We start from the raw sequence: 57,208 nt of genomic DNA, 5'->3' as shown, positions 1-57,208 counted from the left end.
GCCAGGGCCGGACGAGAGGCCCGCGGGACGCCGCGCCGAGCGTCAGGGCATCTCACGCATCCGGCTGATCTCGCTGGTCTGCTGGGCGATCACTTCGTTCGCCATCTCCTCGACCTGTACGTTGTTGCCGTCCGAGAGCACCGAGGTGGCCATGGTGATCGCCCCGTAGTGGTGCGCGGTCATGAGTTTCAGGAACAGCTCGTCGAAGGCGGCTCCGCGCGCCGCGCGAAGCTGTGCCAGTTGGGCCTCGGTCGCCATGCCGGGCATCGTGGCGTGGTCGTGCTGGTGCGACGAGCCCGCGCCGCCACTCGTGCGCCGCTCTCCGCCATGGTTCTTCAACCACCCCTTCATGGCGTCGATTTCAGGCCCCTGGCCCGCGGCGATGCGGGAGGCCATCCGCTTCACGTTGCCCGACTTCGCCCGGTGCGGGGCCAGTTCGGTCATCTCCAGTGCCTGGCCGTGGTGGACGATCATCATCTGGACGTATTCGAAGTCCGCCGCGTTGGGGGAGTCGTCGGGAATCTCCTTCGCGGCCTCCTCGGCGGACAGGGTCCGGGCGGGCTCACCGGGCTTACCGGGGGCGATCACCGAGGGGCCGGGCGCGCTCCTCTTCTCCGGTGCGTCCGTGCCCGAGTCGCACGCGCCGACGGTGAGAGTGACAAGGGTGAGAGCGGCGATTGTCCGCCACTTGACACGATCAAAGACTTTCATACCGAGCGCATTGCCATCTTTTGATCTGTACATGAAAGGTAAGATACTGCGGCTGTCCGTGAACCGTTCCCTTGCGGACGGACACCAGGGAGGAAACAGTGAACCTGTTGAACAGTCCCCGAACACGGCCCAGGCGCCTGGGAGTTGTGGCAGCAGCCACGGGCCTGCTGGCGGCGCTGCTCACCGCGGCTCCGGCCATGGCGACGCCCGACCCCGGCGACGCCGCCACCACACCCCAGCGAGTGTCGAAGAGCGAGGCGGCCGAGACCAGAACGGCCATCGCCGACGGCGAGATACCGGCGCAGGACGAGATCGTCCACTCCGACAACATCGAGCACCTCGTCAACGTCCCCAAGGACGCCCTGACGGACCTGAACTCGGACCTCGCCTTCCAGGGCAAGTACGTGTTCGCCGGCAACTACGACGGCTTCCGCATCTTCGACATCAGCAACCCGAAGGCGCCCAAGACGGTCTCCCAGGTGCTCTGCCCGGGATCGCAGAACGACGTGTCCGTCTACGGGAACCTGCTGTTCCTGTCGACCGACTCCTCGCGCAGCGACAACTCCTGCTCGAGCACGTCGCAGCCCGCGACCGAGAAGTCGTCGTGGGAGGGCATGAAGATCTTCGACATCAGCAACAAGAAGAGCCCCAAGTACGTCGCGGCCGTCGAGACCAACTGCGGCTCGCACACGCACTCCCTCGTTCCGCACGGCCGTAACGTCTACATCTACGTGTCCTCGTACTCCCCGAGTCCGTCGTTCCCCGACTGCCAACCGCCGCACGACGGCATCTCGATCATCAAGGTGCCGCGCGACGCTCCCCAGAAGGCCGCGGTCGTCAACTTCGCCGTGCTTTTCCCGGGTGAGGGCCCCGACGGTGGCGGCAACCCCGGCGCGCCCACCAACCCGGGTGTCTCCAAGACGACCGGCTGCCACGACATCACCGTGCTGCCGTCGAAGGACCTGGCCGCCGGTGCCTGCATGGGCGACGGGGTCCTGATGTCCATCAAGGACCCGGAGCACCCGAAGGTCATCGACCAGGTCCAGGACAACGTCAACTTCGCGTTCTGGCACTCGGCGACCTTCAACCAGACCGCGAAGAAGGTCGTCTTCACCGACGAACTCGGCGGCGGAGGCGCGGCGACCTGCAACGCCGCCATCGGCCCGAACCGCGGAGCCGACGGCATCTACGACATCGTCGGCAAGGGCGACCAGCGCAAGCTCGTGTTCCGCGGCTACTTCAAGATCCCGCGCCACCAGGCGGACACCGAGAACTGCGTCGCCCACAACGGCTCGCTGATCCCGGTCAAGGGCCGCGACCTCATGGTCCAGGCCTGGTACCAGGGCGGCGTCTCGGTCTGGGACTTCACCGACTCGACGCAGCCGAAGGAGATCGGCTACTTCGAGCGCGGCCCGCTGAGCACGGACCGTCTGACGGTGGGCGGTTCCTGGTCCGCGTACTACTACAACGGCTACATCTACTCGAACGACATCGCCAAGGGCTTCGATGTGCTCAAGCTGAACGACCGGCGCACCGACCCGGCCCGGAAGGTCCACATGGACCAGCTGAACGTCCAGACCCAGCCCGACTACTTCGACTGACCCGGCCAGGGTCCGCCGGTACAACGGCACTGGTCCCGCCGGGCGGTTCACCGCCCGGCGGGACAACCGCACCGCGACTGACGGGCGGTGGCCGATCGGTGTGCCCGGCACCCGCGCGGCGGCGTCGGCGTCAAAGATTCTTGTCAACCCATTACCAGGCGTTTACTGAGCAGATACCTTTCTCCTTGCCGGTGGCAGGGGAGCGGTGCGATCCGGTCGTTTCTGCCTGCCCCGGGGTACCGCCGTACGTCCCTCGGCCTGTTTTCGGCCATTTACGCCCATTTCTGATGGACTGCCGGAAGGAAGCGTCTTGAACGCTCGGAACCGCCGTACCACGGTAGCCGCCGTATCCGCCGCAGGGCTCATAGCGCCGCTGCTGCTGATCGGCTCGGGCACCGCCTCCGCTCACAGCGACCCTGCGAAGGAGGCTGTCCAGCTCGCGAAGAAGCTCGTCAAGAAGAGCAACGCCGAGGATGCCTACGAGCATCTGAAGAAGTTCCAGCGGATCGCCGACAAGAACGGGAACACCCGGGTGGCCGGGTCGGAGGGGCACCGGCAGTCGGCCGAATACGTCGAGGGCCTGTTGCGGAAGGCCGGGTACTCGGTGACCCGGAACGAGTTCGACTACCCGTTCGCCGAGACGCTGGCGCAGAGCCTGCGGGTGGTGTCGCCGCAGCAGCAGGATGTCCCGGTGATCGCCATGACGTACTCGGCCAGCAGCCCGGTCGGCGGTATCACCGCCCCGGTCGCGGTGGTGCCGGTCGACGACACCACCGGCTGCGAGCCGGGGGACTACGCCTCCGGGACGTTCACCGGCAAGATCGCACTGATCAAGCGCGGCGGCTGCACCTTCGCGGAGAAGCAGGTGGCCGCCGCCGGTGCGGGCGCGGTCGGCGCGATCATCTACAACAACACCGAGGGCGCGCTCAACGGCACCCTGGGCGACCCGTCCGCCGCCAGGATCCCGGCCGGCGGCGTCACCCAGGCGGACGGCGAGGCGCTCGCGGCGAAGGCCGCCGCCGGCGCGGTGACCGTCAGCCTGGAGATCCGTACCTTCGCGGAGACGCGGCACACCTACAACGTGATCGCCGAGACCAGGACCGGCAGCGCCGACAACGTGGTGATGTTCGGCGCCCACCTGGACTCGGTGGCGGCCGGACCGGGCATCAACGACAACGGCTCCGGCTCCGCCGGCATCCTCGACGTGGCCCTGAACCTCGCCCACGAGAAGGTCAAGAACAAGGTACGTTTCGCCTGGTGGTCGGCCGAGGAGTTCGGCCTGCTGGGCTCGGAGGCGTACGTCGACGGCCTCTCGGCGGCGGACCGTGCGAAGGTCAAGCTGTACCTGAACTTCGACATGATCGCCTCGCCGAACTACGCCCAGTTCGTCTACGACGGCGACGACTCCGACCAGGTCGGTGCCGGCCCCGGCCCGGAGGGCTCGGCGCAGCTCGAGCGGCAGATCACCGACTACCTGGACAGCAGGCGCATCCCGCACGAGGGCACCGACTTCACCGGCCGCTCCGACTACGGGCCGTTCATCGAGGTCGGCATCCCCTCCGGCGGCACGTTCACCGGCGCGGAGGGCATCAAGACGGGCGGGCAGGCAAAGGTGTACGGCGGTAAGGCCGGAGTCGCGTACGACGCCTGCTACCACGCGGCCTGCGACAACCTGAAGAACATCAACATGAAGGCGTTCGACGTCAACATCGACGTCATCGCCAACGCGGTGGGCCAGTACGCCTGGGACACCAGCATCCTGAGCAAGCCGGTGACGCCGCAGAACACCAAGGGTTCGGCGGGCAGCGGGGGCGGCCTGCACGATGGCCACGACCACGAGGTCACCGAGTAACTCCCGCTCCGCACAAGGGGAGGGCCGGACTGCCCGGCCCTCCCCCCACTTCCGCGGCGACACGCACGCGGCAGGGCGGGGGACCGCCTCCTGGGCCGGCTGATCACTGGCGTATGCTCCGCTTGCTCGTACGCATGACACCATCCAGGGGGGAACGTGAGCGGTACGCCTGGCAACGGGGGAGGCGTGCGGCGCCTTCTGTCCTGCCTCGGAGCCGTCGTGGTCGTCCTCGCGGCACTGGCCGGAGGTGCCGTCTGGCTGCTCCGTGACGAACTGTTCCACCCCTTCGGCGATGCTCGGGCATGCGCGGGAAGCGACGCGAAGTTGCCCGGCGTGATCAGCGCCGGCGGCGCCCCGATCCCCGCCGGTGCCTCCGACATCCACTACCTCACCCGGAACGGCAGAGCCGAAGTCGCCTTCGTGAGCGGCCGGATACCGGACTACCTCAACCGCGCGGGCATCCTCCCGGAGGACAAACCGCTGTTCGACACAGAGTACGGCGAGAAAGTCGACGACGGCATCGCACGCCCCGACGACCTGTGCGGCACACCCCTGCGGGAGCCGCTCTGGCTCTACCACTCCACAACCGACGACGGTGCCGACGTCAGCGTCCTGGTCGAGCGCTCACCCACGGTCAACGATGCCTTCCGCTTTCCGGCCCGCGCCGTGGTCACCTACACCTTCCCCTGACCCGCGCGCACTTTGCCGTGTGGGGCGAGCGGCTGTACGCCTTCCCCTGCCGAATGGAAGCGTCAGGTGAAGGCGCCGGCGACGGCGGGGCCGATGCGGACGGCGGTCATGAGCGACGCCCTGTCCTGTGTGCGCACGGGCCGCTGGGGTCAGGGCCTCCAGGCGCCGATGCGGTCCAGGCGGCGCAACTGCTGGCGCGCGGTGGGCACGTCCAGGCCCCGGCCACGCTCGGTGAGGTGGCCCGCGACGGCGGTGCGGTGCTCGACGGGCTTGTGGTCGTCGTACTTGAACTTGGCCCGCACCTCGGTGACCTCGAGGCGCAGCCCGCGGATGCCGGGCAGCATCCGCCCGTACGGCGGCTGGTCGACGTCGATGGGAGCGTGGTCGCCGTCGGGCTGGAAGTGGGCCATCTGGCGGCGCAGCAGGTCGGCCTTGGCCTCGGGGTCGTCGACGATGTGGGCGCGGCAGGTGAACTGGACGGCCGCGTAGTAGCTGGTGGGGACGCCGTCGGTGGGAGGGATGCCGGGCTTGGCGCGCCAGGGGCCGGGGACGAAGGCGTAGTCGCCGATGACGGTGAAGGTGACGTTCGGGTCGTGCTCGATGGCCTTCCAGACCGGGTTGGGCCGGGCGAGGTGGACCAGCAACTGGCCGTCGTCGGTGGTGAAGTGGGTGGGGACGACGACGGGCGCCTGGCCGGGCAGGCCGTTGACGCCGAGCTGGCCGAAGTCGTGGCCGTCGGCGATCCAGGTCTGCCATTCGGTGTCGTCCAGGGAGGCGTCCCAGGGCTGGATGAACATGTGGTTCTCCTGAGGGGGAAGGCAGTTGGTCAGGTGAGGGCGAGGAGGCCGACCGCGACGGCGGCGGTGCCCAGGCCGACGAGCTGGCCGCGGTGGATGCGTTCGGCTAGCACGCCGCGGGCGAGCAGGACCGTGCCGGCCGGATACAGGGCGGTGATCACCGCGACGACGGTGAGGTCGCCGCTGCGGGCGGCGAGCAGGAAGAGCAGGTTCGCGAGCGAGTCCAGTACGCCCGCGGTCGCGGAGATCGCGTAGGCGGGCCTCTCCGGGCCCAGTCGGCGGCGCATCACCGCGGCCGCGGCCAGGGTGACGGCCGAGGAGACCGCTCTGCCGATGATCAGTGGGGCCACGCCGCTGTCGGAGGGCGCCTGGTGCAGGAAGACGAGCTGAAGGGCGATGGCGGCGCCCGCCCCGAAGGCCAGCAGCAGAGCCGTCCGCGACGGACGCGACGAGCGTGCCCCGTGCCCGGCACTCACCATGACCACGGCCACCAGCGCCAGCGGCAGACCCACGATGCCCGCCACACCAAGGCGCTCGCCCTGGAGCAGCCCGACGGCGACCGGCAGTGCGGTGGACACCAGCGCCGTGAGCGGCGAGAGCACGTTCATCGGGCCGATCGCGAGGGTCTTGTACAGCAGGGCGAACGCGGCGGCCGACGCGACCCCGGAGGCCGCGCCCCACCCGACGCCTGCCCAGGTGAACGAGGCGCCCAGGACGGGCCACAGCAGCAGTTCGACGGCGAGACTGGCCGGGGCCGCGACCAGCACGGTGCGCAGCACATGCGCCTTGCGGGCGCCGAGGCCACCGAGGAAATCGGCGCATCCGTAGGCGAGAGAGCTGCCCAGGGCCAGCAGCAGAGCGAACACGGTACTTCCCTAACTTTCACATTGGAACGACCCGACCGTACAATGAAACGACCGCCTTCTGTCAACCAAATGACCGGACGGTCCATTGAAGTGCTCCACTCGTCAGGACGGTGATCAGGTGCCCGAGGCCGAAGCAGCCCTGCGCACGCTCGCGCACAACGTCAGAGCCGCACGCACCCGTGCGGGCCTTTCGCTGGACGAGCTGGGCCGCCGGGCCAAGGTCAGCAAGGGTGCCCTGGTCGGGCTGGAGAAGGCCCAGGGCAACCCGAACTTCGCCACCCTGGTCCGCCTCGCCGACACCCTCGGCATCTCGGTGTCCGCGCTGATGGAGGGACCGGCCGAAGGCAGCGTCCGCGTGGTGTCCGCCGACGCCGTCATGCCCCTGTGGGCGGGGGAGCGGGGCGGCGAGGCCCGGCTCATGCTGACCACCTCCGGACCGGCTCCGGTCGAGGTCTGGCGCTGGAAACTGGAGCCCGGCGAGGAGTACCCCAGCCACCCCCACCAGCCGGGCGTCGTGGAAACCGTCAGTGTCACGTCCGGCCGGATGACACTGGTCGTCGACGGCACCGAGCACACCGTCGAAGCCGGACAGACCGCCACCTTCGACGGCGACACCACCCACACCTACCGCGGCTCGGGCACCGGCACCTGCCACCTGATCATGACCGTTCACATCCCGCCAGGACCCGGCTCCCCGAGCTGAGGGGCCGCGGCCCCGGCCGGGGGGTACCTGAGGGTACGACCGTTCGTCGCACGAGGAACGCCGCTTACCGCACACGGTCGACCGGATGGTGTTCAGCAAGGCACGGGATTCGTACCGTCCGGGATCATGAGTGCTCCTGTCGCTCCCCCGGGATGGAGCCGCTGGCTGATTCCGCCCGCCGCTCTGTCGGTCCACCTGTCCATCGGCCAGGCCTACGCCTGGAGCGTGTTCAAACCGCCCCTGGAGTCAGCGCTCCATCTGGACGGCACACAAAGCGCGTTGCCGTTCCAGCTGGCGATCGTGATGCTCGGTCTGTCCGCCGCGTTCGGCGGCACGCTCGTGGAACGCAACGGACCGCGCTGGGCGATGACCGTCGCCCTGGTCTGCTTCTCCTCCGGTTTCCTGCTCGCCGCGCTGGGGGCACAGACCGAGCAGTACTGGCTGATCGTCCTCGGCTACGGGTTCGTCGGCGGCATCGGGCTGGGCATCGGCTACATCTCGCCCGTCTCCACCCTGATCAAGTGGTTCCCGGACCGGCCCGGCATGGCCACCGGCATCGCCATCATGGGCTTCGGCGGCGGTGCGCTGATCGCCTCGCCCTGGTCGGCGCAGATGCTGGACTCCTTCGGCGCCGGCCACTCGGGGATCGCCCTCGCCTTCCTCGTGCACGGACTGTCGTACGCCGTCTTCATGTCCCTGGGCGTCCTGTTGGTGCGGGTGCCGCGGGCCGGGAAGCCCGTCGAGAGCGGGCCGAGTGCCTCCGCCGGCGCTCAGGTCTCCGCCCGCAGTGCCGTGCGCACCCCGCAGTTCTGGTGCCTGTGGCTCGTGCTCTGCATGAACGTGACCGCCGGCATCGGCATCCTGGAGAAGGCCGCCCCGATGATCACGGACTTCTTCGCGGACACCTCCACCCCGGTGTCGGCCTTCGCGGCCGCCGGCTTCGTCGCTCTGCTGTCGGCGGCCAACATGGCGGGCCGTATCGGCTGGTCCTCGACCTCGGACCTGATCGGACGCAAGAACATCTACCGCGTCTACCTGGGCGTCGGCGCGCTCATGTATCTGCTCATCGCGTCGTTCGGCGACTCGTCCAAGCCGCTGTTCGTCCTGTGCGCGCTCGTGATCCTCTCCTTCTACGGTGGCGGATTCGCGACGATCCCCGCCTATCTGAAGGACCTGTTCGGGACCCACGAGGTCGGCGCGATCCACGGCCGGCTGCTCACCGCCTGGTCGACCGCCGGTGTCCTCGGCCCGCTGATCGTGAACTGGATAGCCGACCGTCAGGAGGAGGCCGGCAAGCACGGGGCGTCCCTCTACGGCCTCTCCTTCGTGATCATGATCGGGCTGCTCGTCGTCGGGTTCGTCGCCAACGAGTTCGTCCGGCCCGTCGACCCCCGCCACCACATTCCCGCACCGAAGGAGGCCGCCGATGGCCGACACGAGCAGCGCGCCTGACCGGCGTGCGCTGATCCTCCTCTCCTGGCTGTGGGTGGGCGCCCCCCTGTGCTACGGCCTCTACGAACTCGTCCTGAAGGCCAAGCAGCTCTTCACCGGGTGAGGCGGCAGGCACCCTGGTGCTGGAGGGAACGGCGCGGCGGCCCGGACGCCGGCCGTCGCGGCAGCCACATGGAGTATGTGAGTGAAGTGTGCTCCCGGCGGCCGTGTGAACGGCCCGGCCGGCGTATCGACCGGCCGGGCAGCCGCGCAGCGTGCCAACCGAGCGCCCTGCAACCGGCGCGGTAGCCACAATGACTCCTTCCGCAGGACGACCACGGTCCTGCCGGTGGGCAATCCTGTGGCGCGTGACAGCTGATCTCCACAGAGGTGGCGACGCCCTTCCGGCCACCTCGCCGGCGCCCCCCGCCGATCACGCGCCCCGGCCGCGCCGTTCACGGCTGCGGCGGTGGTCGCGGCGCGTCGTGCTGGGCTCTGCCGTCGTGCTGATGGCCGTCACAGCGGCCTCGTTCGCCTACAACGGCTTCACCGCCAGGCGCGTCGCGCCTCCAACGGGCATGCTGGCCGAAGGCGTACCGGGTCTGCCTGCCGGCAGGTTGGCGCGGCTCGCCGGCCTCGACCTGCCCAAGGCGGTGGTGTTCGGGGCACAGGACGACGTGTTCACGCCGCAGACGCCGTACCAGACCGCCCGAAGTATCGGCGCACCCGCTCCGACGCTCATACCGGGCGCCCGGCACCTGACGATGATCTCCAGTCCGGAGGTGGTCGCGGAGGCCGTGGACAAGCTCATGGACGCACATGCGATCTCGATGCCCGGCGGCGGCAACGAGTCGCAGCGTAGCCCGCGCATTTCGCCGACCTGCGGCGGGCCGTCTCCGGTATCAGCGAGCGCATGCTCTCCGACCGGCTGTCCGAACTCGGCGCCGCGGGACTCGTGGTGCGTGAGGTCGAAGAGGGGCCGCCGTTGCGCGTCTCGTACCGGCTGACGGAAGCCGGGGCCGCGCTGGAGCCCGCCCTGCTGGAGCTCGGGAAGTGGGCCGAGGAGCATCTGCCCGAAGGGCGGCCGAGTGCGACAGGCTGCGACAGCTGACCGTTCGGTTATTGTCGAAGGATGCCGCGACCAGCCAATCCACTCGTCCGTGAACGCCTCCTTGCTGCGGGGCTCGAGCTCATCCACACGAACGGCTTCAACGGGTGCGGCATCAAGGAGATCACCGACAGCGCCGGTGTTCCGAAGGGGTCGTTCTACAGCTACTTCGCCAGCAAGGAAGACTTCGCGGTCGCGGTACTCGAGCACTACTGGGCGTCCATCGACCGGGACTTCGGCTTCCATCTGCGAGACGCGTCCCGGCCTCCCGGGGACGCGTCACCGCGTTCTTCCTGGCCATGACGGACCACAACGCGCAGCGCGACTTCGCGCTGGGCTGCCTCGTCGGCAACATGTCTCTCGAACTGGCCGACCACAGCGCGGAGGTCAGGGAGAAGCTGGACCACATCATGGACCGGTGGACCGGCTTGATCGCCGCGTGCCTCCGAGAGGCCCAGGCCGGCGGTGACCTCCCCGGTGACGCGCCCCCGGAGGAACTCGCGTTCGTCATCGTCGAGGCGTGGGAGGGGGCTGTCATGCAAGGGCGCATCGTGCAGGGACGCGACGCGTACGACAGGTTCGCGACTGTGGCCTTGCCGCGTCTCCTCGGGGTGCCGGCTCCTTCGATGAAGTAACCCACGGCAGAACCTTGGTCCCGAAGACTCAGCAGGTGCTCAGCTCAGACACGACTCGGTCTCGGCCTGCTGAACCGCAGGGCAGCGCACGGCGTGACGTACGAGCGTGTGGCCATGCGCTTCGAGTCGAGTTCGCGTGTACCGCCCTTGCCGGGGAGTGACTGCCGGCCTGAGAAGCCTGCAGACTCGCGAGGCGACGGGTTCGCGGGTGGCTGCATAAGTCTGATCGTGCTGCTCATCGAGGTCCCGGTCGCCCTTCTGCTGGGGTTGACGTTGGTCATCCGTGGATGGGGCCGTGCAGACGAACAAACCGGGGCACCCACGATGGACTGGGTGCCGGTCCTCTGGCTCGGCGGATTCACACTGGGCGTGCTCGTGATCGCCGTGGTCTTCCTGTACTCGGCGCATCCGTTCGCAGGATCGGTCCAACTGCTCATAGCGGCCATTGTGCTGATCTTCACGCTGGCTGCTTGGCACGTGGAGTATGAGCGTGCCCATCCATCTCCGCTACCGGCGTGCCCAACAAGGGCCGGGACGCCGTGCGTTTCATCGAACCTCGTGACCGACCGGTAAGGCCCGCAGCGGGGCCCCGAAGCACAAGGCAGACAGGCAATACCGGAACGAGCCGGCCGCATCGATGTCCCGGCACCGTGGCCGACTCGCTCACCAGCTCACCCGTGGAGCAGCTCCTGCTCGTACTCCTGAAGAGCCGAGAGCGTCGACTGCCAGGAATCCCTTGCCCCGTGTTCGTCGGTGAAGAGGCAGCAGCTCTGCCCATCCTCTCCTTCGTCGCTGATGGCCCACCATCCGTTCGTGACGTCCCAGAGCGAGCGTACGGAGTCGTCTCTCAGGCTGAAGGTGTGGTGTGTCAGGCTTGCCCACACCCCCCAGCCCTCGGGACCGCAGCTTCGCCGGTGATCACGGCGCCACGTCTCGACCTCGCGCGCCTGGTGTTCCCGCGCCTGGGCGAGTTGCTTGCTGATCTCATCCGGCACCGGAGTCTGCGAAGACCGCGCCAACTCCCGTGCCTGCCTTGCCGCGGCAGTCGGGCGACGCGCATGAGCGGCGACAGCCATCTCGACCGAGTGGCAGCCCGCCGACCGCAGTTCGCGGGCCCGGTCGGCCGAGATCCCTGCCGCGGCGAGCGCTGCCGCCTCCGAAGCCCGCCAGCTCTGACGAGGATCGGCGTTCTGGAGCAACGCGTGCGCTGTGTTCGGCGTCCGCAGATTCCAGCCGTCCCGGAGCCACTCCTCGGGGGAGCGCACGGTCAGGTGGGCGGCGTCGGCGGCGTCCTCGACATGCAGGACGGGGAGCAGCCGCCGCAGGGCCGCCGGAGTCCATGAGGTGGACCTGAGCGCTCGTGCCACGTCCTGACCGGCGCCGACGCTTGCGTAGGCGGTGAGGGAGTACCCGTACTCCTCCACCATGCGGTCGACCAGGTCGGCGCGCTCGCGGGTGAGGGAGAGGGCGTACTCGGTGCCCCGGCCGCCGTATCCGAAACGACGAACGATCAGGGTTGACCGCTGATCGTCCATGAAGACCTCAGCGGCACTGGAGAGGCCCGGGTAGTCGGTCGCCACATGCTCGTATCCCCGGGAGTTCTCCCATCCCGGTTCGGGGGGAAAGGCGTCATCGGGCGCGGGGGGAATGTCACTGTGATACCGGGTGCCGAGGAGGACGAACGCCTGCCGGCGCAGCGTGTCCGCGGGGTCGCTGTCGCCGGAGCGGACGATGCTGCCGGAGTCCGCGGGCAGCGAGTCGAGCGACGTACGGGGGATGTCCTCGATGAGGAGGAGGGTGGACGGCGTCCACGTGATGCGGCGGCCCTCGGCGGTTTCTTCGACGGAGAGTTCGCCGGTGTGCAGAGCGCAGCCGTGCAGTTGGGGTGCCCGCCAGCCGGGTTGAGCGCTCGCCAGGAGTTCCCCCGTGGGCAGGCTGAGCGTCAGGGCGGACGGCCGGTGAAGGTGGTCAGGGCTGAGAAGGATGTCCAGGTGCTCGACAGGTCGGCGGCCGTCACGGCCCAGCCGTGCGACGGTCGCTTCGAATCCCGGATCGGCGTGATCGGCGAAGCCCGCTTCTGCCTCCGCCAAGCTCCCCGAGTACGGGCTCGGGGCGTGGACGCTGAATTGAGACAGACTCCAGGTGGGCTGCCAGTGGAACCCCGTGCGTAAGGGGCGGTGGTTCTTCCATGTTGGGCCTGCGGCGGCGCCGGACTGCGCCGGGGCGTGCTCCGAGGCACTGGCAGGAACCGGTTGGTGCATCGTCAATTCCTTCTTGGACCGCGCGGCGGACAGCGCGTTGAGTTTACTTGCCGGACTTACCGATTGAGCGGTCGGGCCGGGTCGTGGCCGGGCAGGTCAGGGCATGAGCAGGGCTTTGATGGCGCGGCGTTCGTCCATCGCCTTGTAGCCCTCGGCCACTCGGACAGGGGCAGCTTCAGGTCGAAGACCTTGCCCGGGTCGATCCGGCCGGTGAGGACGCGGTCGATCAGGTCGGGCAGGTACGCGCGCACCGGGGCGGGGCCGCCGCGCACGCCGACCTGGGAGTAGAAGAGCTGCGCGCCGTCGAGGAAGACGCCGTGGGGTACGCCGACGAAGCCGACGTTGCCGCCGGGCCGGGTGGAGTTGAGGGCCTGCTGCATCGACTGCTCGTTGCCCACGCACTCCAGCACGCGGTCGGCGCCGATCCCGCCGGTCATCTCCTTGATCCGGGCCACGCCCTCCCCACCTCGGCGGCCTTGGCCGCGTACCAGCCGGTGCCCATCACGTCGGAATACGGGTGCTCAGGCTGTTTCCGTCCCGGGGTTCCCGAGTGCTCCAAGGATGCGCTCAGCGGCCAGCGTGGGCGTCAACTCGCCGTCTCTGACCCGCTGTTCGAGGGAAGGCGCGAGAGCCCGTACCGCCGGGTCGGCGTGCAGACGGCTGAGGAGTTCGTCGCGGACCATGTTCCAGGTCCAGTCGACCTGCTGTTCACGGCGCTTGGCGGCGAGACGTCCGGTCGAGTCCAGCAGGGTGCGGTGCTTCTCGAGGCGCTCCCAGACCACGTCCAGGCCGCTCGACTCCCGGGCGCTGCAGCTCAGCACGGGCGGGGTCCAGACCGCGTCCTTGCCGTGCATCAGCCGCAGCGCGCCCGCCAACTCCCGTGCGGCGGCGCGGGCGTCGCGTTCGTGCGGGCCGTCCGCCTTGTTGACGGCGATCACGTCGGCCAGTTCCAGGACGCCCTTCTTGATGCCCTGCAACTGGTCGCCGGTGCGGGCCAGGGTGAGCAGCAGAAAGGAGTCGACCATGTTCGCGACCGCTGTCTCCGACTGGCCGACGCCGACCGTCTCCACCAGGATCACGTCGTAGCCGGCCGCCTCCATCACCACGATCGACTCCCGGGTCGCCTTCGCGACCCCGCCCAGCGTGCCCGCGCTGGGGGAGGGGCGCACGAAGGCCGCCGGGTCCACGGCCAGCCGCTCCATGCGTGTCTTGTCGCCGAGGATGGAGCCGCCCGTTCGGCTGGAGGACGGGTCCACGGCGAGCACGGCCACCCGGTGCCCGAGCGAGGTCAGCATGGTGCCGAACGCGTCGATGAACGTCGACTTGCCCACACCGGGCACCCCGCTGACGCCGATCCGCCGGGCCCGGCCGCTGTGCGGAAGCAGCTCGGTCAGCAGTTCCTGGGCCAGCACCCGGTGCTGGGGGCGGGTGGACTCGACGAGTGTGATGGCCCGCGCGACGATGGCGCGCTTCCCGTCGAGAACGCCCTTCACATAGGTGTCGAGGTTGATGGCCATGGTCCTCAGAGGTCGTGCCCGAGGTCGGCCGACAACCGTTTCACCAGGTCGTACGCGGCGTCCGGGATCACCGTCCCGGGCGGGAAGACGGCCGTCGCGCCCATCTCCAGCAGCGTGGGCACGTCCTGCGGCGGAATCACCCCGCCGACCACGATCACGATGTCCTCGCGCCCTTCCTCGGCGAGCTGCTCCCGCAGCGCCGGTACGAGTGTGAGATGACCGGCGGCCAGCGAGGAGACGCCGACGATGTGCACGTCCGCCTCGACGGCCTGGCGGGCCACCTCGGCCGGGGTCTGGAACAGCGGACCGACGTCCACGTCGAAGCCGAGGTCGGCGAAGGCGGTGGCGATCACCTTCTGGCCGCGGTCGTGGCCGTCCTGGCCCATCTTGGCGACCAGGATGCGCGGACGGCGGCCCTCGGCCTCCTCGAAGGAGGACACCAGGGTGCGCGTGCGGTCCACGGACGGGGACTCGCCGGCTTCGTTGCGGTACACACCGGAGATCGTACGGATCTGCCCCGAGTGCCGGCCGTACACCTTCTCCAGGGCGTCGGAGATCTCTCCGACGGTCGCCTTGGCACGGGCCGCGTGCACGGCCAGCTCCAGCAGGTTGCCGTCGCCCGCGGCGGCCCGCGTGAGCGCGTCCAGCGCCCCCTGGCACGCGGCCTCGTCGCGCTCCTCGCGCAGCCGCCGCAGCTTGGCGATCTGCTGGGCGCGTACGGAGGAGTTGTCGACCTTGAGGACCTCGATCTGCTCGTCGCTGTCGACGCGGTACTTGTTGACGCCGATGACCGGCTGGCGCCCGGAGTCGATCCGGGCCTGGGTGCGGGCCGCGGCCTCCTCGACACGCAGCTTCGGGATGCCCGCGTCGATGGCCTGCGCCATGCCGCCGGCCTGCTCGACCTCCTGGATGTGCTGCCAGGACCGGCGGGCGAGATCGTAGGTCAGCTTCTCCACGTAGGCGCTGCCGCCCCACGGGTCGATGACCCGGGTCGTGCCGGACTCCTGCTGGATCAGCAACTGGGTGTTGCGGGCGATGCGGGCCGAGAAGTCGGTGGGCAGGGCGAGGGCCTCGTCGAGGGCGTTGGTGTGCAGCGACTGGGTGTGGCCCTGGGTCGCCGCCATCGCCTCCACACAGGTGCGCATGACGTTGTTGAAGACGTCCTGCGCGGTCAGCGACCAGCCCGAGGTCTGCGAATGGGTGCGCAGCGACAGGGACTTGGCGTTCTGCGGGTCGAACTGCTTGACCAGCTTGGCCCACAGCAGCCGCGCCGCCCGCAGCTTGGCGATCTCCATGAAGAAGTTCATGCCGATCGCCCAGAAGAACGACAGCCGCGGCGCGAACGCGTCCACGTCCAGACCCGCGTCCCGGCCGGCCCGGATGTACTCCACACCGTCGGCGAGGGTGTACGCCAGCTCCAGGTCGGCCGTGGCGCCCGCTTCCTGTATGTGGTAGCCGGAGATGGAGATGGAGTTGTAGCGGGGCATCCGCTGCGAGGTGTAAGCGAAGATGTCGGAGATGATCCGCATCGACGGCTTCGGCGGATAGATGTAGGTGTTGCGGACCATGAACTCCTTGAGGATGTCGTTCTGAATGGTCCCGGCCAGCTTCTCGGGCGGCACGCCCTGTTCCTCAGCCGCCACGATGTACAGGGCGAGGATGGGCAGCACGGCGCCGTTCATGGTCATCGACACCGTCATCCTGTCCAGCGGGATGCCGTCGAAGAGCTGACGCATGTCGTAGATGGAGTCGATGGCGACGCCCGCCATGCCGACGTCGCCGGTCACCCGCGGGTGGTCGCTGTCGTAGCCGCGGTGCGTGGGCAGGTCGAAGGCGACCGACAGGCCCTTCTGGCCGGCTGCCAGGTTGCGCCGGTAGAAGGCGTTGGACTCCTCGGCGGTGGAGAAGCCCGCGTACTGGCGGATCGTCCACGGCTGGTTCACGTACATCGTCGGGTACGGGCCACGCAGGTACGGCGCGACGCCCGGATAGGTGCCCAGGAAGTCCAGGCCCTCCAGGTCGCGGCCGGTGTAGAGCGGCTTGACCGGGATGCCCTCGGGGGTCCTCCAGAGCAGGTCGTCCCCGCCGGACGCCTTCTTGAGCGCCGTGTGCCACTCGCCGTCACCGCCGTCGCGGGCCGGGGTCCCCAACTCGATCCTGGAGAAGTCCGGGATTCCCATCACGACACTCCCATACGGTCGAGGGTGGAGGACAGCACGGCCACGGCATCGCAGCCGGCGAAGACGTAGGCGTCGACACCGGGGTACTGCCCGGGGCGCCCGGCGAGGAACACGTGCGACGCGCCCGACGACTTCAGCTCCGCCGCCACCAGCGGCGCCTGCTCCTCGTACAGGGCGTCGCTGGAGCACAGGCAGACCTCAGTGGCTCCGCTGTCCGCGAAGGTGCCTTCGGTGACCGGTTCGATGCCGCCGGCCTGGAACAGGTTCGAGGCGAAGGTGAGCCGTGCGGTGTGGGCGGAGGCCGGGCCGATCGCGGCGAGGAAGATCCGGGGCCGGGAGCCGGTCGCGGCGAGGTGGGCGTCGGAACGGGCCCTCAGCGCCTCGTACGCCTCGTCGCGGCGTACACGCGGCAGCCCACCTGCCGGGGGCTCGGGTGCGCTCTCGCGGACGACCGGCTTCTCCGCGAGGTGCGGGAACTCACTGACGCCGGTGATGGGTTCGCGGCGCCTGGCCAGCTTGTCGGTGCGCGCCTGCCAGGTGGCGGCCAGCTCCTGCCCGAGGTCTCCCGAACGCAGGGCGGCCGCCTGCCCGCCGGCCCGCTCGACGGACCGGAAGTGCTCCCAGCCCGCGTGCGCGAGCTCGTCGGTGAGCCGCTCCACGTACCAGGAACCACCCGCCGGGTCGATCACCCGGGCCAGATGCGACTCCTCGACGAGGATCGTCGAAGTGTTGCGGGCGATGCGCCGCGCGAACGCGTCCGGCATGCCGAGCGCGTGGTCGAAGGGCAGGACGGTGACCGAGTCGGCCCCGCCGACCCCGGCGGCCAGCGTGGCGATCGTCGTGCGCAGCATGTTCACCCACGGGTCGCGGCGCGTCAGCATCACCGACGAGGTCACCACGTGCTGGAGCTGTGCGCCCGCGCGCGGAGCTCCGCAGACCTCGGTCACCCTCGCCCACAGGCGGCGCGCGGCCCGCAGCTTGGCGATCGTCAGGAACTGGTCGGCGGTCGCCGCGTACCGGAACTCGATCTGCGCACAAGCCTGTTCGACGCTCAGCCCGGCATCCGTCAGCTCCCGCAGGTACGCCACCGCGGTGGCCAGCGAGCAGCCCAGCTCCTGGGCGGCCGAGCCACCGGCCTCGTGGTACGGCAGCGCGTCCACGGTCAGCGCCCGCAGTCCGGGGTACTGCTCCGCACACAGCCGCGCCAGATCGGCCGCGGCCGCGAAGTCGGACCGCTGCCCGGTACGCGCCTCGTGGCCGAGCGGATCCGCGCCCAGATTGCCGCGCGCCGCGTCCTTGGCGACGCCACGCTCCTCGTAGAGCCGCAGCAACGCCCGTGCGGCGGACTCGACGTCTGGCCCCCCGTCCAGGACGACGGGTGCCAGGTCGAGATAGACGCCGTCGAGGACCCCGCCGAGCGCCGGCACGGGGATGCCGCCCTCCCCGAGGGTCAGCCAGAGGGAGGTGACGCCGTTCTCCAGGTCCGCGAGCACCGCGCCGCCGTCGGCCGCCGTGTGCCGCTGCCGGACGTCCCAGCCGCCGACCGTGTTCCCCTCGGCCCGCCCGCCGCGGACGAAAGGCGCGAACCCTGGGAAGCCGGGCTCGGGAGCGGCGTCGCGCGCGGTGTAGAGAGGCCGGGTGCGCAACCCGTCCTCCAGCTGCGTGGACAGGGCTTGCTCGGCTTCTGAGCCCTCGACGTCCTTGCCCGACTTGCGCAGGACACCCGCCACAAGGCGCTGCCACTGCTCGTGGGGGACATCAGGGAACTCGCCGGCCAGTTCAAGGCCGTCGTCGGACAGGACCGTCATGCTCGGATGCTAGGTCACCAAGACTAGGGAGATGCACAGAACACGGCTGTGATCTTGCCCTCGCCGGCCATGTGACCCCGGCCTCCCCGTCGTCTTCCTGAAACCCTGAGTGGATCTCCTGTCACGGCGGCACGCGCGCGTCGGCGAGGGCCGGATGCCGCGGGGCGAGGAAGACGACGACGCCCTCTCCGCCGGGGGAGTCGCCCACAAGTCGGACTTCATACACATCGAGACGCTTCCCCGCGACACCCGGGCGGACCACACCGACGCATGGTCCACCAGGGTCGGCGCCGAGCGCGCCCGGCGGGATGCGCCGAGTTGGGCGTGACGTCCGCCCAGGAACCCCGCCCCGCCGGTCACGGACCGCTTCTGCCCTCACAGTTCGCGCCGACGCAGCACTGGCCGCCGGAAACCCGCCGCCCGCCGTCGGCGTAGCCGTCTGCGCGGGTGGGGCAGGAGAAAAGTTCCTGGTCGTCCCCGCGGCGCAGCCACCAGACTGACCTCATGGACACTGAGCCTGTCATCGATGCGGGGACCCTCACGCAGCGGATCGATCACCTCTGCACGCGCGTCCACCTCGGACTGCGCGAGGGTCGACTCGCCCCGCGGGATGTGGTCGAGTTGGCCTGCGAACTGCTGGACTGGGGTTACTCCTGGGAGGCTGTGCGCGAGGTCGTGGAACGCGACCCCGCACAGGTGCCCGCATCGGAAATGGCCGACCTCGCCCGGCGGATCCTCGAGAAGACCGGCTTCGATCCCGGCTTCGACCTGGCGCCTGAGCGACTCGCGGTCCTGCGGCAGGCACTCCGCGTCGTCGCACGCGACCTGCCCACCGCCGGTATCCACGGCGAGCCGCGGCTGGTGCTCCTGGAGGATTTCACACCCGTGTCCGCCGGGATCAACCTCAGTGGCCGGTGACTCCGCAGTGGCCGGCCGCCGCTCACGCGGCAGCCGCCCTGTTTGGCTTTGTCGGTCAGTGCTGGGGGTGCGGACGGGCGTGGAACAGGGGCCGCCGCTGGGTGGCCGTGCCCGCGGCGAGATGGCCGATCTCGATGCGTGTCCTGATGGCGCGGATCACCTCGGTCAGGCCCAGAACTATGGCCATGACGCCCACGACCAGGGTCAGCGTCGCGATCGTGGCGAACGGCATGATGATCATCACGACACCCGCCAGCGATCCGATGATGCCGAAGGCCACGTGCCAGCCGCGCGCCGGCATCTCCGGAGCGGAGGCCGCCGCAGCCGTCTCAGTGGTGCCGCGCAGCAGCCAGCTGAAGCCGATCCACAGGGCGAGCAGCAGAATCGACTGCAGGGTACCCCTGAAGGAGATCAGCCCCAGCAGAATGGCGACCGCACCGGTGATGAAATGCAGTACGCGAAGATGCCGGGGCACATGCGTGCCGAAGGCGCCGGCCAGCTGGAAGACACCGGTGACCAGCAAGTAGATGCCGAAGAGCACGCCGGCGACCCGCAGCGTCGCGCCCGGCCAGACCAAGGCGACGACGCCCAGGGCGATGGTGGCAAGGCCCATGGTGAGCATGATCTGCCAGCCCATGTTCGCCAGGGCCGTCATGCCTTCGGCCAGGGGACTCTCTTGTGGCTCGGTGCCGCGCGGGGGAACGGGGCCCGGGCCCGGGGAATCGGAAGGAGATGTGGCACCGGAAGGAGATGTCATGACACCTACCTCCTCTTGGAGCAGCGTGGTGACGTCATTACACGTCCATCGTCACCCGTTCGGCCTCATGTTGCTCAGTGGAGACGGCAGGGGTTCGTGGCGCATGTGGTACGCCTCGTTCGAGCCGGCTGACCCTGCTCACCGGCACGGCGACGCTCCGTCGCCGCACTGGCCCTCTTCCCCGCCTCCGACAGAGCCAGGTCGATCACAACACGGAATGCCCAGGGCCCAAGGGCGCAGGGCGAGCGTCGGGACGTTGTCCGTGCTGCGCTGGAACCATGCCTCAAGGACCGGCAGCGCCACTCGCGCCGATCCCGCCCGCGCCGGGGCCGGGCCCGATCGGGATCCGCCCCCTGTTCGCGCTGCGTGACGCGAGGAGGCGGTGGCCGTTCGCGGCACGCGCGGGGTTGTGCATGGGTGTGCCGGTAGTGATCGGCTGGGCCGCCGGCGACACCGCGGCCGGTCTCATGGCGACGATCGGTGGCTTCACCGCGTTGTACGGCAGCGCCCTGCCCTACCTCCGTCGCGCAGGCAGGCTCGCGCTCATAGCGGTGGCCCTGGCGTTCGCGGTCGGGATGGGCATATGGGCTGCGGCTGTCGTGTGGGTCGGTGTGCTCGTGGTCGCCCTCATCGCGATGGTGGCGACCCTGCTGTGCAACGCCCTGGCCGTCGGTCCACCCGGGGCCTACATGGTCGCCCTCGCCTGTGCCGCCGGCACCGCGATGCACGCGGAACACCTGGGCCCGTTGCACACCGGCCTGCTGGTGCTGGGGGGCGGTGGCTTCGCCTGGCTGGTCCACATGTCCGGCGCTCTGCTGCGGCCGCGGGGTCCGGAGAAGTCCGCGGTCGCGGCCGCCGGTGATGCGGTGGCGCGGTTCGCCGAGGCGGTGGGCACACCCCGGCAGGACACCGCCCGGCACTGGACCGCCCTGGCGATGCACGAGTCATGGGCGGCGCTGGTCAGCTACCAGCCGATCCGCACCACCCCCGACAGCACGTTGTACAGGCTGCGCCGGCTCAACCGCGAACTGCATCTGATCTTCGCCGACGCCATGCGGGCCGCAGCCCGCGACGCACCCCTGGACCACGCCGTATCCGACCACGCACGACGACTCGCCGCTCAGGCCCAGCACCCTTCCCCGGTTGATGCCGCGGCCTGTGAGGAGGAACTCCCGCACGGCGGTCCCGGGCCGGTCGGTCTGGTGCGGCAGGCGGTCACGGCCGGGTCGGAACAGCTCCTCGTCACCCTGCGGGTCGGCGCCGCGGCCCTGGTGGCCGGAATGATCGGTGCCGCCCTGAGCCTGGACCACGCCTACTGGGCCATCGCAGCCTCGGTGCTGATGCTGCACCAGGGCTTCGACTGGGTCCGCACCATGCAGCGCGGCCTGGAGCGTCTGGTCGGCACCTGGGTCGGGCTGATCCTCGCGCTGGGGGTGCTCACCGCGCATCCCACCGGACTGTGGCTTGCGCTGACCGTCGTGCTGCTGCAGTTCTCCATCGAGATGATCGTGGTGCGCAACTACGCCCTGGCCGTCGTCTTCATCACCACCGTCGCGCTGACCATCGTGAGCGGCGGACAGCGTGTTTCCGGACTCGGTGGGCTGCTGCTCGCCCGCGGCGTCGACACCGCGATCGGCTGCGCCGTGGCACTCGCGGTGTACCTGGTGACGATGCGGGCCGGGGCGGCGGCACGCATCCCGGCGGCGATCAATCGCACGCTGGAAGCAGTCGGCGCCGTATCGGACCATCTGGCCGACGGCGCGGTCACCACCCCGGGTGCCTGGGCGGCCCGACGCGATCTGCAGATGCGGGCCATCGGCGTACTCCAGGCCTACGACGCGAGCGTCAACTCCTCGGTCGTCCGGCGCAGTGACGCTGAGCTGATGTGGCCCACGGTGGTCGCCACCCAACGGCTGGCCTACCGGGTACTCGCCGCCTGCTGGGCGCTGGAGCAGGCCGGCGGCGGCAGTGAGGCGGCACGCGGGGTTTCCCGCCCGCTGTTCAGTGCCCACGGCGACGATCAGCTGCACCGAGCGCTCGCGGCCCTTGCCGGCGCGATCCGTACGGGGACCGCCCCGGCACCGCTCGCAGAGGTGCCGTCCTTCCTGTCCACGGAGCTGTCGACCTTGCACGAGTCCTTGGTCCAGACGGCCCCGGACAGCTGACCCGCTGCACCGCGGGCAGGCGCGCCGCCCTGGCTGTGCGCGAGTGAGTGACCGAAGTTCGACCACCAGCTGGTGCGCGCCGGGAGGCGGGCGTTGGTGGTCGCGGCCCGGCGCCAGGAGTCCGGGGGTCGGTAAGGACCGGCCCGGGAGGCGGGGGCGGCCTTGCCGTTCAGCCTTGCGCCGTGCCCTTCACGTATGCCTCATAGCCCTCGTCCTCCAGCCGGTCGGCGAGTTCGGGGCCGCCGGAGTCGGCGATGCGGCCGTCGGCGAAGACGTGGACGTGGTCGGGCTGGACGTAGCGCAGGATGCGCGTGTAGTGCGTGATCAGCAGGGTGGCCACCTGTCCCGTGGCGCGGACGCGGTTGACGCCCTCGGCGACGACGCGCAGCGCGTCGACGTCGAGGCCGGAGTCGGTCTCGTCCAAGATCGCGATCTTCGGCTTGAGCAGCTCGAGCTGGAGGATCTCGTGGCGTTTCTTCTCCCCTCCGGAGAAGCCCTCGTTGACGTTGCGCTCGGCGAAGGCGGGATCGATCTGGAGGCGTTCCATCGCCTCGCGCACCTCCTTGAGCCAGGTGCGCAGCCTGGGGGCCTCGCCGCGGACAGCGGTGGCGGCGCTGCGCAGGAAGTTGGTCATGGATACGCCGGGAACCTCGACGGGGTACTGCATGGCCAGGAAAATTCCGGCCCGCGCCCGTTCGTCGACCTTCATCGCGAGCACGTCCTCGCCGTCCAGGGTGACGCTGCCGGAGGTGACCAGGTATTTCGGGTGGCCGGCGAGCGCGTAGGCGAGGGTGGTCTTGCCGGAGCCGTTGGGGCCCATGATGGCGTGGGTCTCGCCCTGGCGTACGGCCAGGTCGACCCCATGAAGGATCTCGCGCGGCCCGGCGTCGGTGTGCACCGAACAGTGCAGGTCGCGGATGTCGAGGGTGGCCATGTGCACCTCACCTGCCTCACCGTGTTCACCGAAGGGAACGGCACGGGCACCACACAGCCCGCTCCTCCAGCGTGACGCAGCCGAGCCTGTCCGGTACAGCGCGGATGGCCGGCGCCCGGGACGAAACCCCGGGCGGCCACGGGGCGGGTTCCCCGCTTCCGCGGTCCGTGCGGACCTGGCTTGCGGGGACCGTGGCGGACGACGAGGATCCGGGCGAATCGACGCAAGGGCGGGCAGGCTTCTGGTGTGCCCGGCGAGCGCGCACGAGTCGCCCCGCAGGGTCGCGAGCGGTCAGGGCCCAGCTCAGCGCGTCGGGAAGCCGAACGAGTGGCCCTGCTCCTTGAGTTCGGACAGGATCCGGCGCAGGGCGTCGACGGTCTGGGAGCGGTCGCCGCCGGCGTCGTGGAAGAGGAGCGTCGGCCCGTTGGGCAGCTCCCGCCGGACGGTGGCGACGATGGCGTCCGCGCCCGGCCGCTCGAAGTCCTTGGTGTCCACGTTCCAGCCCAGCGGGCGCATGCCCCGGGATGCGGCCAACTCGCGGCTGTAGGGGGTGAAGGCCCCGCCGGGCGCCCGGTAGTACATCGGCCGTACGCCCCCGGACGCCTCCGTGATCATGCGTTCGGCGTCGAGGATCTGCTGTGACTGGTAGGCCTGGGACCTGGTGTCCATGGTGGTGTCGTGCGACACCGTGTGGTCGCACAGCCGGTGCCCGGCCGCGACCACCTTCTTCACGAGGTCCGGGTGGGCCTGTGCCTGCGTCCCCACCATGCAGAACGTGGCCTTCACCCCGTACTCCCGCAGCACGTCGAGCACCTGGGGGGTCCACACGGGATCGGGTCCGTCGTCGATGGTGATGTTGACGCCGCTCGACCCCTTGTCCGAGGCGTGCGCGATGGTCGCCGCGACCCGCTTGACGCCACTGCCCGGCGTGGCCGACGCGGCGGCCCGGGGCGACGGGCCGCGCACGGCATCGGCCTGTGCGGTCCACAGCGAGGCACCGGCGGCCAGCGCCGTCACCCCGAGCGCCGCCCCGGCCACCTTGCCGTACCAGCCATGCCCGCTGCCGTGCCGTGCCATGTCCGCCCCGCTTTCCCGCAGTTCCCCGACGATCCCCGGTCGCCTTCCGACCACATGGCAGGACGAGGAACGGTGGCCACGGGATGCGTCCGTTACCGATCACGGACAATTCCGGGGGAGTTCACGGACAACTCGGCGAACAGGGGCCGGATCCGGGCCGCGCTCCCGGCAGGGCGTCGATGACGAGCACGCCTCAGGCGCCACGCGGCCGTCCATGCCCTGCCGGCCCGGGGCTGCGCGATTCGCGGGATCACCCGGCCCGGCTGGGCGAGCGGACCGCGGTGCACGGGCCGTTGAGGAGCGGGGCGCGAGGCCACGTGGCCAGGGCGCGCACGATGGCCGGCACGTGCCGCGGGACGTGCGGCCGACGGGACGGTGGTACACGGGCCGGGCGCGTGACCTGCCCGTGCTGACGCGTGGGGGCTCCGGTGCCCGGATTCAGCCTCCCGACGCGGCGCGCACCAGCGCGGTCATCACCCGTACGTCCTCGCCCATCTCGGGGTGCCACTGCACGCCCAGCGCGAAGCGGTCGTCGGGCAGTTCGACCGCCTCCACCGTGCCGTCCGTCGCGTGGGCCGAGGCGCGCAGACCCTCGCCCAGGAGGGCCACCGCCTGGTGGTGGTACGTCGGGACGTACGTCTCCTCCGGCACCAAGGCCGCGTACCGCGTGCCCCCCACGGGGGTCACCGGGTGCGCCCCGAAGACGCCGACGTCCTCGGTGTGGCCGTCGATGTGCTGGACGAGGGTGCCGCCGAGCGCGACGTTCAGCAGCTGCATGCCGCGGCAGATGCCGAGCAGAGGCGTACCGGAGTCCAACGCCGCCCGGATCAGCGCGAGTTCCCAGGCGTCACGCTCCCGCGCGGGCGGCCCGGTGCGCGGCTCGCGCTCAGCGCCGTAGCGCTCCGGTTCGACGTCGGGGCCGCCCGCGACGACCAGCCCGTCGAGGCGGGCGACCACCGACGCCGCGTGGGACGGATCGTCCGGCGGCAGCATGGCCGCGATCCCGCCCGCGGCCTGTACCAGCCGCGGGTACCCCGCGGGCAGCAGCGCCGCGGGCAGCTCCCAGACCCCCCAGGACGCCCGGGATTCCAGATAGGTGCTGACGCCGATGAGCGGCTTGCCCACTGTGTGCTCCTTCACGGTCCTCAGCCGGGTTCCCACTCGGCTTCCGCTGCGGCGAGCGCTGTGAAGCACTCCATGGAACGGATTCATACCTTTGTGTCAACGCTGCCGGGAAATCAAGACCCGCGCGCGACGTCGCCGTGAAACGCCCTGCTCACGTCAGAAAGCCGCGCAGCAGGGCGGCCGTGCCCGCGCAGTGCTCCCGCATGATCTCCCGCGCGCCGTCGGCGTCCCCGTCGAGCACGGCCTCGACCAGTGCCGTGTGCTGACGCTGCGAGTGTTCCAGGTTCCTGACCAGCAGCGGAATGCAGTCCAGCAGGTCGTTCACGGTCGCGCGGACGGCCGCGTACTGCGCGGTGAGCGTCGGCGATCCGGACAGCTCGGCGAGTGTGAGGTGCAGCAGCGTGTCGAGCCGGCGGTACTCGGTGAGCGGTGCGTCGTGCGTGCGGGCGAGCGCGTCCCGCAGGCGCTCCGCCTGCTCGTCGGTGAGCCCGTGCGCCGCGCACAGTCCGGCCGCGCCCACCTCCAGCACCTCCCGGAACCGCAGGGCGTCCTCGACATCGACCTCCTCGATGCGGCGGCGCAGCTCGTCCTCGCCGTGGGCGGCCGCCTTCGGCAGGACGAACGTTCCGCCGTAGCGTCCGCGCCGCGACTCCACCAGTCCCTGGTCCTGGAGGACCTTCAGCACCTCGCGCAGCGTCACCCGGCTGATGCCGAGCCGCTCCGCCAGCTCCCGCTCCGACGGCAGTCGCTCGCCGCTGGGCACCAGACCCAGCCGTACGACCTGGAGTATCTGTTCAAGAGCCTCCTCGAAACCGTTCCCCGCCCGCACCGGCCGCAGCACCGGAGACAGCCGGTCGTCCGTGAGGGTGCCCTCGCCCGTGTCCGCCTGCGACATCTGACCGCATCCCCTTCCCAAGCAATGGTTCTCGGCAATACCTTATTTGGTCTCGGCTGACCGAAGGAGGCTTTCCCGTGGCAGACCGCACACCCCCGCTCAGTGTCGAGGAGCTTCGCGCCCTCGTCGCGAGCGGCGAGATCGACACTGTCGTCCTGGCCTTCCCCGATATGCAAGGACGGCTCCAGGGCAAGCGGTTCGCCGCCCGCTTCTTCCTCGACGAGGTCCTCCAGCACGGCACGGAGTGCTGCAACTACCTTCTCGCCGTCGACGCGGAAATGAACACCGCCGAAGGCTACGAGATGTCCTCCTGGGACCGCGGCTACGGTGATTTCGCCATGCTCCCCGACCTGGCCACCCTGCGCCGGGTGCCCTGGAACCGAGCCACCGCGATGCTGATGGCCGACCTCGCCTGGGAGGACGGAACACCGGTCGTGGCCGCCCCCCGGCAGATCCTGCGCCGCCAGCTCGAACGGCTCGCCGAGCTCGGCTACACGGCCAACGTCGGCACGGAGCTCGAATTCATCGTCTTCAAGGACTCCTACGAACAGGCCTGGGACGCCGCCTACCGGGACCTCACCCCGGCCAATCAGTACAACGTCGACTACTCGGTCCTCGGCACCGGCCGCATCGAGCCGCTGCTGCGCCGCATCCGCAACGAGATGAGCGCGGCGGGCCTGACCGTCGAGTCCGCGAAGGGCGAGTGCAATCCCGGCCAGCACGAGATCGTGTTCCGCTACGACGAAGCCCTGGTCACCTGCGACCAGCACGCCGTCTACAAGACCGGCGCCAAGGAGATCGCCGCCCAGGAGGGCTACGCGCTCACCTTCATGGCGAAGTACAACGAGCGCGAGGGAAACTCCTGCCACATCCATCTCTCCCTCGCCGACGCGGACGGCACCAGCATCATGGCCGGGGACGGGCCCGGCGGCATGTCCCGGGTGATGCGGCACTTCCTCGCCGGTCAGTTGGCCGCGCTGCGGGACTTCTCCCTCCTCTACGCCCCCAACATCAACTCCTACAAGCGCTTCCAACCCGGCTCCTTCGCGCCGACCGCCGTCGCCTGGGGACACGACAACCGCACCTGCGCGCTGCGCGTCGTCGGCCATGGCCGTTCGCTGCGCTTCGAGAACCGGCTGCCCGGTGGCGACGTCAACCCGCATCTCGCGGTCGCGGGCCTGATCGCCGCCGGTCTCCACGGTGTCGAGCAGCGTCTGGAGCTGCCCGACGCATGTCCGGGCAACGCGTACACCGCCCCCTACGAACACGTCCCCACCACCCTGCGCGAGGCCGCCGAGCTCTGGGAGAACAGCCCGATCGCCAAGGCGGCCTTCGGTGACGAAGTGGTCGCGCACTACCGCAACATGGCCCGCGTCGAACTCGAAGCCTTCGACGCCGCGGTCACCGACTGGGAACTCCGCCGTTCCTTCGAACGCATGTGAGGCCCTTCTTGTCGTACGGGCGCGAAGACCCCGAAGACGCCGAGGACCACGAGGACGACGAGGACATGGACACGTACGTGCACGAGCACCAGGTACTGAACCCGGCGACGGAAGAAGTCATCGCGACCGTCCCCGCCACCACCCCCGAGGACGTCGACGCGGCCGTCGCCCGCGCGGCCGTGGCCCAGACCCGCTGGGCCGCCCTCGCGCCCGCCGACCGGGCCAGGCTGCTGCGCCGCTTCGCCGCCACGGTCGACGAACACCTGGAGGAACTGGCGCAGTTGGAGGTGCGCGAAGCCGGGCACGTCATCGGCAACGCGCGCTGGGAGGCGGGAAACGCCCGCGATCTGCTCGACTTCGCCGCCGGGGGAGTGGAACGACTGTCCGGCCGCCAGATCCCCGTGCCCGGTGGGCTCGACATCACGATCCTCGAACCCCTCGGAGTCGTCGGTGTCATCGCGCCGTGGAACTTCCCGATGCCGATCGCCGCGTGGGGGACCGCACCCGCACTCGCGGCCGGCAACGCCGTGCTCCTCAAACCAGCGGAGACGACCCCGCTGACCGCCCGCCGGCTCGCCGGACTCGCCCTGGAAGCAGGCCTTCCCGAGCACCTTTTCCAAGTGCTGCCCGGTGCGGGCGACGTGGCGGGCAACGCACTCGTCGAGCACCCCGGCGTCGCCAAGATCGTGTTCACCGGATCCACCCGTGCGGGCAAGGCGATCATGGCCAAGTGCGCCGCCCGCGTGAAGCGCGTGACGCTCGAACTCGGCGGCAAGAGCCCCAACATCGTCTTCGCCGACGCCGACATCGAGGCCGCGGCCGCCGCCGCGCCCATGTCGTTCCTCGACAACGCGGGGCAGGACTGCTGCGCCCGCACCCGCATCCTCGTCCAGCGCTCGGTCCACGACCGCTTCCTGGACCTGCTCACGCCCGCCATCGAGTCCGTCGTCGTCGGCGACCCGAGCGACGAGCGCACCCAGATGGGCCCGCTGATCTCGAAGGTCCAGCTGGAGCGCGTACGGTCGTATGTCACCGACGACCTGAAGGCGATCCGCGGCAGCGCGCCCGAAGGGCCCGGCTTCTGGTTCCCGCCGACCCTCGTCACCGACGTCGACCCGACCGCGCCCATCGCCGCCGAAGAGATCTTCGGCCCGGTCGCCGTCGTCCTGCCCTTCGAGGACGAGGCCGACGCGGTACGGCTCGCCAACGCGACCGAGTACGGCCTGTCCGGATCGATCTGGACACGAGACGTGGGCCGTGCGCTGCGCGTGTCCGGCGCCGTCGCGGCCGGGAACCTCTCCGTCAACTCCCACTCCAGCGTTCGCTACTGGACCCCGTTCGGCGGCTACAAGCAGTCGGGGCTCGGCCGCGAACTCGGCCCGGACGCGCTCGCCGCTTTCACCGAGACCAAGAACGTCTTCATCAGCGACGTTTCGACCAACACGAACAGCACGGAGGGCTGAGCACTCATGACCGACACCAGCAACGTCTGCCGCCGCCTCGTCGGCCGTACCGCCGTCATCACCGGTGCGGGCAGCGGCATCGGCCTCGCCACCGCGCGCCGCCTCGCCTCCGAGGGCGCGAACGTCGTCTGCGGCGACATCGACGAGAGCGCGGGCAAGGCGGCCGCCGAGGAGGTCGGAGGCACCTTCGTGAAGGTGGACGTGACCGACGCCGAGCAGGTCGAGGCGCTGTTCAAGACCGCGTTCGACACCTACGGCTCCGTCGACATCGCCTTCAACAACGCGGGCATCTCGCCGCCGGACGACGACTCGATCCTGGAGACGGGCCTGGATGCGTGGAGGCGGGTCCAAGAGGTCAACCTGACCTCGGTGTACCTGTGCTGCAAGGCCGCCATTCCCTATATGCGGCGTCAGGGCCGCGGTTCCATCATCAACACCGCGTCGTTCGTGGCCATCATGGGCGCCGCCACCTCGCAGATCTCGTACACCGCGTCCAAGGGCGGCGTGCTCGCCATGTCGCGTGAGCTGGGCGTGCAGTTCGCCCGCGAGGGCATCCGCGTGAACGCGCTCTGCCCCGGACCCGTCGACACCCCGCTCCTCCAGGAACTGTTCGCGAAGGACCCGGAGCGGGCGGCGCGACGCCTCGTGCACATTCCGGTGGGGCGGTTCGCGGAGGCCGACGAGATCGCGGCCGCGGTCGCCTTCCTCGCGAGCGACGACTCCTCGTTCGTGAACGCCACCGACTTCCTCGTCGACGGCGGGATCTCGGGCGCCTACGTCACCCCGCTGTAGTGCCCGGGCGGCGGCGTCGAGGACGCGGCCACGACCGACAGCCGGGCGCCTTGCGACGCCCGGCTGTCGAGGTCCGGTGCCGGCGCCGAGGGCCGGACTTGCCGAATCGGCAAACGGACTCCCCTTCCGGATGGAACCTTCGCAAGATGGGCGTCGAGCCGGCGGATCGCAGGACGGGACCGTCCTGGCGGTACACAAGAAGGGGCACGGTGGGAGAAGACTCATGGCACGTCACGTCGCGGAGATGACACACCGGTTGGTATCCACGCCCGAAGGACGGATCCACCTGGTCGAGCAGGGCACCGGGCCGTTGGTGTTGCTCGTGCACGGCTTCCCGGAGTCCTGGTACTCCTGGCGCCACCAACTGCCGGCTCTCGCAGCGGCGGGATACCGCGTGGTCGCCATCGACGTACGCGGTTACGGCCGCTCCTCCAAGCCCGCCGCCACGGACGCGTACCGGATGCTCCACCTGGTCGAGGACAACGTCGCGGTGGTGCACGCCCTGGGCGAGCGGTCGGCGGTGGTCATCGGCCACGACTGGGGCGCCAACATCGCCGCGAACTCCGCCCTGCTCCGGCCGGACGTCTTCCGCGCGGTGGGGCTGCTGAGCGTGCCCTACACCCCGCGCGGCGGGCCCCGCCCCAGCGACGTCTTCGCGCGGATGGGCGGGGACGAGGAGTTCTACGTCTCGTACTTCCAGGCGCCGGGCCGTGCCGAGGCCGAGATCGAACCGGACGTACGAGGCTGGCTCGCGGGCTTCTACGCTGCCCTGTCCGCGGACACCATGCCCGCGCCCGGCGCTCCCGATCCGCACTTCGTCAGCAGGGCCGGGACACTGCGGGACCGGTTCCCCGCCGGCCGGATGCCCGCCTGGCTCAGCGAGGGGGACCTCGACGTCTACGCCGCGGAGTTCGAACGCACCGGCATGAGCGGGGCGCTCAACCGCTACCGGAACATGGACCGCGACTGGGAGGACCTCGCCGCCTTCGACGGTGCCCCCGTCACCCAGCCGTCAGTGTTCATCGGCGGCAGCCTGGACGCTTCCACGACATGGCTGGCCGACGCGATCGAGGCGTACCCGGTCACGCTGCCGGGCCTGGTCTCCTCCCGTCTTCTCGACGGCTGCGGCCACTGGATCCAGCAGGAACGCCCCGTCGAGGTCAACCGGATCCTGACCGACTGGCTCGCCGACCTGCCCGCCACCGTGTCCTGACGGCGCACGCGCCTCGACATCTCGGCCGGCCCGGCTCCAGCGGAGTGGCCGGCGACGGTGCAGTCGGGCGAGATCGGGGTCTGGCCCGACTGCACCGCCGCCGAGCGCGGCTCACTTTGGTCGCCGACCGCGGCCGTCACGATCTTGCTCGCGCCCGGGGGCCCCTGTCGTGACAGGCCGGGACAAGCTTCCTGTCGTGGCAGGTCGAGGGCGGGGAAGACGTAGGAGGTGAGCAAGGACGAGGACGGCAAGGCGCGCCTGGACCGTCTTGCGCTGCTGGCGGACGCCGAGGCGGCGCTGGCCAGCACGCTGGATCTGCTGGACGGACTGCGGCGGGCGTGCCGCGTGCTGACCGGGCGGCTGGGCGACTGGTGCGTGGTCGACCTGCTCGACGAGTGCGGCCGACTGGAGCGGGCCGTCGTCGTCCACCGCACGCCCGAGGCGCTGGTTCCGGGCGGCTACGAAGGGCCGCTTCCGCCGGTGCCGGACGACGCGGGCGGGCCGCTGCCCCGGGTGCTGCGCGGGGCGGGCCCGCTGCTGATCGCCGACATCTCCCCGCCGAGCCGGGCGGTGAACCCGCTGCACGCCCGGCAGCTGGAACTGTTCGAGCAGCTCGCCGCGCGCAGCGCCGTCATCACCCCGCTACGGGCCCGACGGGAGGTCCTCGGCGCGCTGACCGTGGCCCGCACCGACCCCCACCACCCCTTCACCGACGCCGACCTCCCACTCATCGAGGACCTGGTCCGCGGCCTGGCCGTGCAAGTGGACAACGCACGCCTGTACCAGCAGACCCAGCGCATCGCCGAGCGGTTCCAACGCGCCCTGCTCCCCGAGCTGCCCCACGTTCAGAACCTTCAGATCGCCGCCCGCTACGCCTCCGCACAGACCGTCGCGCAAGTCGGTGGCGACTGGTACGACGCCTTCGTCCTGCCACGGGGAAGCACCGCCCTGGTCATCGGCGACGTCACCGGCCACGACCTGCAGGCAGCCATCGACATGAGCGCCCTGCGCAACATGCTGCGCGGAATCGCCGTCGACCGCCGAGAACCCCCCGGCGAAGTCCTGCGCCGCCTGGACATCGCCAGCCACACACTCCAGCACGACGCGACCGCCACCTGCATCTACGCCCTCGTCAAACACCCCCCTCACCACAAGGGCCCCTGGCCCCTGCACCACTCCTGCGCCGGACACCTGCCGCCCCTGCTCACCACCGCCGAAGGCGACACCCGCTACCTCGAAGCCGGCGCGGGACTACTGATCGGCCTCGACCCCCAGCACCAGCGCCCCACCGCCATCGACCACCTGCCCCCGCACTCCACCCTGCTCCTGTACACCGACGGCCTGATCGAACGCCGCTCCGAATCCCTCGAGCGCGGATTCGCCCGACTGCGCCAGCACGCCGCCGCACTGTCCCGCGAACCCCTGGAGACCTTCTGCGACGAACTGCTCGGCGGACTGGCCGCCGACAGCACCGACGACGCCGCCCTGCTCGCCCTGCGCCCCTCCCCGGCCCCCGCCTGACCGGGTCAGCGCACAGGCCCGGACCGGAGCGGCATCCGGTTCGCGCGAGCCGTCCACTGGAACCCGGTCGCCGGGATCCGGCCCTGTCGAGCGCTGTTCCAGCCACGGCAGCGCCCCCATGAGAAATGTGACAGCGTGTACGGGGTCACAGCAGATGGGCCCCACCAGCACCGGATGTCGAGGAGAAGCACGATGTCGAAGCCTCCGCTCACCCCCGATGCGATCGGCATGGTCAAAAAGGCCAATCCGGCGGTCATCACCACGCTCCGGCCGGATGGCCAGCCCGTCTCCACCGCCACCTGGTACCTGTGGGAGGACGACGGCCGCGTCCTGGTCAACATGGACGAGGGCCGCAAGCGCCTGGAGCATCTGCGCAACGATCCCCGGGTCACCCTCACCGTGCTGGACGAAGCCAACTGGTACAACCACATCAGCCTTGTCGGCCGGGCCACCGAGATCCGGAACGACCCGGACCTCGCCGGCATCGACCGGCTCAGCCGACAGTACCTCGGCAAGCCCTACGCCCAACGGGACCGGCCGCGGGTCAGCGCCTGGATCGAGGTCGAGCGCTGGCACGGCTGGGGCGCGTACAAGGACAGCAGCCAGGCAGGCTGAACGACCTCCGGGCCGCCCTCAGGTATACGGCTTCCCGGGCATGCCTCCGCCCGGGCTCGCGGCCGCCACGGTGTCGACGCAGCAGCTCACGAAGTCCCGCACGACCGGGTCGGCGTCGTCGGCAGGCGCCCAGACGACGCCGACCGAACTGGGGCTCACCCCCTCGGCCGGCCGGTAGACGACGGTCGGACGGGCGTAGAACCGGGCGGCGGACGCGGGGGCGAGGGCGACGCCGTAGCCGTTGGCGATGGCGCCGAGCCAGTCGTCCGGCTGATCGACGACGGCTCCGATCCGCACGGGGCGGCCTTCCCGTTCGTCCGCGGCCAGCCAGTAGTCCCGCCACGCGCCCGTCCGGGCCGGGGCGGCCACGAACGGTTCGTCCCACAGATCACGGAACGGAATGGTCGTACGGGCGGCCAGAGGATGGTCCACGGGCAGGGCCACCCAGCGTGGCTCGCTGAAGAGCTCCACGATCCGCCAGGCCTCCTGACCGGGGAAGGGCAGCCGCAGCAGGCCGACGTCGACGCTGCCGGTCGCCAGTCCACCGGTCGGGTCGGACCACGACGCCTGACGCATTTCGGCCCGCCAGCCGGGCTGCCGACGCCTGAACTCCGCGACGATCCCGGGGGTGGCCTCGTTGGCGCCGCCGGCCAGGAACCCGACGTGGAGCACTCGCGCGGCGCGGTCGGCCGCGCGGCGGGTGTCGCGGAGTGCGCGCTCCCAGCCGGCCAGTACATCCGGCACGTGCGCCGCCAGGGCGCGGCCCGCCTCGGTGAGGGCCATGCCGGTGCGCGACCGGGTGAACAGCCGTACCCCGAGTTCGTTCTCCAGCCTCCGCACCTGTTTGGTCAGAGCGGGCTGCGACACGTACAGCCGTCCGGCGGCGCGGGTGAGCGTTCCTTCCTCCGCCACGGCCTGAAAGTACCGCAGCAACCGGATGTCCACATCCATGCCATCAGGTTATACACACAGGTATTGGACGCGCTGACCGATCCACGGCGAGGGTGGAGACATGGAAACCGCCTTCGTCGTCGTCGCAGCCGTCACCTTCGTGGCCAACGCCGCCCTCGCCGTCGCGGACCTCGCTCGGGCGGAGTTCGTCCGCGTCAACTCCGCCGAGGTCGGTGTCCCACCCACCTGGATCCCGGCGCTCGCCGCGCTGAAGGCCGCGGGGGCGGGCGGACTGCTGCTGGGACTGCTGGGAGTGCCGTTCGTCGGCGTGGCCGCCGCGGGCGGGCTCGTCCTCTTCTACGTCGGCGCCCTGGCCGCCCACGTCAGGGCGGCCGTGTACCACAACATCGTCTTTCCCGGGACCTGCCTCGCCCTCGCCGCCGCCTCACTCGTTCTGGCCCTTGCCGGCTGACAGCTGCCGAACGTCGCCCGAATCGTGGCTCCGGATACGCGTCAGCTCTCCCGCTTGATCCAGTCGCTCCCGCCCAACGGGTAGTCGTAGCCGGGACGGCCGACGCCGGCGCTGGTGCGGAACGGTGTGCCGTTGTGGTCGATGTGCACGGTGCCGTGGCGGCTGCCGCTGGACCAGTCCAGGGCGAGGTCCCAGCGGACGTCGTGCGCCTTGGTGTGCGCGGTGACGTAGAAGACCTCGGGGTCGGACTCGCTGACCTTGTACGGGAAGTCGCGCTGGCCGGCCTTGACGGTCACCGTGGGACTGCCGTCGTCCAGGTCGATGTCGAACGACTTGGTGTCGACGCCGCCGCCGCAGCCGACGCCCATCGAGTAGTCGTTCCAGGCGAGCGGCACGCCCTTGGTGACGACGCGCATGTGCAGCGCCTCCAGGACGACGGTGTCCTGGCCGGTGCCCTGGACGGTGAGGGCGACCCGTTGTTCGCCCGAGGAGACCGCACCGTACGCGGCGGCCCAGCGCGGGGCGTCCTGCTCGTTCGCGGGCGGGCCGACCTGCTCGGGTTCGCTGTCGACGAGGAAGTGCTGGCTGCACGGACTGTCGTAGACGTAGGGGCGGGTGCCGACGATGAGCGGGACGGCGCGGGTGGCGCCGGTGGGCTTGGCCGCGCCTTGCTTGCCGCCGTCCTGCGAGGCGCCGGAGCCGGTCCCGCCGGGCCCGGTCGCGGAGGCGGAGGACGATGCGGAGGGTGTGCGGCTTGGCCCGCTCGTGGCCGGGGAAGGGGCCGGCTTCTTCACGTCGGCCGTGCCACCGGTCGTCAAGGCGCCGGCTGCCTGCCGGTCCGGCGCGTCGTTCCCGTCTCCGCCCGATGGCGCGTGCACGACGAGCACCACGGCCACCGCGGCGGCGGCCACCGCGGCGGAGGCGAGGAGCGCGGCACGACGCCGTGACAGCGCGCGCCCAGGCATCACGTCGACTACAAACGGCTCACGGGCCCCACTGGTCTCATACGTCTCACGGGGCTCACCTGGTTCGTCGTCCTCGCCCGGTCCGTACGAGGCCGTGGTGCGGGACGAGTCCGTTCCGGGGGGCGGGGCGACGGCTGAGCCCGGCGGCGTTGCCGAGCCCGGCTCCGTCAGGAAAGTCGCGCTCACCCGCCCCGCCGAATCCGCCGCCGAGCCGGTGTCCACCGGGTGCGGCGAAGCGGCAGCGGGAGCGGTCCCGGCCGAACCGGCCCCCTCGGACGAATCCCCGGCCGGAGGCGAACCCGCGGCGGTACCCCCTGCCCGTGTCGCCCGCTCTCGATCCGCCGCGGTCCGGTCCGCTCTGCGTCCCCGTGCCGCGTCGGCCAGGATCCAGCGCCGGTGCAGTTCCACGAGTTCCTGCGGCGTCGCCCGGCACACCCGTGCGAGGCGCTCCACCGGCGCGTACTCGTTGGGCACCGCGGTCCCGTTGCAGTAGCGGTGCAGCGTGGACGTGCTCATGTGCAGCCGTTTGGCCAGCGCCCCGTAGCTCAGTCCAGAGCGGTCCTTGAGCTCCCGCAGCAGTGTCGCGAACTCGTCCGTCCTCCCGCATCCCGTAGCCCCTGCCACCCGTTCCTCCGTCTCCCGTGTCCCATTCGCGCGTTCCAAGGACACCGTATTCCCCCTGGTCAAGGCATGTTTCGGTGTTCCAGCGTCCCCAACTGCCCGCCGTGCCTGGCGGTTGGGACGGAGCACCCCACAAGCTCCAGTCATCCAAGCAGCACAACCACCCGAACAGCGAAGGGGAACACAGCCACATGTCCGCCATCCGAACCTCCCGAACCCGTCTCGTCCGCGCCGCCGCCACCGTCGTTCTCTCCGCGCTCTCCCTGACCGCGTGCAACGACGGAGCGGGCGTCGACGACGAGGGCTCGGCGGGCTCGTCCACGACCGCGTCGCCTTCCGAAAGCGCCCCGGCGTCCGAGGCGCCCGCAGACGGCTCGCCCGCGTCGTCCTCGTCCCCCTCCGCCGCGCAGCCCGTGCCCGCCGGTTCGAAGCCGGCGGCGAACACCCCCGCCACGAAGGCTCCGGGCTCCTCCGGCAAGCCGGTCACCTGTGAGGGCTCCAACACCAAGACCGTCGCGGCTCCGCTGAACCGCCCCGTGAACCACATGCTGCTGACCGTCACCAACACTGGCAGCAGGCCCTGTTACCTCTACACCTACCCGGCGCTGCGTTTCGGCGAGGCCCAGGCCGTGCCGCCCGTCCTGAAGGACTCCCAGCCGCAGGCCGTCGTCACGCTCAGCCCGGGGGAGTCCGGCTACGCCTCCGTGAACCTGTCCGCCGCCGACGGCAGTGGCTCCCACGGCCGCACCGAGAAGTCGCTGACCGTCTACTTCCACGGCCCGTCCGGCAACGAGAGCGTGGGCGCCGGCGCTCACCCGTCGCTGCCCGCGAAGGGCGTCTACATCGACGACTCGCTCAACGTCACGTACTGGCAGCAGTCGATGGACGATGCCCTCACCTGGTGACGCTCGGAAGACAGTCCGGCGCGGCGCCCCTGCCGGCAGGGGCGCTTCGCCATGTCCTCGCAGTGGTCAGCGGCGCGGGCGCCGACGACCAGTTGGGCCCCTTCGGCGGCATACCGGGCCACGCATGCGGCGGGTGGGTCGTGGGGTGATCCGGGCCGTGCCGAGGCAGCGGCGGCAGCCTGCGAGACTGGCGGTATGGATATCGGGCGCAGGAACAACGTCACCGTCACCGGCAACCCGCAGGGGCGGACGGTGGTGCTGGCCCATGGGTTCGGCTGTGACCAGAACATGTGGCGGCTCACGGTGCCCGCCCTGGTCGAGAACTACCGGATTGTGCTGTTCGACTACGTGGGTTCGGGCGGTTCCGATCCGTCCACGTTCTCGGAGGACCGCTACGCGTCGCTCGACGGTTACGCGCGGGACGTGGTGGAGATCGGCGAAGCGCTCGACCTGCGCGACGCGGTGTTCGTGGGGCACTCGGTCAGCGCCATGATCGGGGTGCTGGCCGCCGGCATGGTTCCGGAGCGCATCGGGGCGCTGGTGATGGTCGCTCCGTCTCCGCGCTACATCGACGAGGACGGCTACCGGGGCGGCTTCAGCGCCGAGGACATCGACGAACTGCTGGCATCGCTGGAGTCGAACTATCTGGGCTGGTCGGCGGCGATGGCGCCAGTGATCATGGGGAATGCGGAGCGGCCCGAGCTCGGCAACGAGCTGAAGAACAGCTTCTGCGCCACCGACCCCGACATGGCGCGTGTCTTCGCCCGCGCCACGTTCCTGTCCGACTCGAGGGATGACCTGAAATCCGTGACGGTGCCGACGCTGGTGCTGGAGTGCACAGAGGACGTCATCGCTCCCCGGGAGGTCGGCGCCTTCGTCCAGCGGGCGATCCCCGGCTCGAAGCTGGTCACCCTCGACGCGACCGGGCACTGCCCGCACCTGTCCGCGCCCGGAGCCACCAACGAGGCGATCACCGATTTCCTGGCCGGCCTGCGATGATGTGCCGCACCGGACCGCAGCCCGATCCGCACGACGCCGGCGAGGAGGAAGCGCCGGATGCGGCGTTCGCCGCGCTGTTGGAGGACAGTGCCGAGGAGCTGTACGAGAGCGCGCCGTGCGGATACCTGTCCACGCTGATGGACGGCACCATCGCGAAGATCAACGCCACGTTGCTGGGCTGGCTCGGCCTGGAGCGGGCCGCGGTGGTGGGCCGGATGCGGTTCACCGACCTGCTGACCGTGGGCGGCAAGCTGTACCACGAGACGCACTTCGCGCCGCTGCTGCGGATGCAGGGCGATATCAGCGGCATCGCCCTGGAGATCCGACAGGCCGGCGGGGCCCGGATACCGGTGCTGGTCTCCTCCGCGATCAAGCACGGAAGCACCGGCGAGCCGCTGCTGATCCGCACCACCGTCTTCGACGCCCGGGACCGCCGTGCTTACGAGGAGGAGCTGCTGCGCGGCCGGAAGGCGGCCGAGGAAGCACGCAAGCAGGCCGAGGCCGACCGCGCCCGGCTTCAGGACGCCCTCGCCGTGCTCCAGCACTCACTCCTGCCTGACACACTGCCACCGGTACCGGGGGTGGAGACGGCCGCCTACTACCACACCGCTCATCCCGACCGGCTCGGCGGCGACTTCTACGACGTCTTCCCCGTCGACGGCGAACGCTTCGCGTTCTTCCTCGGCGACGTCTGCGGCAAGGGCCCGCAGGCAGCGGCGCTCACGTCGCTGACCCGCTACACCCTGCGCGCCGCCGCCCTGCACGACCCCGACCCCGTCGCCGCCCTGTCCACCCTCAACAAGGTGCTTCACGAGCGCTATACCGGCGGCGATCCGCGCTTCTGCACCGCCATATTCGGGATTCTCGACCGCGACCCCGCGACCGGTCGGGTCGCGGTCCGACTCGCCTCGGGCGGCCACCCGCCGACTCTCATCCTGCGTGCCGACGGCACAGCCGGCTTCCTGTCCACCCCCGGAGGCCTCCTCGTCGGCGTTCTGCCCGCCGCACCCTTCACCACCGCCACCACGGTGCTCGCACCGGGCGACACCCTCCTGCTCTACACCGACGGCCTCACGGAAGCCCGCACCGGCGAGGATCGCGCCACGCTGTACGGGGACGAGGCGCTGCGCGCCTTCGCCGTCGGCCAGGCCGGCAAGCCCGTACACGCCGTTGTCCAGGCGCTGACCGGTCTCCTGGAGGGCTTCGGTGACGGTCTCGACGACGACACCGCCTTGCTCGCCCTCGGCGTTCCCGCCCCCGACCCCAGTTCCGAAAACCCCGCATGAGTGCTCTGAAGATCATCACCCGAGACGCCGTCACCGGTCCCGTCATGGAGATCCGCGGCGAACTCGACTATGCCAGCGCGGGCGAGCTGCGTGAACTGCTCACCACGATCGCTCTCCAACCCGGCCAGCGCCTCGTCCTGGACCTGGCCGGCATGGAATTCTGCGACTCCAGCGGCCTCACCGCCCTCATAGCCGCCCGAAACCATGCCCAGGCCGCCCAAGCGGACACCGCACTCGCCGCGGTCCCGGCCAACACTCTGCGCATTCTGCGCGTCGTGGGTCTCGACCAGCTTTTCCCGCTCTACCCCGACAGTGAGTCCGCCACCCGTTCCTGACCCGGTGGGGTCTCACGTGAGGGAGGTCGGGATCGGTGCGAGACTGGGCACGGAAGGGGTGATCTACGTGTCGGACCCACCGCATGCGTCCGCCGGTACCGACACCGCCGTCGATGAGAATCGGCTGGAAGAGCTGATCATCGAGGCGCAGACGGCCCTGCCTGTCGAACTGCCCGCCCTGGCGAACCGGTTCGCCTCGGCCCTCGGCCTGGACACCGCTCTGATCCACCTCGTCGACCTGCAACAACGGCTGCTCATCCCACTCGACGAGACCATGGAGCCGCTGCCGGTGGCCGACTCTCCGGCCGGCTGGGCATACCGCACCGTCTCCCCGCAGGTGGCCCACACCGACGACGGCGTGATCATCTGGATGCCTCTGGTCGACGGTGTGGAGCGGTTGGGCGTGCTGGCGGTGCGGGCGGCCACGCTCGACGGGGCATGTATGCGCCGTAGTCGGATGCTGGCCCATCTGTTCGCCATGCTGATCACCTCCAAGCGCGCCTACAGCGACTGGCTCGCCGCCCGCACCCGCACCGCGACCATGCAGTTGCCCACCGAGATGCTGCGCGCCTTCCTGCCGCCCCGCACCATCGGCAGCAGCAGGTGCGTCTCCACCGCGGTCCTGGAACCGGCCTACGACGTCGCCGGCGACGCCTTCGACCACTCGGTGGTCAAGGACGTGCTGCACACCCTGATCCTCGACTCCATGGGGCACGATCTGACCTCCGGCCTGACCGCGTCGGTCGCCATGGCGGCGGCGCGGAACGCCCGCCGCGGCGGTTGCGACCTGGCCGGCGTCGTCGGCTCCGTCGACGAGGCGCTCGCCCGGTGGCTTCCCGACCAGTTCTGCACCGGCGTGCTGTGCCGGCTCGACTCGGAGACCGGGGTGCTGAGCTGGGTCAATTGCGGTCACCCGTCGCCGCTGCTGATTCGTGCCGAGCGGGTGCTCGACGGGGCGCTGGACAGTTCCCCGCAGCCGCCGATCGGCCTGGCCGGGCAACTCGCCCCTGCGGCGCGGCAGATCCACGAGACGAAACTTGAACCGGGCGACAGCGTGCTGCTCTACACCGACGGTGTCGTCGAGGCCCCCGGCATGGACGGTGCGGAGTTCGGCCTCGACCGGTTCACCGACTTCATCATCCGCTCCTCCGCCGCCGGTCAGCGCCCGGCCGAGGTGCTACGGCTGCTCATCCACGCCATCCTCGACCACCAGCGCAACCGACTGCGGGACGACGCGACCATCCTGCTCTTCGAATGGCGCCCGCAGCACCAGTGACGGACCCTGCGCCGAGACTCGCTCCACTCCGTCTTCGACCTACGCGCTCAACCCTGACCCGGCAAAGGGGGATGTGCGGGAGACGCCCGTCTCACAGGCGAGCGTCTTGACGTCGCACCCGCCGTGGGCGGGATCTGCCCGGCCGGCAGCCGGTCGATGGCCGCGCGAATGCGCCGCTCGATGCTCAAGCCGTGATGGGCTCCGAGGCCGGCTCGGTCTCCTGACCGGCGCTGAGCCGGGAGGCTATGAGCCGGTCGAGGCCGAACGCGCCGGAACCGGTGAAGACCAGCAGCAGGAAGGACCAGCAGAACATCACCGACAGCTCCCCGCCGTTCTGGATCGGCCACAGGGCGGACGGCTGGTGCACGTCGAAGTACGCGTACGCCATCGAGCCGGACGCCAGGAACGCGGCACCGCGGGTGCCGAGTCCGAGCAGCACCAGGGCGCCGGCGACGAGTTCGATCAGGGCGGCGTACCAGAACGGCCAGGCACCGGTCGGGACGGAGCCGCCCTTGGTGCCCGCCGCGCCACCGAGGACGCCGAAGAGCGAGGCGGCTCCGTGGCAGGTGAAGAGCAGGCCTAAGACGATGCGGAACAGTCCGACGACGTATGGCTTGGCAGGGTTGAGGCGCGCGGTCATGTGGGGGGCTCCTACGTTTGGTTCGGTCCGCGCACGGACCGATCTGGAGGGGGGTAACGGATGACGACACGTTAGGCCGACTTGATTAATGCTTGCAAGTTCAACATTTGGCCAACGCTTCGACTTCGCCACCGAGCCCGAATTCGCCGCCTTTGCCACGGAGGTAACGGGCGTCATCTCCCGTATCGACACTCGAAGAGGAGGTGGGAGCGGTCTCGGCCTCGGAGTCCGCCTGACCGGATCGTCTTCATGCCCGAAGCACCGCCGCGACCCGAATCCGCCGGGCGGCACCCGCTCGGCCCGTCGGGCAGCAGTCCGCTCCAAATGCCCGCCTCCAGGGGTGCCTTCGTACGAGGGATGCAGGGAGCGGCGGCGAGCGCCACCAAGGGATCACGCGGCCGGTGATTCATCTGCTCCTCCGACACGACCGCTCATACGGCCGTCACGGAGGAACTCGGCAGCTGGCTGATCGACCGCCTGCCCGACTGACATCCCCGTACACCCAGAACACGCGCACTCTCGGGCGGGCCGCCGACGGCGGCCCGCCCGGGTTCACCCCCGCACCCTGGCGGGCGAGTGCCGGGTGCCGGCTTCTCACTTGTGGGCTGATGCTCCGTCAGATACGTCCGGTCGCGGAGCGCCGTCGGGCCCGTTCCTGCACGTCAGCAGGGTTCGAGACATGGATGCCTCCCCGGCGGCTCCGTCAAGCCGGTGTGCCGCGGCCGGAAAAGGTTTGAGACCAGGCCATTGACAACCGGTGTGTCGTGCGCCACTTTGTTCGCCTCTTCCCTCGTCGATGAGGAGTCGCGGATGTCTGCGCAAGAAGAAGTCCAGCCAGAGATAGAGCTGGACGAGGATGCTGCCCGTCTCGCGGAAATGGGCTACAAGCAGGAACTTCACCGCGGTATGTCCGCGTTCTCGAACTTCGCCGTGTCGTTCTCGATCATTTCGATCCTGGCGGGCTGCATCACGTCGTACGGGATCGCGCTGAAGTCGGGTGGGCCATCGACCATCGTGCTCGGCTGGGCGGTGGTCGGTGTCTTCGTGACGTGCGTGGCGCTGGCCATGGCCGAGGTGTGTTCGCGCTACCCCACTGCGGGTGGTCTCTACTTCTGGGCCGGTGAGCTTGCCAGGAACAACAAGCGTGCCTGGGCCTGGTTCGTGGGCTGGTTCAACTTCATGGGCGAGGTCGCCGTGACCGCCGCGATCGACTTCGGGTGCGCCACGACCTGGATGGCGTTCATGAACCTCGTCTGGGGCACCGAGGTCACTGCCGGCGGTACATTCCTGCTCTTCCTCGCGATCATTCTTGTGCACGCGCTGCTCAACACGTTCGGCGTGAAGCTCGTCGCGTTCCTGTCGAACGTCTCCGCCTGGTGGCACGTGGTGGGCGTCCTGGTCATCGTCGCCGTGCTGTGGGCGCTGCCCGAGCACCACCAGTCCGCCGGGTGGACGCTGACGGGCTGGCACAATGCCACCGGCTGGACCTCCGGCATCTACGTCTTCCTCATGGGCCTGCTGATGGCGCAGTACACCTACACCGGGTACGACGCGTCGGCCCATGTGGCGGAGGAGACCAGGGGAGCGGCCCGCAGCGCGCCGCGCGGGATCGTGATGAGCGTGGTGATCTCGGTCATCGGCGGTTTCATCCTGCTCTACTCCATCACCGCGTCGATCCAGGACAAGAGTTCCGCGGGGCTGGACAAGCTGGCCGCGTCGAGTACCGGCCTGCCGCCGGCGCAGGTCTTCCTGGACTCGCTGAACAGTCCGGGCACGGCGAAGTTCCTGCTGTTCATCGTGTGTGCCGCGCAGTTCTTCTGCGGGATGGCCTCGGTGACCGCCAACTCCCGGATGAGCTACGCCTTCTCGCGCGACAACGCCCTTCCCGGGTCGCGGATCTGGGCCAAGGTCAACCCGCGCACCGGGACGCCCACGAACTCGATCTGGTTCTGCGTGACGCTCTCGGCGATCCTGACGCTGCCGGCGCTGTTCAACACCACGGCATACCTGGCGGTGACCTCGATCGCGGTGATCGGCCTTTACATCGCCTACGTCACACCGGTGCTGCTGCGCCGTCTGCGCGGCAACGAGTTCGTTCCGGGACCGTGGCACCTGGGCAAGTGGAGCAGCCTGGTCGGCTGGGTCGCGGTCGTGTGGGTGGTCGTCATCTGCGTCCTGTTCGTGCTGCCGCCGACCCGGCCGGTCAACGTGGACAGCTTCAACTACGCGCCGATCGCGGTGGCCGTGGTCGGTCTGTTCGCGCTGGTGTCGTGGTACGCGGGCGGCCGCAAGCACTTCATGACCAGCCGTGACAACCTGGAGAAGCTGTGAGGTCGTGACGCCCGCGGCCTCCGTTGGGCATGCGATGGGCCCCGATCTGAGAGGGACCTTGCTGCGGCCGGTGCGTTCGCATCACGTTTTCGAGCTGTGCGTCGAGCATCCGGCGACCGCGGTCAGGCCTGCGGCGGGTATCTTCGCGGTTCGGCGCTTCCGACCGCGCGGATCCCGGCCGAGCGCCGGGAGTGTCGCGGGCGACTCTCCGGGAGATGATCGCCGCACCGGGGCCGCGGAGCGCGCGATATGACACCTCCGGGTGTGCGCCCTCGGTGCCGTTCGAGGTCAGGACGCTCCTTCAGCATGTCGTCGGTCGTCGCATAGAGTGCTGTCGCGAGGGTGTCCACGTCGTTCGTCACAAAACGATCTTGGACACCCTCGTTCTCGTCTCCGCAGGCACCCCTTGGACCACACCACCAGGAGGAACCAGTGTCATACCCGCAACTGCTCACGCCCGAGCAGAAGCTCGCCGATGCGAAGAAGCTGTTGAGCCTCCCGCGTATCGTCGTGATCTGCGGCTCCACCCGCTTCATGACCGAGATGAACGAGGCCGATCTGCGGGAGACCAAAGCCGGGCAGATTGTCGTCAAACCGGGCTGTGACATGAAGTCGCCGCACGAACTTTGGTCCGATCCTGTCGAGGCCGAGGCGCTGAAGGTTCGACTCGACGATCTGCACCGGGCGAAGATCCGGCTCGCTGATGAGGTGCTCGTTGTCGGCGACTACATCGGAGACAGCACCCGAGCCGAAATCGCCTACGCCCGGTCGCTGGGCAAGCCCGTGCGGTTCACGCACCCCGAAGTCGACCCTGACGCCTGACCGCCCGCTGCCACCTCGACAACCAGGGCCGGCAGCCCGCCGCCAGAGGCGACCGTGGACGAGCACGCCCACGCCGAACCCGAACCTTGCGCCGACCGCCGGGTACGGGTCCCTGCCCGGCCCGGCTCGGACTCGCGCCGGGCTGCTGTTGTGGCACCCATCGGGCGGGTGCGACGATGCAGGCCCGGCGAGCGAAGGGACACCGACGTGAGGCACGAAGACCAACCGACGCCTGCCGCCGCGCTGTTCGACGCGCTGGGCCCCGCCTACGAGAAGGCGTTCGCTCATGCCCCCGCGCACCTGTCCGCGTTGGAGTGGCTGATCGAGCGGCTGCCGCCCGCCGCGCGGACACTGGACGTGGGCAGCGGCACCGGGCGGCCCACCGCGGCCGCGCTCATCGCGGCAGGGCACTCGGTGCTGGGCGTCGACGTCTCTCCTGTCATGGTCGAACTCGCCGCCCGGCAGGTCCCCGAGGCCGAGTTCCGCTGCGGTGACATCCGTGAGCTCCCGATCGAGGCGGACGCGTTCGACGGCGTGTGCGTGTTCTTCTCACTGCTGCAGATGACGCGCGCCGAGCAGTCGGCTCTGACGCTGCGGCTGGCACGGGCCCTGAGGCCCGGCGGGCATCTGGTGCTGGCCACCGTGCCCGCGGACGTGGAGGACGTCGAGGTGCTCTTCATGGGCCGGCCGGTCCGCGCGACGAGCCTTGCGGAGGAGGACGTCGTCGGCATGGTGGAGGCGGCCGGCCTGACGGTGCTGTCCCGGCACAGCACGGCCTTCACCCCGGACCACCCCGGCGCCGGGCCCGAGCCTCACCTCTTCCTGTATTGCCGCCGCGACGAGACCGGGCGCTGACGCGCAGGCGAATTCCGGCAGAACGTAATCGCCGCCGACCCGCTGGGTGAGGCCCACGGCAGGCCGGGCGACCGCATCAGTCTGCCGTTTCCGCAATGCCTGAGCAGATGTCCCGCAGGATGTCGGTCCCTCGCGCGGACGCGGGCCGCGCCTTCCACCTTGCCTCCGAACCGGTGCTGACCTGCGCAAACACACCCCACTGAAGCAGACGGGGCGTCACTTCTGCCCGGAACCCTCCACCCCAAACGCAATATGATGCAGATCACACCACTGTGGCTTTCTTGCGCATGCCCGCACTTGATACAAATTGCCCCGCGTTCCTGTCCGTCGACGGTCGCCCCTCCCCTTCTTCACCCCCCACCTTGCCGCTTCCGTATGCCCTGGGAACGCCCGTGTCCTCCCCCGCGCCCGCGCACTCGCGTGGTTCCTCCTGGCCCCTCGTCGCTCTCTTCACGGCGGGCTATCTCGCGCCTTATCTGCTGCCTACCGTCGTCGGCCGCCTCGGCGACCGGCTCGGTCTCGGACCCGCGCAGGCAGGGCTTGTCGGCAGTGCCCTGCTGCTGAGTTCGGCCGCGGCGGGCTTCACCCTCGCGGCCCGCGTCGAGCGGTTCGGGCCACGGCGCCTGGCCCGGACCGGGCTCCTGCTCGCGGCGCTCGGCTACGGCTGCGCGGCCCTGTCGGACAGCGTGCCGGTGGTGATCGCCGGGGCGATGGCGGGCGGTTTCGGCTCGGGCACCGCCACCACGGTCGCCGCGTCGGGCATCGCGGCCCAGCGCGACCCGCACCGCACGTCGACCTTCGGACTGCTGAGCGTCTCAGCGCTCGCCGGCGCCGTCTACCTGACGATCCCTCACCTCGGCGCCGGACATGGGCTGCCGTTCGCCGCGCTCGCCCTGACCGCGCTGCTGTTGTGGCCGGCGACGGGCCGACTCGCCGGCGCCGTGGCGCCCGACCACACGGCGGCGCCGCGCGGCACGCTGCCCTGTCGCCGCGCGGGGCTGGTCCTGGCGGGCTCGATGCTGTTCTGGTCCATGGCCCAGAACTCACTGTGGGGCGTGAGCAGCCGTATCGGCCTGCATCAGGCGGGACTGAGCGAAGTCACCGTCGGCGCGGTCTTCGCCGCAGCACTGGGCGCCGGGCTGCTGGGCGTCATCGGCGCGAGCGCGCTCGGCGCGCGGCTCGGGCGGGCACTGCCGATCGGGGCGGGCACCGCACTGATCGCCTGCTGCATCGCGGTCAGCGCCTCGGCCGACGACCTGCCGTCGTTCGCGACCGGCGAGATCGCCTGGAACACCGTCTACCCGATCGTCCTGTCCTACCTCATCGGGCTGGCGGCCTCACTCGATGCGCGCGGCCGCTGGGCAGTGCTGGCCGGATCCGCGTCCTCGCTGGGCACCGCGTGCGGTCCGCTCGCCGGAAGCCTGCTGTCCGCGAGCGCCGGCTACCCGGCGATGGGCCTGGTCCTGGGCGCCGGGCTGCTCCTGCTGGCGCTGCCGCTGACGGCCGTCGCCCTGTACGCCGGCGGCCGGCCGCTCGTCCCCGGAACGGTCCGGCGCCGGGGTGGCGCCCCGGCCGCGGTGGTCGCGGCCACCACGGGCACCGCATCCGGCACGGTGCCCCAAGTCGGCGCCCCGGAACAGCCGGTCGTCGAGATCGAGGTACCGCTCACCGGCCCGGCGCTCGACCGGCAGGCATTCGACACGGCGGGCCCGCACGGACTCACCCCCGCACAGGCGGCCCCGCCCACCCACTGACCCCGAACTTGCCGCCCGGGAGATGGTGCGGCAGCTGGTGCCCGACAAGTTGTGGGAGCTCCGCCTGCGAGGGGGAGCGGACCGGATTTCGGCGGTAGCGGGCAGTCAGGACGGCTGGACTTGGTCGAAGAGGGCGAGGGCTTCGGCGGGGTCCGGGCTCACGAGGCGCTCCAGACCGGCCGTCGTGATCTTCGCCCACCTGCCGGCCCGTGCCCACATCTGCTCCTCGAAGGCGCGGACGGCCTCGTCCAGATCTCCTGGGCCGGTGGCGATGGACTCGGCGAGTTCGGCGCCTTCCAGCATCGCCAGGTTCGCGCCCGCCCCCAACGGGGGCATCAGATGGGCGGCGTCGCCCAGTAGCGTCACCCCGGGGACGTGGTTCCAGGTGTGGGACACGGGCAGGACGTGGAGGGGGCGGTGGACGAAAGCGGTGCCGTGGCGGAGGAGGTCGAGGACGGGAGCGGCCCAGCCGTGGAACAGGGCCAGCAGACTCGATCGCACGGCCTCGACGTCAGCCAGGTCCAGGTGTGCGTGCCAGTCCAGCGGCGCACGGAACTGGGCGTACACCTTGACGTGGCCGCCGCTGTTGCGCTGGGCGACGAGAGTTCGGTTCACGCCGTACACGGCCACGCACCCGTCGCCGATCAGCCGGGCGAGGTCGGGGTGGCGGGTGTCGACGTCGTCGAGGGAGGTCTCGACCAAGGTGACGCCGGTGTAGTGCGGCGTCACCGGCGAGAGCGCCGGGCGGATCCGGGACCAGGCGCCGTCCGCGCCGACCACGAGGTCGAACGTCTCCTGTTGCCCGTCCGCGAAATGGAGCAGTGCGCCATCCCGGGTCCCCGGCACCACCTGCGTCACGCCCCGGCCCCATTGGACGTCAAGTGGGCCGAGCAGCAGGTTGCGGAGCTGCCCGCGGTCGATCTCGGGATTGGCCCGGTCCTCCGGACGGGGCCGCCAGTCGCGCAGGACGGTCCCGTCCGCGTCCAGGATGCGCATGGCCTGCCCCTCGGGGCGAGACAGCGCCTGGAACTTGGCCAGCAGCCCCGTCTTGTCCAGCGCGAGCTGGCCCAGCCCTTCGTGCAGGTCCAGCGTGCCACCCGGGGGGCGGGCGTCGGGGGCGGGATCGCGTTCGAAGACGGCGACGGGGTAGCCGTGGCGGTGCAGGACACGAGCGAAGGTAAGACCGGCAGGGCCGCTCCCGACCACGGCGATACGATGTCTCATGGCGATACACTGTATTTCTCCAATACGACGCATCGCAACGGAACGGTGTGACCATGACTGTGTGGGACCGGCCGGAGCCGCCGACTCGCCCCGTGCCGCTCGACCGGGAGCGGATCGTCGCCGCCGCCATCGCGCTGGCCGACGAGGGCGGGCTGGAAGCGGTGTCGTTGCGCAAGGTCGCCGCCCGGCTGAACGCCGGCCCGATGCGGCTGTACGGATACATCTCCACCAAGCAGGAACTGTTCGACCTCATGGTGGACGAGGTCCACGCCGAGATCGTCCCCGAGGAGCAGCCCGCTGACTGGCGGGAGGCACTGCGCATCCTCGCCCACCGCACCAGGCAGACCGCCCTCCGCCACGAATGGCTGGCCGACCTGCTCGGCGGCCGCCCGACCCTGGGCCCGAACGGCCTCGCCGTGACCGAGGCCACGCTGGCCACCCTCGACGGCCTCGCCGACATCGACACCGTCATGCGCGCCGTGGAGACCGTCAGCGCCTACTTCACCGGCGCGATCAGGCGAGAGATCGCGAACCTGCGGGCCGAACGCGCCACGGGCCTGTCCAAGCGCGACTGGCAGCGCGCCTCCGGCCCGCATGTGACGAGGATGCTGGCCACGGGCCGCTTCCCGGCGCTGGCCAAGGCCGTGTACGACGGCACGGACGTGGACGCCGAGGCATCCTTCGCGACCGGCCTGGACTGGGTCCTCGACGCCGTGGCCGCCAAACTCACCCGCCCGCCGGCGTGACGCTCAACTCCTGCCGAATGTGAGCGCGGTCGGGGTCGGTGTCCACGGACCGTACGGGCTTCCGCCGGACGACCGAACCCCACCAAACCGCTGACCGGGCACCGGTCACCTACGACCACCCCACCCCCGGACCCCCGCCCGCCCCCGGCCCGGGCCCCGTCGCTTCACCCGCCCCCATCGGCCACCGCGACCAGTACCGGACGACGCACCGGCAACACCGTGCTCACACTGCCCTGTTGACGCGTGTCAATGACGATCATAGGCTGCCACGCCGTCGGCTCCGGCGCGCACCAGCCACCCGGATTCCGCTTGCGCGCGGCCGCCCTTCGTCGACCCGTCGACGGCGGGACCGGGGCCGCTGCCCGACCGCGCCACCTGCACCGCCCCGTAACCGACAACTCCGGGAGGAGCAAGTGAAAAGACGCCGTACGGCCCCCTGGGCCGCCTCAGCCGCCCTCACCACCCTCGCACTGACCGGCACACTCGCCACACCCGCCATCGCGGCACCCGATACGACATCCGCGTCCGCCACCGCAGCACAGGACCGGCCGCAGTCCACAGCCGACGACCCCGTCACCCACGAGGACAACGACCGCGTCCCACAGGGCGCGCTCTAGACACAGCACTACTTCCCCTCCTCGGACGGCAGCGGGGTCGAACTGCACGCCGACGTGCTGCGCCCGGCAGGCCTGCCGGCGAACGCGAAAACACCGGTGATCCTGTCGGTGGGCCCCTACTTCTCCCACGCGGGAGAGGCCGCCCCCGCGGGCTGGGACAAGGTCGGGCCCTCGGCACGCTTCCAGGACTTCATCGAAGGCGCCCGGCTCATGGAACGCGGATACACCTTCGTGATGGTCGACCTGCGTGGCTTCGGCGGCAGCACCGGCTGCCTGGACTTCCTCGGCCCCGGCGAGCAGGCGGACATCAAGGCAGCCGTCGAATGGGCGGCGAGCCGGCCGTGGTCGACCGGCAAGGTCGGCATGTACGGCAAGTCCTACGACGCCAACACCGGCCTGGCTGCCAACACCCTCAAGCTCAAGCCACTGCGGGCGATCGTCTCCCAGGAACCCACGTGGAACAGGTACAACTACCTGTACAGCAACGGGGTTCCGCGCTCCAACGTGACCAGCACCCCGCGGAGTTACTACTCGATCGCGACGATGGCGCCGCTGGCCGACGACAGCGACCACTACAAGGCGAACGCCGGATACGAGAAGAACCACCCCGAGTGCCAGAGCGACAACCTCACCAACACCCAGAATCCCGACCCCAAGTCCCCGTTCTGGCGAGCCCGCGACCTCGCCTCTCGCGCCGCCGGATCCCAGACACCGCTGTTCGTCACCTCGGGCTTCATCGAGGACAACACCAAGCCCGAGGAGATGCAGAAGTATCTGGCCAACCATCAGGGCCCGGAACGCGGTTGGCTCGGTCAGTGGGAACACGTACGCGGCAACGAGACCAACACCAAGGGCCGGCTCAAGATGGGACGGGCAGGCTGGTTCGACGAGGTCATGCGGTTCTACGACCAGTACCTCCGCGGCATCGAGCCAACGGTGACCGACCCCGCGTTCTCCCTTGAGGACAGCCTCGGCCAGTGGCGCGCCCAGCCGACCTGGCCGGTGACCCACGACGCGTACAAGGTACGGCTGGCACCCGGACAGTACGTCGACGACGGCGGCAAGACACAGAAGACCGTCCTGCCGACGACGCCGCAGCAGCGGTCGCAGGGCTGGGACATCGAGTACGCCGCGGAGGCCGGCTCACTGACAACCGGCCAGCCGAGCGCACTCAGCACCGGCACACCCGCCAACAGCTACTGGACCTGGTCCACACCCGCCGCCGAGCAGGTGCGGATCACGGGCAGCCCGCAGATCACGCTGAGGACCAGGGGCCAGGGCAACGTCTGGGCACGCCTGTGGGACATCGCCCCGGACGGCAAGGCGACCATGTTCAACGAGAACGTCGCCCTGCTGCACACCGGCGGATCAACGTCCTTCGCTCTGAAGGCCACGGACTGGACCTTCCAGCAAGGGCACCAACTGGGCGTCCAGCTCGGCACCATCACCTCGAACGGCTGGCAGAGCGTCCCCTCGGGCGAGACGGTCACCGTCTCCGACGCCCGGCTCTCCCTCGAGGTACAGGACCCCCGGTTCGACACACCCACCCAGGGCGACCGCTCACCGTACCTGGACACCTACCTGAAGGCGAACACCACCACACTGACCGACATCGGCACCCCCACCTTCCCACTGAGTATCTCGAAGAACCGATGACCCGGTGTCTGCCCGGCACCCGCTCCCATGCGGGCGCCGGGCAGCACGGCACATCGAGTGACGACACACGCACACCGGGAGCCGGCGGATGAGGTCTTCCGCCGCTTCGTCCAGCTCTGCCGGCTCCGGAAGCCCTTCGCTGAACTCCGCGACGACGGCATCGGTCGCCCGGCGGTGCCATCCGGATTCGTCCGCGAAGAAAGCGGCCAGGCCGGAAACGAGGTCCACCGCTTCCGCGGGGCCGCGGTCCGGAGCATGAGCACCGGCTCTCCGTCCGTCGCGTACCAGTCGTGGATCAGCACCTCACCGTCGCTGAGCGTCGTGGTCGCCCGGGTGAACACGCCCCACCTTGAAGGGATCTGTGCGGGGTCCTGAGACATGGGCCGATCGTAACAACGGGCCAGGGTCAAAAGGGGCCGCGGCCGGCGGGGCCCAGTTTGCGTTCTTGGGCGCAGGCGGCAGCCCCGGTCCTCCACTGCTGCCGGGGGTCCGGTGCGGTGTCGTGCGGCCTGAGCACCCGACGCCGTGCCGTGGCGCATCGGACCCGTCGGGTCAGTCGCCTCGGTAGAGGGCGGTGAGCAGTTCGACCGCCGCCCGGGTCGCCGGATGCGGATCGTCCCGCCACCAGGTGAGACGTACGGCGATCGGCTCGGCATCGCGGACCGGCCGGTAGACGATGCCGGGCCGGGTGTACTGGCGCGCGGTGGACTCCGCCGTCATGCCGACGCCGCGGCCACTGGAGATACGGTCAGCCAGTCGTCGATGTCACCGGTCTCCTCCGTGGCCGGGCGGGAGCCGGGCGGCCAAAGCTCGGGGGTGGTGGTGCCGGTACGCCGGTCGATCAGCAGGGTGCGCTCGCTGAGGTCGGCGAGGCGCAGTGACCGGTGTGCGGCCAGTGGGTCCTGGGCGGACAGGGCACACAGGCGCCGTTCCAGGCCGATGATGGCCCCGTCGAAGCGTCGGTCGTTCAGGGGGTTGCGTACGACGGAGAGGTCGCAGGCGCCCTCCGCCAGGCCGGCGGTCGCGGAGTTGACGCGGATCAGCCGCAGCTCCGTGCCGGGGTGCGTCTGTGCCCAGCGACGCTGGAAGGCGGGCGTGCGGCGGCCGACCGCCGACCAGGCGTAGCCGATCCGCAGGGTGCTGTGGCCCGATGTGGCCTCCCGTACCAGGTCCTCCACCCCACCGAGCACCCGCCGGGCCTGGGCGACCACCCGCAGCCCGGCCGCGGTCGGGGCCACCTCGCGCGAGGTGCGCCGCAGCAGCCTCACCCCCAGGGCGCGTTCGAGCGAGGCCAGCGTCCTGGAGACCGCAGCCTGCGAGACCCCCAGGACCACGGCGGCATCGGTGAAGGTGCCCTCCTCCACGATGGCCACGAGACAGCGCAACTGGCGCAGTTCCACATCCATGACTCAACTGTATGGATCCCGCCGCGGACGCATTTTGCGCATGCACCGCTGAGCCGCACCATCAGGTCATGCGTAACGCACCCGTCGCGGCGTCCCTGCCTTCCGCTTCCTCAACCGGCCCCTCGGCCCCTGCCCCGTCCGGTGAGCGGCTGGCCGGTGTGGTCACGATGGCCGGCAGCGGCCTGTCGAACCAGATCGGTGCCGCGATCGGCTCCCATGCCTTCCCCGTGATCGGCCCGGTCGGCGTCGTCGTGGTCCGCCAGTACGTCGCCGCGATCGTCCTCTTCGCCGTCGGCCGCCCACGCCCGCAGGATTTCACCCGGGCGCAGTGGTGGCCGGTGCTGGGGCTGGCCGTGGTGTTCGGGACCATGAACCTGTCCCTCTACACGGCCATCGACCGCATCGGCCTCGGCCTGGCGGTCACGCTGGAGTTCGTCGGTCCGCTCACCATCGCGTTGGCCGCCGCACGCCGCCGCGTCGACGCCGCCTGTGCGGTGGTCGCCGCTGCGGGCGTCGTCGCCTTGATGCGTCCCCAGCCTTCGGCCGACTACGTGGGAATGGGCCTGGGCCTGCTGGCCGCGTGCTGCTGGGCGTCGTACATCCTCCTCAACCGCACCGTCGGCCGGCGCATCCCGGGCGCGCAGGGCTCCGCCACGGCGACCGGGATCTCCGCGCTGATGTTCCTGCCCGTTGGCATCGTCCTGGTCCTGCACCGGCCGCCGACCGCCACAGCCGTCGGCTGTGCCGTCGCGGCCGGCGTGCTGTCCTCGGCGGTGCCCTACCTCGCCGACCTGTTCACCCTGCGCCGCGTACCCGCCCAGGCGTTCGGGCTCTTCATGAGCGTCAACCCCCTCCTGGCCGCCCTCGTCGGCTGGCTCGGGCTGGGCCAGAATCTGGGCTGGACGGAATGGACGAGCATCGGCGCCATCGTGGCCGCCAACGCCCTCAGCACCCTTACACGGCGCAGCTGAACGGCATGCGGCCGGATCGACTGACCGTACCTGCGGCGCCTGCTGTCGCGGAGCCGGAGGTCAGCCGGTGAAGGTGAACCAGTTGATGTTGACGAAGTCCGAACTGCTGCCCGAGAAGACCAGGTAGACGTCGTGGACTCCGGTGGCGGAGGCGACGATGTTCGCGGGAACGGTCTGCCAGTTCTGCCAGCCACCGTTGTTGGCGAAGTCGATCTCGGCGATCTTCGTGCCGCTGATGCTGTCGAGCCGCACCTGGATGGCACCGCTGACACCTGCGTCCGCGCCCGACGCCAGCCGGGCCTTGAACTGGTTCGGGGAAGCTGGACCGAAGTCGACGGAGGAGTACTTCAGCCAGTCGCCGTTCGAGATGTAGCCCACATCGCTGCCGCCGCCGGCGTCTGAGCAGCTCTCGGTCATGGTCCCGCTCTGCGCCGAGTAGGACTCGGCCTGGATGGTGCTGTAGGCGCTGACGCTGCCCGAGCCGCCCCCGGAACCTCCACCGGAGCCGCCGGCGCCGAGGGTGATGGTCCACGAGGTGGGCGCCCCGTCCTGGATGTGCCCGTCGACGGGGGCCGAGCCGGTGGGGCCGACGTCGTCGTAGGGGAAGGCGTAGCCGATGCTGGCGTACTTGTGGACGAGCCGTGCGTAGTGGTTGGTGATCGAGTCCTGGTAGTACCGCGAGGGTGTCACGCCGTCGGGCTGGTTGTTCCCGCCCGGGACCAGGAGCGAGCTGCGGTTGAGCGCGGCGGCGAGCCGGGCGGCGATCGCCCCGCGCGCGTCCGACCCGGAGTTGTAGAGGGGACCGGACGCGCAGCCGAAGATGTCGACGGCGCTCGGCTTGGTGAACGGCACGCCGTTGGTGTTGAGACCGGAGAAGACGATGGCGTTGCCCGAGACGGTGCCGGTGTAGGAACCGATGCCGCCCTGGCCGTTGATGGTCAGCGGGGTGGAGGTGTAGTGGCTCCAGACCCGGTTCAGGTAGTCGTCCCAGTAGTTGCCGAAGTCCACCGGCGAGTGTGAGGGCGACATGACGCGCAGCACCGCGCCGGAGGAGTCGGTGACCACCAGCCTGTCCCAGGGAGCGCCGTCGGAGGCGTGCTGGGTCCGCAGGCCGGAGGCGATGGAGGCGAGGGCGCCGGAGGGCAGTGGGCTGACCGACTGGGAACCCCCGCTGCCGGTGCTGGCCATCGAGATCGGCAGCGCGACCATGTCGACGTAGGAGATGTTGGCGTAGAGATTGGCGCTGTTGAAGGTGAACTCGCAGAACGTCCAGTTGGTGGCCCAGTTGGGGTCGGAGCTGACCAGGGCGGGCTGGACCACGCCGGGCACGGCCCCCGGGTTGACGAAGAACTGGAGTTTCTGTCCGACCGAGAACCAGACACGGCCGCCGATGATGTAGTCGGTCAGGGTGACGGTCTTGGCAGCCGAACCGGAGGCGCCCAGCGCGATGGAGTAGTCGGCGATGGGGGTCACCGGCGACGAGGGGTTGGGCAGCCGGTTCAGGATGCCGTTCCCCGAGACGAAGACCGGCCAGCCGCTGCTGTCGGTGCCGGATATGTAGGCGTAGACGGTGTCGTGGCCGGAGTTGTTCGCCAGTTTCACGGGGAGCGAGACTCCCGCTGCCGCCGCGGTGGAAGTCATCGGCGAGACCGGTGAGAACGGGCTGAGCGCAGCCGCACCGGTGACGGCGCCGGCCGCGGTCAGGAAGGAACGTCGGGAAACCACAGGGGCCCTCCCGGAGGGGGTGATGGACCGTCAACAAGACGACCGGATGGGGGTGTTGTTACGTGTGGGGTTCTGTGCGGGGGTGACGCTATTGGACTGGACCAAGCCAGTCAAGGTTGTGCGGGGCCCCTGGCGAGACGCGGACACCGTTGCCCGGAATCCCTTTGGATATCAGCGTTCCGCCTTCTCCCACGGTCTGACCCCGAGCTTTCCGGTGGTCCCGAGATCGAGGTGCGGGGTCACCGTCACCGGCGCGGCACCCTCCTTCGCCCGGACCCGCACATAGGGCACGTTGACCGGCGTACCGAACCCGGTGGTGTTGCGCCAGACCAGGCCGGCAGTGGCCGACTCGCCGGGCTCGAGCGTGACAGGCCGGGGCTGTTCGTCGGGCCCGGCACCGGTGATGATCTCGCCACTGCCGTCGAGGATCTCGACGCCGTCGACGGGCTCGCGGTCGTCGTCCAGCAGTTCCAGCAGGGGATAGCCCTCGACGGAGTAGGGGCGCGTACCGCAGTTGTCGAGGTGAAGTCCCACGACGCGCAGCCCCATGGCCGCGTCGCCCTCGTCCGCGCTGACCCGGATCCCGGAAGCGGGGCACGCGCCCGGATCGGCCTGCGACACCCGCGGGAACCTTGGACACTTCGAGCACCTCGGCCTGCGACACCCGCGGTGCGGTGGGCGGCAGTTCCCCGGCCCGGACCGTGCCCCGCACGGTCTTTCCCGGGCCGACGTCGCGTACGGTCTCGGTCCGGTGGGTCACTGCTCCGCCGCCCCTGCTCATCACGTCTCCTTCGAGGAAACCCCGTCCTTCAGGGCGGGGAGGAATCGAACCCCTGCGGAGCAGGGCAGGGAAGGCTGGTTCGCCGCCAGGGCGGACCGGCGTACATCTCCAACTGTCCACACACGCTCACAAGCTGATGGATTAGCATGTGAGCCGTTAAGGCCGCCCATGTGAAGCGGGCGTTCAAGTACCGCTTCTATCCGACTGATGCGCAGGCAGTGGAGCTGTCGCGCACGTTCGGGTGCGTGCGGAAGGTCTACAACCTGGCGCTCGTGGCCCGCACCGAGGCGTGGACACTGCGGGCCGAGCGGGTCAACTACAACACGACGTCGGCGATGCTGACTGCGTGGAAAAAGACCGAGGAACTCGCCTATCTCAACGATGTCTCCTCCGTACCGCTCCAGCAGGCCCTGCGCCACCTTCAGATGGCGTTCACCAGTTTCTTCGGCAAGCGGGCGAAGTACCCCCGCTTCAAGTCGCGGAAGAGGTCCCGCAAGTCCGCCGAGTACACCACCAGCGCGTTCCGCTTCCAAGGCGGCCGGCTGACCCTGGCGAAGATGACGGAGCCGCTGGACATCGTCTGGTCCCGTCCTCTGCCCGAGGGTGCGCAGCCGTCCACGGTGACCGTCTCCCAGGACGCGGCCGGACGCTGGTACGTGTCCCTCCTGGTGGAGGACCCGAGCGTGCAGCCGCTTCTCGCAACGGATGCCGCGGTCGGGATCGACGCGGGCCTGGACCACCTGCTCACCCTGTCCACTGGGGAGAAGATCGCCAACCCCCGGCACGAGCGACGCGATCGCACCTGTCTGGCCAGGGCCCAGCGGGAGCTCGCCCGCAAGGCCCCGGGCGATGG

50 protein-coding genes and 4 pseudogenes are annotated in these 57,208 nt (G+C 70.2%); 34 read left to right on the top strand and 20 right to left on the bottom strand.

Annotated features, from left to right (window positions below):
- Positions 1 to 42: 42 nt before the first annotated feature.
- Complete coding sequence (locus ACIOWN_RS14870; RefSeq protein WP_362351888.1) at positions 43 to 711, bottom strand: DUF305 domain-containing protein; 669 nt, start codon at positions 709 to 711, stop codon at positions 43 to 45.
- A 98-nt stretch (positions 712 to 809) separates the two neighbouring features.
- Between ACIOWN_RS14870 and ACIOWN_RS14865 the strand changes: the two genes are divergently transcribed.
- From ACIOWN_RS14865 to ACIOWN_RS14855, 3 genes are all read left to right on the top strand, one after another.
- Complete coding sequence (locus ACIOWN_RS14865; protein ID WP_362351891.1) at positions 810 to 2,312, top strand: hypothetical protein; 1,503 nt, start codon at positions 810 to 812, stop codon at positions 2,310 to 2,312.
- 310 nt (positions 2,313 to 2,622) lie between these two features.
- The gene (locus tag ACIOWN_RS14860; RefSeq protein WP_362351894.1) at positions 2,623 to 4,164 is read left to right on the top strand and encodes a M28 family metallopeptidase; all 1,542 of its coding nucleotides are present in this window, start codon (positions 2,623 to 2,625) and stop codon (positions 4,162 to 4,164) included.
- 186 nt (positions 4,165 to 4,350) lie between these two features.
- Positions 4,351 to 4,854, top strand: coding sequence for a hypothetical protein (locus ACIOWN_RS14855; RefSeq protein WP_401982400.1), 504 nt, complete (start codon positions 4,351 to 4,353; stop codon positions 4,852 to 4,854).
- A 149-nt stretch (positions 4,855 to 5,003) separates the two neighbouring features.
- Here the strand turns inward: ACIOWN_RS14855 and ACIOWN_RS14850 are convergent, their stop codons facing one another.
- Entirely contained in the window at positions 5,004 to 5,651 is a 648-nt protein-coding gene (locus ACIOWN_RS14850) for an FMN-binding negative transcriptional regulator (RefSeq protein WP_362351900.1), read from the bottom strand.
- A 29-nt stretch (positions 5,652 to 5,680) separates the two neighbouring features.
- The gene (locus ACIOWN_RS14845; RefSeq protein ID WP_362351903.1) at positions 5,681 to 6,517 is read right to left on the bottom strand and encodes an EamA family transporter; all 837 of its coding nucleotides are present in this window, start codon (positions 6,515 to 6,517) and stop codon (positions 5,681 to 5,683) included.
- A gap of 118 nt (positions 6,518 to 6,635) precedes the next feature.
- Between ACIOWN_RS14845 and ACIOWN_RS14840 the strand changes: the two genes are divergently transcribed.
- The 7 genes and pseudogenes from ACIOWN_RS14840 to ACIOWN_RS14810 all read left to right on the top strand — a co-directional run bounded on the left by ACIOWN_RS14840 (position 6,636) and on the right by ACIOWN_RS14810 (position 10,967).
- Entirely contained in the window at positions 6,636 to 7,220 is a 585-nt protein-coding gene (locus ACIOWN_RS14840; RefSeq protein ID WP_362351906.1) for an XRE family transcriptional regulator, read from the top strand.
- Between the two features lie 126 nt (positions 7,221 to 7,346).
- Positions 7,347 to 8,672 carry an OFA family MFS transporter gene (locus ACIOWN_RS14835; RefSeq protein ID WP_362351908.1) on the top strand — a complete coding sequence of 442 codons (1,326 nt, stop codon included), beginning with the start codon at positions 7,347 to 7,349 and terminating at the stop codon, positions 8,670 to 8,672.
- A complete protein-coding gene (locus ACIOWN_RS14830) occupies positions 8,647 to 8,775 on the top strand; it encodes a hypothetical protein (RefSeq protein WP_362351911.1) in 129 nt (42 codons plus the stop codon). Before ACIOWN_RS14835 ends, ACIOWN_RS14830 begins: the two co-directional genes overlap by 26 nt.
- A 738-nt stretch (positions 8,776 to 9,513) precedes the next feature.
- A pseudogene (locus ACIOWN_RS14825) lies at positions 9,514 to 9,762 on the top strand (winged helix-turn-helix transcriptional regulator); the annotation flags it as partial.
- Between the two features lie 21 nt (positions 9,763 to 9,783).
- Complete coding sequence (locus ACIOWN_RS14820) at positions 9,784 to 10,062, top strand: TetR/AcrR family transcriptional regulator (RefSeq protein ID WP_362351913.1); 279 nt, start codon at positions 9,784 to 9,786, stop codon at positions 10,060 to 10,062.
- The gene (locus ACIOWN_RS14815; RefSeq protein WP_362351916.1) at positions 10,059 to 10,394 is read left to right on the top strand and encodes a TetR family transcriptional regulator C-terminal domain-containing protein; all 336 of its coding nucleotides are present in this window, start codon (positions 10,059 to 10,061) and stop codon (positions 10,392 to 10,394) included. Before ACIOWN_RS14820 ends, ACIOWN_RS14815 begins: the two co-directional genes overlap by 4 nt.
- 228 nt (positions 10,395 to 10,622) lie before the next feature.
- Positions 10,623 to 10,967: a DUF6234 family protein gene (locus ACIOWN_RS14810; RefSeq protein WP_401982397.1), complete on the top strand. Its 345-nt coding sequence runs from the start codon at positions 10,623 to 10,625 to the stop codon at positions 10,965 to 10,967.
- A gap of 98 nt (positions 10,968 to 11,065) precedes the next feature.
- Here ACIOWN_RS14810 and ACIOWN_RS14805 read toward each other — a convergent pair whose 3' ends face one another.
- The 5 genes and pseudogenes from ACIOWN_RS14805 to ACIOWN_RS14785 form a co-directional block, all read right to left on the bottom strand.
- Positions 11,066 to 12,484, bottom strand: a complete 1,419-nt coding sequence (locus ACIOWN_RS14805; RefSeq protein WP_362351921.1) for a hypothetical protein — start codon at positions 12,482 to 12,484, stop codon at positions 11,066 to 11,068.
- Positions 12,485 to 12,751: 267 nt separating this feature from the next.
- Positions 12,752 to 13,125: pseudogene (locus ACIOWN_RS14800) on the bottom strand (zinc-binding dehydrogenase); the annotation flags it as partial.
- A gap of 51 nt (positions 13,126 to 13,176) precedes the next feature.
- Positions 13,177 to 14,172 (bottom strand): methylmalonyl Co-A mutase-associated GTPase MeaB, encoded by a 996-nt coding sequence (gene meaB, locus ACIOWN_RS14795; protein WP_362351924.1) that lies wholly within the window; start codon positions 14,170 to 14,172, stop codon positions 13,177 to 13,179.
- 5 nt (positions 14,173 to 14,177) lie between these two features.
- Positions 14,178 to 16,352 (bottom strand): methylmalonyl-CoA mutase, encoded by a 2,175-nt coding sequence (gene scpA, locus ACIOWN_RS14790; RefSeq protein WP_362351927.1) that lies wholly within the window; start codon positions 16,350 to 16,352, stop codon positions 14,178 to 14,180.
- Entirely contained in the window at positions 16,352 to 18,160 is a 1,809-nt protein-coding gene (locus tag ACIOWN_RS14785; RefSeq protein WP_362351930.1) for a methylmalonyl-CoA mutase subunit beta, read from the bottom strand. The genes scpA and ACIOWN_RS14785 overlap by 1 nt, the downstream gene beginning before the upstream one ends.
- A gap of 109 nt (positions 18,161 to 18,269) precedes the next feature.
- Here ACIOWN_RS14785 and ACIOWN_RS14780 point away from each other — a divergent pair, with 109 nt between their 5' ends.
- Entirely contained in the window at positions 18,270 to 18,488 is a 219-nt protein-coding gene (locus ACIOWN_RS14780) for a hypothetical protein (RefSeq protein WP_362351933.1), read from the top strand.
- Between the two features lie 176 nt (positions 18,489 to 18,664).
- On the top strand, positions 18,665 to 19,078 hold the full coding sequence (locus tag ACIOWN_RS14775) for a hypothetical protein (RefSeq protein WP_362351936.1): 414 nt from the start codon (positions 18,665 to 18,667) through the stop codon (positions 19,076 to 19,078).
- Positions 19,079 to 19,133: 55 nt separating this feature from the next.
- Here the strand turns inward: ACIOWN_RS14775 and ACIOWN_RS14770 are convergent, their stop codons facing one another.
- Complete coding sequence (locus tag ACIOWN_RS14770; protein ID WP_362351939.1) at positions 19,134 to 19,835, bottom strand: HdeD family acid-resistance protein; 702 nt, start codon at positions 19,833 to 19,835, stop codon at positions 19,134 to 19,136.
- A gap of 413 nt (positions 19,836 to 20,248) precedes the next feature.
- Here ACIOWN_RS14770 and ACIOWN_RS14765 point away from each other — a divergent pair, with 413 nt between their 5' ends.
- Positions 20,249 to 22,000, top strand: a complete 1,752-nt coding sequence (locus ACIOWN_RS14765; RefSeq protein WP_362351942.1) for an FUSC family protein — start codon at positions 20,249 to 20,251, stop codon at positions 21,998 to 22,000.
- Between the two features lie 169 nt (positions 22,001 to 22,169).
- On the opposite strand, the gene sufC is transcribed toward ACIOWN_RS14765, so the two are convergent.
- The 4 genes from sufC to ACIOWN_RS14745 form a co-directional block, all read right to left on the bottom strand.
- The gene (sufC, locus tag ACIOWN_RS14760) at positions 22,170 to 22,934 is read right to left on the bottom strand and encodes a Fe-S cluster assembly ATPase SufC (protein WP_401982395.1); all 765 of its coding nucleotides are present in this window, start codon (positions 22,932 to 22,934) and stop codon (positions 22,170 to 22,172) included.
- Positions 22,935 to 23,237: 303 nt separating this feature from the next.
- Entirely contained in the window at positions 23,238 to 24,011 is a 774-nt protein-coding gene (locus ACIOWN_RS14755) for a polysaccharide deacetylase family protein (RefSeq protein WP_362351948.1), read from the bottom strand.
- 438 nt (positions 24,012 to 24,449) lie between these two features.
- Complete coding sequence (locus ACIOWN_RS14750) at positions 24,450 to 25,136, bottom strand: gamma-glutamyl-gamma-aminobutyrate hydrolase family protein (RefSeq protein WP_362351951.1); 687 nt, start codon at positions 25,134 to 25,136, stop codon at positions 24,450 to 24,452.
- Between the two features lie 151 nt (positions 25,137 to 25,287).
- Positions 25,288 to 26,031 (bottom strand): FCD domain-containing protein, encoded by a 744-nt coding sequence (locus tag ACIOWN_RS14745; protein ID WP_362351954.1) that lies wholly within the window; start codon positions 26,029 to 26,031, stop codon positions 25,288 to 25,290.
- Between the two features lie 77 nt (positions 26,032 to 26,108).
- Between ACIOWN_RS14745 and ACIOWN_RS14740 the strand changes: the two genes are divergently transcribed.
- The 6 genes from ACIOWN_RS14740 (at position 26,109) to ACIOWN_RS14715 (ending at position 33,077) form a co-directional block, all read left to right on the top strand.
- Positions 26,109 to 27,473, top strand: a complete 1,365-nt coding sequence (locus tag ACIOWN_RS14740; protein WP_362351957.1) for a glutamine synthetase family protein — start codon at positions 26,109 to 26,111, stop codon at positions 27,471 to 27,473.
- Positions 27,474 to 27,538: 65 nt separating this feature from the next.
- Entirely contained in the window at positions 27,539 to 28,936 is a 1,398-nt protein-coding gene (locus tag ACIOWN_RS14735) for an aldehyde dehydrogenase family protein (RefSeq protein ID WP_362352054.1), read from the top strand.
- A gap of 6 nt (positions 28,937 to 28,942) precedes the next feature.
- A complete protein-coding gene (locus tag ACIOWN_RS14730) occupies positions 28,943 to 29,728 on the top strand; it encodes a 3-oxoacyl-ACP reductase (RefSeq protein WP_362351960.1) in 786 nt (261 codons plus the stop codon).
- 223 nt (positions 29,729 to 29,951) lie between these two features.
- Positions 29,952 to 30,941: an alpha/beta hydrolase gene (locus ACIOWN_RS14725; RefSeq protein WP_362351963.1), complete on the top strand. Its 990-nt coding sequence runs from the start codon at positions 29,952 to 29,954 to the stop codon at positions 30,939 to 30,941.
- Between the two features lie 228 nt (positions 30,942 to 31,169).
- Positions 31,170 to 32,462, top strand: a complete 1,293-nt coding sequence (locus tag ACIOWN_RS14720) for a GAF domain-containing SpoIIE family protein phosphatase (protein WP_362351966.1) — start codon at positions 31,170 to 31,172, stop codon at positions 32,460 to 32,462.
- 192 nt (positions 32,463 to 32,654) lie between these two features.
- On the top strand, positions 32,655 to 33,077 hold the full coding sequence (locus tag ACIOWN_RS14715; protein ID WP_362351969.1) for a PPOX class F420-dependent oxidoreductase: 423 nt from the start codon (positions 32,655 to 32,657) through the stop codon (positions 33,075 to 33,077).
- 18 nt (positions 33,078 to 33,095) lie between these two features.
- Here ACIOWN_RS14715 and ACIOWN_RS14710 read toward each other — a convergent pair whose 3' ends face one another.
- Positions 33,096 to 34,028 carry a LysR family transcriptional regulator gene (locus tag ACIOWN_RS14710; RefSeq protein WP_401982391.1) on the bottom strand — a complete coding sequence of 311 codons (933 nt, stop codon included), beginning with the start codon at positions 34,026 to 34,028 and terminating at the stop codon, positions 33,096 to 33,098.
- Between the two features lie 61 nt (positions 34,029 to 34,089).
- Between ACIOWN_RS14710 and ACIOWN_RS14705 the strand changes: the two genes are divergently transcribed.
- Positions 34,090 to 34,440, top strand: a complete 351-nt coding sequence (locus ACIOWN_RS14705; protein ID WP_362351974.1) for a DoxX family protein — start codon at positions 34,090 to 34,092, stop codon at positions 34,438 to 34,440.
- Positions 34,441 to 34,481: 41 nt separating this feature from the next.
- Here the strand turns inward: ACIOWN_RS14705 and ACIOWN_RS14700 are convergent, their stop codons facing one another.
- Positions 34,482 to 36,029, bottom strand: a complete 1,548-nt coding sequence (locus ACIOWN_RS14700; RefSeq protein WP_401982389.1) for a helix-turn-helix domain-containing protein — start codon at positions 36,027 to 36,029, stop codon at positions 34,482 to 34,484.
- A gap of 188 nt (positions 36,030 to 36,217) precedes the next feature.
- On the opposite strand from ACIOWN_RS14700, the gene ACIOWN_RS14695 reads away from it, so the two are divergent.
- The 5 genes from ACIOWN_RS14695 to ACIOWN_RS14675 all read left to right on the top strand — a co-directional run bounded on the left by ACIOWN_RS14695 (position 36,218) and on the right by ACIOWN_RS14675 (position 40,827).
- Complete coding sequence (locus ACIOWN_RS14695) at positions 36,218 to 36,931, top strand: DUF4232 domain-containing protein (protein ID WP_362351980.1); 714 nt, start codon at positions 36,218 to 36,220, stop codon at positions 36,929 to 36,931.
- Positions 36,932 to 37,126: 195 nt separating this feature from the next.
- Complete coding sequence (locus ACIOWN_RS14690) at positions 37,127 to 37,930, top strand: alpha/beta hydrolase (RefSeq protein WP_362351982.1); 804 nt, start codon at positions 37,127 to 37,129, stop codon at positions 37,928 to 37,930.
- Entirely contained in the window at positions 37,930 to 39,216 is a 1,287-nt protein-coding gene (locus ACIOWN_RS14685) for a SpoIIE family protein phosphatase (protein WP_362351985.1), read from the top strand. The genes ACIOWN_RS14690 and ACIOWN_RS14685 overlap by 1 nt, the downstream gene beginning before the upstream one ends.
- Entirely contained in the window at positions 39,213 to 39,551 is a 339-nt protein-coding gene (locus ACIOWN_RS14680) for an STAS domain-containing protein (RefSeq protein WP_362351988.1), read from the top strand. Before ACIOWN_RS14685 ends, ACIOWN_RS14680 begins: the two co-directional genes overlap by 4 nt.
- A 67-nt stretch (positions 39,552 to 39,618) precedes the next feature.
- Positions 39,619 to 40,827, top strand: coding sequence for a PP2C family protein-serine/threonine phosphatase (locus ACIOWN_RS14675; RefSeq protein WP_401982387.1), 1,209 nt, complete (start codon positions 39,619 to 39,621; stop codon positions 40,825 to 40,827).
- A gap of 184 nt (positions 40,828 to 41,011) precedes the next feature.
- On the opposite strand, the gene ACIOWN_RS14670 is transcribed toward ACIOWN_RS14675, so the two are convergent.
- Complete coding sequence (locus tag ACIOWN_RS14670; RefSeq protein WP_362351994.1) at positions 41,012 to 41,467, bottom strand: DoxX family protein; 456 nt, start codon at positions 41,465 to 41,467, stop codon at positions 41,012 to 41,014.
- Positions 41,468 to 42,277: 810 nt separating this feature from the next.
- On the opposite strand from ACIOWN_RS14670, the gene ACIOWN_RS14665 reads away from it, so the two are divergent.
- The 4 genes from ACIOWN_RS14665 to ACIOWN_RS14650 all read left to right on the top strand — a co-directional run bounded on the left by ACIOWN_RS14665 (position 42,278) and on the right by ACIOWN_RS14650 (position 47,229).
- A complete protein-coding gene (locus ACIOWN_RS14665) occupies positions 42,278 to 43,798 on the top strand; it encodes an amino acid permease (RefSeq protein ID WP_362351997.1) in 1,521 nt (506 codons plus the stop codon).
- Between the two features lie 432 nt (positions 43,799 to 44,230).
- Positions 44,231 to 44,620: a hypothetical protein gene (locus tag ACIOWN_RS14660; protein ID WP_362352000.1), complete on the top strand. Its 390-nt coding sequence runs from the start codon at positions 44,231 to 44,233 to the stop codon at positions 44,618 to 44,620.
- Positions 44,621 to 44,827: 207 nt separating this feature from the next.
- Positions 44,828 to 45,475 carry a class I SAM-dependent methyltransferase gene (locus ACIOWN_RS14655; protein ID WP_401982384.1) on the top strand — a complete coding sequence of 216 codons (648 nt, stop codon included), beginning with the start codon at positions 44,828 to 44,830 and terminating at the stop codon, positions 45,473 to 45,475.
- Between the two features lie 392 nt (positions 45,476 to 45,867).
- Positions 45,868 to 47,229 carry an MFS transporter gene (locus ACIOWN_RS14650; protein ID WP_401982383.1) on the top strand — a complete coding sequence of 454 codons (1,362 nt, stop codon included), beginning with the start codon at positions 45,868 to 45,870 and terminating at the stop codon, positions 47,227 to 47,229.
- 105 nt (positions 47,230 to 47,334) lie between these two features.
- Here ACIOWN_RS14650 and ACIOWN_RS14645 read toward each other — a convergent pair whose 3' ends face one another.
- Positions 47,335 to 48,453: an NAD(P)/FAD-dependent oxidoreductase gene (locus ACIOWN_RS14645; protein ID WP_362352009.1), complete on the bottom strand. Its 1,119-nt coding sequence runs from the start codon at positions 48,451 to 48,453 to the stop codon at positions 47,335 to 47,337.
- Positions 48,454 to 48,506: 53 nt separating this feature from the next.
- Here ACIOWN_RS14645 and ACIOWN_RS14640 point away from each other — a divergent pair, with 53 nt between their 5' ends.
- The 3 genes from ACIOWN_RS14640 to ACIOWN_RS14630 all read left to right on the top strand — a co-directional run bounded on the left by ACIOWN_RS14640 (position 48,507) and on the right by ACIOWN_RS14630 (position 51,472).
- Entirely contained in the window at positions 48,507 to 49,199 is a 693-nt protein-coding gene (locus tag ACIOWN_RS14640) for a TetR/AcrR family transcriptional regulator (RefSeq protein ID WP_401982381.1), read from the top strand.
- A gap of 413 nt (positions 49,200 to 49,612) precedes the next feature.
- Positions 49,613 to 49,816: a hypothetical protein gene (locus ACIOWN_RS14635; RefSeq protein ID WP_401982380.1), complete on the top strand. Its 204-nt coding sequence runs from the start codon at positions 49,613 to 49,615 to the stop codon at positions 49,814 to 49,816.
- A 42-nt stretch (positions 49,817 to 49,858) separates the two neighbouring features.
- Positions 49,859 to 51,472 (top strand): CocE/NonD family hydrolase, encoded by a 1,614-nt coding sequence (locus tag ACIOWN_RS14630; protein WP_401982516.1) that lies wholly within the window; start codon positions 49,859 to 49,861, stop codon positions 51,470 to 51,472.
- Positions 51,473 to 52,024: 552 nt separating this feature from the next.
- Here the strand turns inward: ACIOWN_RS14630 and ACIOWN_RS14625 are convergent.
- Positions 52,025 to 52,878, bottom strand: a pseudogene (locus ACIOWN_RS14625) (LysR family transcriptional regulator).
- Positions 52,879 to 52,946: 68 nt separating this feature from the next.
- On the opposite strand from ACIOWN_RS14625, the gene ACIOWN_RS14620 reads away from it, so the two are divergent.
- Positions 52,947 to 53,849: an EamA family transporter gene (locus ACIOWN_RS14620; protein ID WP_401982379.1), complete on the top strand. Its 903-nt coding sequence runs from the start codon at positions 52,947 to 52,949 to the stop codon at positions 53,847 to 53,849.
- 60 nt (positions 53,850 to 53,909) lie between these two features.
- Here ACIOWN_RS14620 and ACIOWN_RS14615 read toward each other — a convergent pair whose 3' ends face one another.
- Together ACIOWN_RS14615 and ACIOWN_RS14610 are read right to left on the bottom strand one after the other, a co-directional pair.
- The gene (locus ACIOWN_RS14615) at positions 53,910 to 55,574 is read right to left on the bottom strand and encodes a beta-1,3-glucanase family protein (RefSeq protein ID WP_362352018.1); all 1,665 of its coding nucleotides are present in this window, start codon (positions 55,572 to 55,574) and stop codon (positions 53,910 to 53,912) included.
- A gap of 171 nt (positions 55,575 to 55,745) precedes the next feature.
- Positions 55,746 to 56,355: pseudogene (locus tag ACIOWN_RS14610) on the bottom strand (DUF4232 domain-containing protein); the annotation flags it as partial.
- Between the two features lie 170 nt (positions 56,356 to 56,525).
- Between ACIOWN_RS14610 and ACIOWN_RS14605 the strand changes: the two are divergent.
- Positions 56,526 to 57,208: RNA-guided endonuclease InsQ/TnpB family protein (locus ACIOWN_RS14605; protein ID WP_401982378.1), on the top strand; the 683-nt coding region annotated here is incomplete at its 3' end.

The organism is Streptomyces sp. NPDC087787 (assembly GCF_044743035.1).
Classification (GTDB): Bacteria; Actinomycetota; Actinomycetes; order Streptomycetales; family Streptomycetaceae; genus Streptomyces.
The sequence above is the reverse complement of the archived record's forward strand: the minus strand, read 5'-3'. Positions and strand labels throughout refer to the sequence as shown.

Coding starts and splice junctions, on each gene's coding strand:
- ACIOWN_RS14830 (WP_362351911.1), top strand. CDS start 8,647: ATGGCCGACACGAGCAGCGCGCCTGACCGGCGTGCGCTGATCCTCCTC.
- ACIOWN_RS14735 (WP_362352054.1), top strand. CDS start 27,539: ATGGACACGTACGTGCACGAGCACCAGGTACTGAACCCGGCGACGGAA.
- ACIOWN_RS14745 (WP_362351954.1), bottom strand. CDS start 26,031: ATGTCGCAGGCGGACACGGGCGAGGGCACCCTCACGGACGACCGGCTG.
- ACIOWN_RS14730 (WP_362351960.1), top strand. CDS start 28,943: ATGACCGACACCAGCAACGTCTGCCGCCGCCTCGTCGGCCGTACCGCC.
- ACIOWN_RS14645 (WP_362352009.1), bottom strand. CDS start 48,453: ATGAGACATCGTATCGCCGTGGTCGGGAGCGGCCCTGCCGGTCTTACC.
- ACIOWN_RS14755 (WP_362351948.1), bottom strand. CDS start 24,011: ATGGCACGGCACGGCAGCGGGCATGGCTGGTACGGCAAGGTGGCCGGG.
- ACIOWN_RS14775 (WP_362351936.1), top strand. CDS start 18,665: ATGGACACTGAGCCTGTCATCGATGCGGGGACCCTCACGCAGCGGATC.
- ACIOWN_RS14680 (WP_362351988.1), top strand. CDS start 39,213: ATGAGTGCTCTGAAGATCATCACCCGAGACGCCGTCACCGGTCCCGTC.
- ACIOWN_RS14765 (WP_362351942.1), top strand. CDS start 20,249: ATGGGTGTGCCGGTAGTGATCGGCTGGGCCGCCGGCGACACCGCGGCC.
- ACIOWN_RS14620 (WP_401982379.1), top strand. CDS start 52,947: ATGCGTAACGCACCCGTCGCGGCGTCCCTGCCTTCCGCTTCCTCAACC.
- ACIOWN_RS14670 (WP_362351994.1), bottom strand. CDS start 41,467: ATGACCGCGCGCCTCAACCCTGCCAAGCCATACGTCGTCGGACTGTTC.
- ACIOWN_RS14665 (WP_362351997.1), top strand. CDS start 42,278: ATGTCTGCGCAAGAAGAAGTCCAGCCAGAGATAGAGCTGGACGAGGAT.
- ACIOWN_RS14690 (WP_362351982.1), top strand. CDS start 37,127: ATGGATATCGGGCGCAGGAACAACGTCACCGTCACCGGCAACCCGCAG.
- scpA (WP_362351927.1), bottom strand. CDS start 16,352: ATGGGAATCCCGGACTTCTCCAGGATCGAGTTGGGGACCCCGGCCCGC.
- ACIOWN_RS14710 (WP_401982391.1), bottom strand. CDS start 34,028: ATGGATGTGGACATCCGGTTGCTGCGGTACTTTCAGGCCGTGGCGGAG.
- ACIOWN_RS14705 (WP_362351974.1), top strand. CDS start 34,090: ATGGAAACCGCCTTCGTCGTCGTCGCAGCCGTCACCTTCGTGGCCAAC.
- ACIOWN_RS14870 (WP_362351888.1), bottom strand. CDS start 711: ATGAAAGTCTTTGATCGTGTCAAGTGGCGGACAATCGCCGCTCTCACC.
- ACIOWN_RS14685 (WP_362351985.1), top strand. CDS start 37,930: ATGTGCCGCACCGGACCGCAGCCCGATCCGCACGACGCCGGCGAGGAG.
- ACIOWN_RS14715 (WP_362351969.1), top strand. CDS start 32,655: ATGTCGAAGCCTCCGCTCACCCCCGATGCGATCGGCATGGTCAAAAAG.
- ACIOWN_RS14725 (WP_362351963.1), top strand. CDS start 29,952: ATGGCACGTCACGTCGCGGAGATGACACACCGGTTGGTATCCACGCCC.
- ACIOWN_RS14815 (WP_362351916.1), top strand. CDS start 10,059: ATGACGGACCACAACGCGCAGCGCGACTTCGCGCTGGGCTGCCTCGTC.
- meaB (WP_362351924.1), bottom strand. CDS start 14,172: ATGGCCATCAACCTCGACACCTATGTGAAGGGCGTTCTCGACGGGAAG.
- ACIOWN_RS14850 (WP_362351900.1), bottom strand. CDS start 5,651: ATGTTCATCCAGCCCTGGGACGCCTCCCTGGACGACACCGAATGGCAG.
- ACIOWN_RS14835 (WP_362351908.1), top strand. CDS start 7,347: ATGAGTGCTCCTGTCGCTCCCCCGGGATGGAGCCGCTGGCTGATTCCG.
- ACIOWN_RS14695 (WP_362351980.1), top strand. CDS start 36,218: ATGTCCGCCATCCGAACCTCCCGAACCCGTCTCGTCCGCGCCGCCGCC.
- ACIOWN_RS14640 (WP_401982381.1), top strand. CDS start 48,507: ATGACTGTGTGGGACCGGCCGGAGCCGCCGACTCGCCCCGTGCCGCTC.
- ACIOWN_RS14770 (WP_362351939.1), bottom strand. CDS start 19,835: ATGACATCTCCTTCCGGTGCCACATCTCCTTCCGATTCCCCGGGCCCG.
- sufC (WP_401982395.1), bottom strand. CDS start 22,934: ATGGCCACCCTCGACATCCGCGACCTGCACTGTTCGGTGCACACCGAC.
- ACIOWN_RS14785 (WP_362351930.1), bottom strand. CDS start 18,160: ATGACGGTCCTGTCCGACGACGGCCTTGAACTGGCCGGCGAGTTCCCT.
- ACIOWN_RS14820 (WP_362351913.1), top strand. CDS start 9,784: ATGCCGCGACCAGCCAATCCACTCGTCCGTGAACGCCTCCTTGCTGCG.